A 56,664-nucleotide genomic window follows, 5' to 3' on the forward strand; every position below is an offset into this window, starting at 1 on the left:
GGTAGCAATTAGAATGCGCTCGGTCGTATAGCGTTTACCTCCCGCTTCTACGGTGTGTGCATCAACGATGCGAGCGTGCTCCTCGAATAAAGTTACTCCGCTATTGATTAGCAAAGCTCGGTAGATACCATTGAGCCGACGGATCTCGTGATCCTTGTTAGCAACCAGATTCTGCCAATCAAAGCCTTTTTCCTCGACGCTCCAGCCATAGCCTTTGGACTGGCGAAACTCATCATGGAACGAGGCGCTATACACAAAGTATTTCTTCGGCATACAGCCGACATTGACACAAGTACCGCCCAGGTAGCGACTTTCCGCCACTGCGACGCGCGCGCCGAAATCGGCAGAAAAGCGCGCCGTACGCACACCACCTGATCCGGCGCCAATAATAAAAAGATCAAAATCGTAAGTCATGACGAATCCTAGTCGGCTTCACTGGCTATCAGCTTAACGCATTCCACCTTTCGCCGACGAACTTACCGTTGCGTAAAAACAAGAAAGCCACCCGAAGGTGGCTTTCGTTCAATACGAGGAAAAGATTACAGCTCCTTGTACACATGCTCGAAGCAGAAATTGGTCGCTTCGACAAAGCCCTCAGCACTACCGCAATCGAAGCGTTGGCCCTTGAACTTATAGGCCAGTACGCAACCGTCCTGAGCTTGCTTCATCAGCGCGTCAGTGATTTGGATTTCACCGCCTTTGCCCGGCTCAGTCTGTTCAATCAGATCAAAAATATCGGGCGTCAAAATATAACGGCCAATAATCGCCAGGTTGGAAGGTGCATCTTCCGGCTTCGGCTTCTCAACCATGTTATTCACACGGTAGATGTCGTCACGAATCATTTCACCGGCAATCACACCGTACTTGTGCGTTTCGTTGGCGGGTACTTCCTGAATAGCTACGATAGAGCAGCGGAACTGGTTGTACAGTTTGACCATCTGCTTAAGTACGCCATCGCCCTCGAGATTCAGACACAAGTCATCCGCCAGTACTACTGCAAACGGCTCGTCACCGATCAGAGGGCGGCCGGTCAGAATGGCATGCCCCAAACCTTTCATTTCGATCTGACGGGTATAAGAGAAGGAGCACTCGTCGATCAAACGGCGAATTCCGGTCAGGTATTTTTCCTTAGCGGTATTCTTGATCTGGCTTTCCAATTCGTAGCTGATGTCGAAATGGTCTTCCAGGGAGCGCTTGCCGCGTCCGGTAACCATAGCGATTTGCTTGAGCCCAGCGTCAAGTGCCTCTTCAACGGCATACTGGACGAGAGGCTTGTTCACGATTGGCAGCATTTCCTTCGGCATGGCCTTGGTCGCAGGAAGAAAGCGAGTGCCGTAGCCGGCGGCCGGGAACAAACATTTAGTGATCATGGGCGTCCTTTGATCGTTGGGAGCAATTCAACGGCAGTCTAAACAGCCATTCGTCAGGTTACAATGCTCAGAATGAAGGCGCTCAATGACTGTTTTATAGACGTCTAGAAGCGCTCGATCTGAGCGTTGGGACATCCGACAATGAAAGCTTATGGCGGTTCTATCGAACTCACTTTTGTGTTTAATGGATATGATGAGTAGTGAACTCGTTGGCATCATTCCCGTCGAAGCTTTGTCGCTTCAGAAAGTTATAAAAGGAATCGGAAAAGCTATATGAACAAATGGATTCCACTGTTGGCGACGTCCGCCCTATTGATGGGTTGTGCCGCCCATACGCCCTCACTTACTGAGGACGAGCAACGTCTATTGCTCCAGAATGATTTATTACAGGCCAAAATACTGGTGGTTGCAGGCGGTGAGGATGATCTCAGACTTGCCAATGCCTTGCTGACTCGCGCTGCTCGACAAGCCAGCCCCCAAGAAAAAAATATAGGGGAGATCGAGTTTTACAAGGCACTCATCCTAATGAAGCAAGGCCCTCAAACCGAGGATGTTCTGACCTTATTAGATCGTTCGGCTAATAAGCAGTACCCCCTGGCATATGCCCTGCTGTATCAGATCTACTCCAAACCGTACTTGGTCGATGAGGCAGACCCCATTCGGGCCGAGACCTATAAGGATAAGTATGGAGAACTGGATGTAGCCAAAAGCGGCTATCCTTCGTTCGAGAAGGCGTTGATCCTGGTCGATCGATTGAGCGGTACAACGGGAAATTCCGAAGCGAGCGAAGCGGACATGTCCTCTACGAGCATGTCTCAATAAGCAACCCTAAGCCTTCAAAGGCATACGGATACGCTGCCCTGGCTGCCTGGCGCAGATCCCTCTATGCCTATATGTGTTGCTATCGCTCAAGCGGTGCGTTGGCTGTTGAGTTCGGCGCTTACGCAGCTCTGTTAAAAGCCCTTTTGATTCAATAAAAATTTCTGACCACATACCTTTAAGACATGCAGTCCCAACTAAATAGGGATGCCGTCAAAAGACGACATGCCCCCTCTTTTATCTGGATATATGGACTCTTTCCCAGCGATTACAAAAAGCCTAAAGATTAAGCCCCTAATACGCACTTACCGGATTCATACATTTATTTCGTACCCTCGCAGCCTCATAAGAACCACTTCATTCCTACTCGTAACAGGCATACCAAACTTCTAATCACCCCCTTACTTTTGGGCTGGTATTATTTACGGTTCCTAGAAAAGCAATAAATGGGTATTTACTTGAGTGGGTAATAGTTTCAAATAGAGAAAAGAAAACCTCTAGCGGCTTACTAAATGCAAGCCGCTAGCGATATACGCCCATTACATCGAGCGGGAAGCACGTTGAGGCTGGGAATCAGACGAAGACTCCTGATTCGAGGCTGATGCATGACCCGCCTCTTCCTTTACACGATTTTTAGCTTGATCCGCCAAGTCACTTCCGACTTCAGCTGCCTTGGTATATCCTTCTTCAGCCTTTTGTTTGGCCTTGTCAGTGATACGGTCGCTAGCCTCACCCATCAAGCGATTCTCACGCTCAGTGGTTGGTAGCGTGGCTCCCAGCAAAGCACCTACCGCAATGCCAATCACACCTAAGGCCAGTGGCTGCTCTTCAAGCATGTACTGAAAACCACTTTTTGCCTTGGTAGCGTGGGTACGCAAAGAATCGCTCGTAGCATGTGTAGTATCACTCATGCTTTGGCGGGCCGAACCAAGTGTTCCTGAAGCATTACCACGCAGTTGCGAAGCTTTATCCATTACACCTTGTGCCTGTGCTTTCAAACTTCCGGTCTTCTGGTGCATTGTTTCGCTCAAGCTGGACGTTTTACCCTGCATAGAACCGCCCATGCTGGAAGCCTTCTCACGCAACGAATCCGTTGAAGAGCCACTAGCAGCCACTCCCATATTTGAGTAATTCTGAGTTCGGTTCTGTCCGACCATCATCCAGAGCAAACCTACAGATGTAAGTAAAGCCGGTACAGGATTAGCTTTGATGGTCGCGCCTAAATTATTTACGAACTCGCCACCATTGCCCTTGGCATAGGTCATCACCCGATCTATTAATTCATTGGGAGATAAGCGATTTTCAAGTGCATCAACGATTCCGCTGATTTCAGCACGCTGCTGATCAATTTCGCGTTCAAGCGTAGCAGGATCTTTTTGCGCTTCGTCATTGACATGGTTTTGGGTTTCGGTACTCATGCTACTTTCCCCTTAACAGCTTCTTTGTCTTTCTGCATGCTGTTGATTGTGCGCTCAGGCTTGAAGGAAGCAGGCTCTAGCTTTTTCTTACCAGCAGATACCATTACCAAGCCAATCACGACTACAACGCCCCCTACGATCAGGGCCGCCAGCCAGGGCTCCACGACCTGACTCAGACCAAGCACCGCCGAAAGCAAAAGAATAATGAATCCGGCCAAGAGAACGATACCGCCCGATGCCATGCTAATAGCACCTGCCTTGGTCGCAGTAAGCGCCTCGGATATTTCGGCCTTAGCCAGCGCCAGCTCTTTGGTGAAAAGAGAAGGCACTTCACGAGTCAGTTGGCGTACTAACCCCGCAATGGATGTTGAGTTCGAATCAATCTCGGCCTGCTCATTTTCATAAGCGTTACGCAGGTTCGGTTGCTCTTTCATTGTTAAAAACCTCCAGTGGTGTCCTTCTTGCTACCGCCCAGGTTGGACGAGGCATTCTTGTCTTTATCTAATGCGGAAGAACCATAAGCGGGTGTATCTGCCAGATCTGATGTGGATGCAGGACGCACCACCGAACTCATAGGTTTGGTATCTCCCTCAGGAATGACCGTGGTGGTCTTCTCATAAGTACTTTCAACTTCCGCCACGATGGGTGTGCTGGTTTGTCCAGCCATACCGGAAGTGCTACTTGTTGTAGAAGCACCCACCCCAGAGGAACCACTCGGCGCTGTACCAGAGCTGTCAAAGGAGGCCATGCCAGTATGGTCAAGACCACTGGAAGTACCCATGCCCTCTGCCTTACGCGTCGTTCCAGATCCACCCATTGATCCAGACTCGGCCGAATCGCGCTCCGTCATGCTGGGTGACGTAGACATGTTTGATGACGTAGGCATCTCGGAATCAGACGAAACAGATGAAGAGGAGCGACTACTGGCCTTGGCAAAGCGGGATAACCCAAAACCGATGGCCACGCTACCGGTCAAGAACAGCGCAGGGTTTTCGCGTGCAAGACGGCTAGCTTCACGAATCAGCTCATCGGCGCTCTTGCCGCGCAATGTATCGGCAAGGCCTACCATGCTCTGCGCCAGGTTCGATACGTAGCCTGATAGCCCAGCCCGGTCATTGTCATTCAACTCTGAGGCAGCTGCCTTGATGCTATTGGCAACGGTTTCGATTTCATTAGCCGCTTGATCGCTATAACGATCAATCTGGCTTTTACCCTGCATCTTGGCATTTTCCGCTACCTGCTTCGCCTTGCCCTGCAACGCATTCGACTGCTCTTGCGCAGAGGGAATGCCTCGGTGCTGGCTTTCTCGAGTGTTGCTTTCGTAGGGTGTAGTCATCGCTTGGTCCCACCATTTTTACGTTTTGCCGAACAAATCCGGCCTTTAAGCGCAGCGGTCAGTACAACCCGGTAAAACTGCGCGTTAATAAGGTGACCCCAGCGGCTCAGACGAGTTCGTTTTGATTTTGTCAAGAGGGTGAGATTGACGATAGTCGGCATTTTTAGCCTATAAATACGGCGTTCCTGCAGGATAAAAGGACGAGACGAAACGTTTTGAGATTATTTCTAGACGAACATCAATCCAGCCGAAACGTTGGGTAGGCGCTGGACGCCCTTTCTTGGACAATACGATGCTCTTGGAAAACTCTGGAGCGACATCACAAGATGACTTCTGTATTGAGCATTGCGGCAGCTTGCCTGTTCAATGCTGCTGACGAACTGCTATTGGTACGCAAGCGCGGTACACATTTCTTCATGTTGCCTGGCGGCAAGCAAGAGCCGGGAGAGCCTCTGGAGCAAACGCTTGAACGCGAACTGCTTGAGGAACTGGGCCTACGCCTGTCCTCCTCAGCCTATCAATGGCTGGGACGTTTCCAGGCCCCGGCAGCCAACGAGCCTGATACCGCTATCGATGCGCATCTTTACCAGGTGCGCCTGCCAAATATTGCCGTTGCGGTAGCAGCCGAACTGGAAGAGCTGGTGTGGCTTCCACTCGATCAGCTCCACTCAGTGCCCCTGGCGCCTTTACTGAGCCAGGTCCTGCCCTGCCTGAACACATACGGTATAGAGAATGAGCAGCCCGGCGAACCGAACGTACATGCGTTGGGTCTACCTCAGTAAGTATTCGCCATGATGCACGCTACCATGTCTACTTCGTTAATCCATTTGGATATCTGGAGCGATTACGTCTGCCCTTTTTGCTACCTTGAGCTTCCCGTAGTGGACGCCCTCAAGAGTCGCTACGAGACGCAGCTGATCGTGACCTGGCATGCCTTTGAGCTGCGACCTGAACCGATCCCCACGCTTGAGCCCGACGGTCACTACCTTCGAACCACCTGGGCACGCGTGGTGTATCCAATGGCTGAAGAACGTCAGTTACCCCTAAGGCTTCCGCCGGTACAGCCTCGCAGTCGCAAAGCACTGGAGGCGGTTGAATTTGCCCGGCGTCATGACCGATTCGATGACTGTCATCGCGCACTATTCCAGGCCTTCTTTGAACAAGGGCGTGACATTGGCAATGTTGATGTCCTGCTGGACGTAGCCGCCCAACAGGCTCTGGATACCGATGCCCTAGCTACAGCACTTGAACAGGGCCACCATACTCAGTCAGTCCTGGCAGACGAAGCCTTGGCTCACCGACTGGGTATCACTGCCGTCCCAACCCTTTTGATCCGTCCTGCCGGACAACCACTAGAGCAAGCCGAAGCGTTAAGCGGCGCACTCAGCCTCGAACAGTTGATAGCCGCTATCGACAGGATAGCCTGAGGTTCGCTTATTTAGCGCCAGCAAGCTCTGGAAACAGTACATCGGTAAAGCCGAATTTGGAAAAGTCGGTAATACGCGATGGGTACAGTCGTCCGATTAGATGATCATATTCATGCTGTACAACCCGAGCATGAAAGCCCTCCGCCTCACGGTCGATGCGATTGCCTTCAGCGTCAAGCCCCTCATAGCGTATCTGGCTATAGCGATCCACCATGCCTCTCAGCCCAGGAATAGACAGGCATCCCTCCCACCCGGCCTCCATTGCTTCTGAGAGAGGCGTAATAACAGGATTGATCAGCACAGTCTTTGGCACAGCTGGTGCCTCGGGGTAACGCTCGCTCCTATCGAACCCAAAGATAAACAGTTGCAGATCCACACCAATCTGGGGTGCGGCCAGCCCTACTCCACCGGCTTGCTGCATCGTCTCAAACATGTCAGCTACTAACGTAGTTAAAGCATGGCTTCCCAGCATGTCTGCCGGCACGGGCTGAGCGACACGCAGCAGGCGTTCATCTCCCATTCTCAAGAGCTCACGAATCATCTGTTTCTCCTGCTCAGATCAGTTCGATCCTGTCGTCATGAATAACAATCAGACCTTGTTTGTACAGCCCACCAATCGCTTTCTTGAACGCGCCCTTGCTAACTCCAAACAGCTGACTGATGAGCTCAGGCGAGCTTTTGTCACTCACTTCCAGGACGCCCTGACGCGCCTTAAGCAAACCAAGAATCGTCTGGCTCAAGGTATCAGTTGCCTCACGTCCAAGACGCTGAAGCGACAGGCTGATTTTACCGTCCGGGCGAACTTCCTTAATGAACCCTTGCTCATTCATACCGCTGCGCAAGAACTTGAAAACTTCGTTGTTATGGAGAAGCCCCCAGTGCTTACCTTCAACAACAGCCTTGAAGCCCATGGGAGTCTTTTCCACGATCAGCAGGTCGACTGCCTGCCCAGGCGTATACGCAGCGGGAGTGGTATCCAGGTAACGATCCAGCCGTGCCGTGGCTGTGATACGGCGACTGCGCGGATCAAGATAAACATAGACGACGCAATAATCGCCTACCTGCAAGGGACGCCGCTCCTCAGAGTGTGGCAGCAGCAAATCTTTGGGCAATCCCCAGTCGAGGAAAATACCAATTCGACTGACATCCACAACCTTAAGGCTAGCAAACTGCCCTACCTGGACCTTGGGCCGTTGCGTTGTAGCGATGACCCGGTCCTCGCTGTCCAGATAGACAAAAACATTCAGCCAATCGCCGATATCCGCTGGCTCGTCTTTAGGAACATAGCGATTGGGCAACAGGATTTCGCCCTCCTGTCCTGCATCCAGATACAGGCCGAAATCCGTCTGCTTGACGATTTGTAAACTGTTGAAACGCCCAATCAAAGCCATACGACACCTCATGATGAAGCTAATATGATAACCCGCCGGGGACTGCTCAACCGATAAACCATAAAAACCAATTGAAAAGTGCTGGACAAAACATACGGGCGAGTTACAGTGCCTGCACTGTGTTGCACGTGTACCGTAAGCTTAGTATTGGTGACTCTTTGCACTCAGTCGCGGCCTGGGCGGTTCCAGAGCCGATGTCAACTTTGTTCAAGGAGCAATCCATGTCTACTCGCCAAACGGGTACCGTCAAGTGGTTCAACGATGAAAAGGGCTTCGGCTTCATCACTCCCCAGAGCGGCCCGGATGTGTTCGTTCACTACCGCGCTATCCAGACCAACGGTTTCAAGAGCCTGAAAGAAGGCCAGGCCGTTTCTTTCCTGGTCGTACAGGGCCAGAAAGGTCTGCAGGCTGATGAGGTACAGGTGGTCTGATCAATTGACCACTCAAAAAAGCCCCGCTGAAAAGCTGGGCTTTTTTTATGAGCTAAAAACCTGAAAAAGGAACATTTCATGGCGCGCCGCTTATGGATGCTTTTCTTATTGGCCTTGACGGGGTGTGCCGCTTTTCCAGGCCATCAGGTAGCTGTTACACCACTACCTCTAGCCACAGAGCACACGATCAAGCCTGGCTTGCATGTCGAATTTAACTTTTACCGGGGCACGCCGGGAGAAACAGGCGCACGCTCTATTCCTATCGTCCGGGAAGGCCTGGAACCGGCCTTGATCAAGGCGCTAGCGGCATCGGAGCTTTTCAGCCACATCACCCTGGCGCCTGAGCCCGGACAAATCGGCGATTATGTTCTCAAGCTCAAGGTTTACAACCACAGCTCTCTACTCGGCTCAGTTGCCAGCGGACTCATTACCGGCACAACACTGTTTATTGTACCTGGCGTGGCCAAAGACCATTACACGATGACTGGAGAACTGCTGGCCCCGTCATTAGTACCACTAGGACAGCACCGTAACGAAGAAACGGTTAGTACCTGGATGGGTATCTGGTTCCTCCCCCTGATGAAACATACAACAGCCGACGCGATCAATGACGCGTTTAATCGACAGGTAAATGAACTGCTTAAAACCCTGATCGCCGACCGGCCTGAACTGCAATTGATTCGCTGACCGCCTGACCGAAAAGTTGAACGGCCATGGACGAGCCTAGTCCCATGAAAGGCATAGTCTCTATCAACGTCTCGCGAGGTGTACCATGGCTGAAGAAACCCGTAACGCCGAAAACGAAAAACGTGACAGCTCCGAGAAGCCTCGGCGTACTGAGCATGCCCAAGTCGACTCAACTCGCACTCCACCATCACCCAATAGCCCGGACCGCTCTAAAGACGCCACGGGATATAATTAAAAAAAGGGCGCTAAAGCGCCCTTTTTTGGCCTACCTAATCCCTGCCCAGAATTTAGCAAGTTCATCTTCCAATAACCTGCCTCGTGACGTCCCTCAGTACGTAAACAACGTTATCAAGCCTTACGTCGAGTGATAATTTGCTAAACCCAAGTCCTTTGACAGAGAGTTTCCTTCAGCGGACTTATTTAAAGAAGCAAATACCAGAGAGGACTCAAGGCAGCCTTACGCTAATCCCTGGAATAAACAGACAAACAATGTCACTCATTCAAACGACTGACGATGGAAGGGATGAATCAAGACGCCTATGATTGCGGCATGAGCGGATTCAAAAGGCAATCGCCACGACTATAAGAATTCAAGCAATGGCGATGCACGTTGGCGGTCACTGTACATCAAGCGGCACAGTGAAGCGGAACCTCAACGGCGTGCGCGACGACGGCGCTCGGCAGCCAAGCGTTCTTGTTCGCGGCTGCGTACAGGAATAGGTTGTAAACGGGGCTGGTCAGCTAAACCTAGCACCTCAAGAAGTTTCGCTGCTAGTTCTTGCATACGTTCTTTCATGACCGATCTCCTCAAGATCTACTGCTCATACTTCACTGACTACGAGCATGCCGGAAAATTGCTTGAAACCCTCTTTCAAATTTTCTATCGGCAGGTACGTAACAATATTGAGTCTTGTACAGCGTATTCAATTCACAGAATAGAGGCGCAGGCGTAACACCGTATTTCAATACAAGTAAAACGCTGGGCGCGGGATAGGCTGCGTAGCTTGATGTTCCAATGCCTATGAATCGATTGGACGTTTATCGTTTTGACCATGGGTGCCCTATGCGATCAATGCGTATCTTCTGGCCTTTTGTCATCCTTGTGCTTTTAGCTCTTACTGCCTGTAATCGAATCGGCTTTGCCTACAAGCACTTGGACACACTCACTCCTTGGTATGTCGACGACTATCTAGACCTAGACAGTACGCAACGCCGCTGGCTCGATACTGCTATATCGCAGCACTTGCAATGGCACTGCCGCGAGGAACTCCCCCGCTACATTGAGTGGATGGAGCACATGAAACCTCTCGCTCAAGCCAGTTCCGTTTCTACGGACGTTATTCTTGAGCAGATCACCACAGCACGGCGAGCGGTAGACGCTATAGCGCTAGAGATCACTCCCACAGCGATTACTCTGTTACAAGGCTTGAATGATCAGCAGGTTGCTCATCTCAACAACAAGCTGCATGAGGATCTTGAAGAGCTACGGAAAAAACACGTAAGCCCTTCCCGGGGAGAGCAAATTCATGAGCGGTCGGAGCGCATGAAAGACCGCATGACATTCTGGCTGGGCTCGCTCTCTGAGCAACAGCAAGCCCGTATCCTGCAATGGGCCGTGCAGTTGGGCGATCACAACAAGGTCTGGCTAGACAACCGGACCCATTGGCAAAAGGAATTGCACATGGCCTTGACTGAGCGTACCAGTGCTGACTTTCCCTCGCGCCTTACCGCCCTGCTCCAAAATCGTGAACGTTTCTGGACCGCCACTTACCAGCGTGAATTCTCTCGCATCCAAACACTTACCGCCCAGCTTGTAGCAGAACTGTTAACAATGCGTTCGCCCTTACAACGGCAGCATACTATTGATCGGCTAACCGAGCTGCAAAGCGATCTACAGCCTTATCGATGCGATGATAAAAATAAGTCGTTTTAGGGAACTCTTCAGAAGATACATGAACTATTCATACTAATTTAATAATTTTCTGAGAAGTTCATCTGACGAATGACCTGTTCAATCGATATTGACACGTTATTATTCGTCCGGTCGGCTGAAGCATATGTCCTAGCCGCCTACCCCCATAACGATAATAACTACCGAGCAAGCCGAAACGCTTGAACGGATAATGTTTTTTACTTTTTAACTACCTGATCAACCATGGATGCACGTTGACATCAGGCATTGCTTTGGCCTCTGGCTGTTTGCCCGCCTCAAACGGGCTGCTGAGCAATCGCCGCTCCTAAACCGAGAGGAGTGAAACCCATGCCACGATCCTTCTGGCTTCTACTGACATTGGCGGTCTTTTACCAAACCGCCTCGGCCCAGACCTTACAACGCGAATTAGGCGAATTCGACCTTAAACTGGGTACTACCCAGATACGCAGTATGGCTCAGGGCCTGGTTACTCCGTCCAAAGGCTCGCTTGACGGCGGGCTTGATCTTTCGCACCAGAACGGCCTGTATTTTGGTCAATGGACCTCTAACTCCGGCACGTCCGCCGACGACCTGTCCATCGAAATGGATACCTATGCCGGTTACAAACACCAGTTTTCCGGTAGCGGTTACGGCTATGAATTTGGCTTGATCAACTATGAGCATATCACCGAGGACGTCGACCCTTCCCGAGAGTTTTATTCGGGAATAAGTCTTTTTGGTACGCGTCTGGGTGCGGCTTTTTCCAACGACCCGGGGCGCCGTGATACGTCGGTATATGCTGATCTTGGTACAACACCGCTGTTGGGAATAGGCCTTTCAATGCGTTATGGGAATCATAGGCTGGACGATCCACTGACCCTGGCGAATGGCGAAATGGTTCAGGCTTACAATGACTGGTCAGTAAACTTGTCCCGCTCCTGGGCCAAGGCACAATTTAACTTTTCCTATACCGGGACCAGTCTGCGTGGAGAAGACTGCACGTCCTATTCAGGGCATAACGCCTATTGCGATACCGCCCTGCTTCTTCGCGCCTCCCATCCGCTCTTCTAATCAAAGTCGTACGGCCTGAAACAGATCAGGCAGTACGACCGGCAACGCCCTTGGAGCAGGCGTTAACCTAAAAACCCTACTTATTCACTCGGCAAGCTTTTTTTGGAAAGCTGCTTGAGGCACCGATACTGTGCTCGGTAATAACACGTACAAAAACCACGTGCTCAGCCACTCTCTTAAGAAGTACGCATCAATTCCTTTTGTGCAGTGTTGAGATAATGTGTTTAGCAAACGCGTCCGTGCTTCGGATATCGATGTAATGAACAACGTTGCCGTCCAGTATGTAATACCCATGGTAGCGATCACCGCTTACGCGCGTTTGGGTATAACCAAACAGATCAACATTATCGAGCTGGCTATAAGTAGGCTGACTGCACTCCAGGCTCAACCCATCGCGTACGGCTTGCGCCTCCAGTTTATCCTTGCTGCTGGCTGCGGGGGCATCGCCTAGAAAGACGAGACGTATAAAGTCAGGCAACGACAGAGCGCCATCTATTTCGGAGCGCACCGCTGAAATACTCAACTGACGGCTGGAGAGGATAGCGCCGTTGCCATACTTGGCAATCAGTACGCCATTGCTGTGGGAAAGAATAGCAGGCGTCTGACCCAAGCCCAGCTCAAGTCGGTTAGGCCCCGCAAGAGCGAGACGCTGAGAAGCAGCTGGAACAGACGCATGCATCACAACGCTGGGAGGAGAAAACTTACACTCGGCCGCCTTAGCGCTTGTGGAAACAGCTGATACAAGCGCAAGTGCGTAAATCCATTTATTCATAAAAACCCCTTACTAGAGCAGGCAAAGCGGCGCAATAGTAAGGTAATTGAGCAAGCTGTCTGTGTTGGGTTGGCGAAAAGCAGAAGGGGTTCTGATTTTTCAAACCCTAACCAAGCACATCCGAAATAGAAGCCGTACTGCGCAAGATTCTGCCAGTTCTTTGCGTTTAATCTGCTCTGATTAAGGGGCTAGATTACGCTCCCTGTTTGGCCTACCAGACAAGGAAGTTAAGGAACCAGGATGTTTTCACCAGCCAACCAAACCCAGTTTTCACTTGATATTCCTGGCGTCTCCCATGACTTTCAGGTCTTGGAATTCCAAGGCCATGAAGCACCCAACTGCGCTTATCGATTTGATATCGAGCTCATCAGTGAAAAGCCAGACGTTGAGCTTGGATCCTTACTCAACCAGCCTGCTTTTCTAAGTATCGATCCTTATGGCGAGGGCTTTCATGGCTTGGTCTATAGCGCCGCCTAGGACGAGTCAGGCAAGCGCATGACCCGCTATCGCATTACGCTGGTGCCGCATCTGCATTATCTTGGTCATCGGCATAATCAGCGGATCTTCCAACACCAGGCGGTACCCGACATCATCGGGGCGGTTCTGAAGGAACATGGCATCCTATCGAATGCCTTCCGCTTTCAGCTAGGCTCGGCCTATCCAGAGCGCGAGTATTGTGTTCAGTACGATGAAACAGATCTTCATTTCATCAACCGGCTCTGTGAAGAAGAAGGCATTCATTACCATTTCGAGCACACCAAGACCGAGCATGTTGTTGTCTTTGGTGACGATCAGACCAGCTTTCCCAAACTCACCCCAGCGGTGTACCAACAAGACACCGGCATGGTGGCCGATCACCAGGTTGTCCGCAAATTCGGCGTGCAGGTAGAGACTCGCACTACAAAGGTCACCCGCCGGGATTACAACTTCGAAAAACCCAAGCTCACCATGGAAGCCTCCCATACTGGAGAATCAGCACCTGAGCTTGAGGATTACGATTATCCCGGGCAGTTCACTGATCGCGCCCGAGGCAAACATCTCAGCCAGCGCGCACTAGAGCGACATCAGGCCGACGCTCAGGTAGCCTGCGGCAAAAGCGACCTGACAGCCCTGAAAACCGGCTAATTCATGCCGCTCACCGAACATCCCCGTAGTGATTGGAACGACCTGTGGCTTTTGACAACGCTGACCTATGAGGGCAAGCAGCCCCAGGTACTTGAAGAGTCCGTTTCAAACCAAACGGAAGAAAAGGACGGCTTTCAGCAAGGGTATCGCAACTTTTTTACAGCAACGCCCTGGGATGTCTTGTTCCGCCCTGCTCTTCGCCACGGCAAAGCCAAAATCCAGGGCAGCCAAACCGCTATCGTTACCGGCCCTGCCGGCGAAGAAATCTATTGCGATGAATACGGGCGTGTCCGAGTGGAGTTTCATTGGGATCGACTGGACCAGATGAACGAGCACAGCAGTTGCTGGCTGCGTGTGGCCAGCAACTGGGCGCATGAAGGCTATGGCGCCGTCACCATTCCTCGCATCGGCATGGAAGTATTGGTGACGTTTTTAGAGGGCGACCCTGACCAGCCGTTGATTACCGGTTGCCTGCATCACGCCGCGAATCGGCCCCCTTACAACCTGCCGGCAAACAAAACCCTGACAGTGTTCAAGACCAGGAGCTCTCCTGGCGGTAATGGTTTTAACGAGCTACGCATCGAAGACAAGGCCGGAGCCGAACAGATCTATGTGCACGGTCAGCGTGACATGGACATAGAGGTTGGTAATTGTGAGACCCATTCCGTAGGCGTAGACCGCACCAAAACCATCGACCAGGACGAAACGGTAGTGATCGGCCAGAACCGCATGCGTATCGTCAAGGTTGACGACCAGCTTCTGGTGGGTGGCTCAAAGGCTGATAGTGTCAGCTCAACGTACCTGATCGAGGCGGGCGAAAGCATCCGCCTGGTCTGCGGCGAGAGTGTGTTCGAGATGCATGCCAACGGCCTCGTCAATATTTCCTGCGTTGAGTTCAATATAAGTGCGAGCGGTGCAGGCCAACTCAATACGGGCGGAAATCTTGACATTAATGCGCCGGGCGGCCAGTCAGGGACATCTCCTGAAGGACAGGGAGTGAAAGCGACTATTGATGCCCAGGTCGACGCCATATTTAACCCTCAATCCGCCAGTAATGGTTCCGGCTCTCTTCCCCTCTAATTCAAACCTTCGAGAAATCCCATGAGCTATCAAATCAACGAGGGCAGTTTGACACTGCCAGCGGGTTTCCAGGACCGCACGATCAATGTGTTCGTACCAGGTGACACTGCACCATTTCCCTTTAGCCTTACGGTATCCCGCGACACTAAACCCGCGGACGAAGCGCTGAGTGAATATGTCGAGCGACAGGTTGAGCTGATCGCTGCAAAGCTGGCCAAGTACAAACGGCTGAATAGTAAGTCGGCCATGCTATCCGCGAGCGCCCCTCTGCAGGGCCTTCAGATCGATGCGCAGTACAAGGCAAACGGCAAGGATGTATATCAACGCCAGGCTGCCTTTCTTATAGCGCCAGAGCGTGTCCTTGTTTTTACCGCCAGTGGGCAGACACCGTTTACGACAGAACAAGACGCGTTGTGGAACGATTTTCTTAGTAGTTTCAGCCCGTCTCGCTAGTTTGCGAGAGTAGGTCAGCAGCAGGTTTTAATCGACACGGCGCGCCGTGTGACAGGGAGAAGTCAAGTGTACGAAGCCGCACGGATCGATGACGAGATCGTTCATACCAGCGCTTTAGGCGGTTTTCTTGCCGGAGCGGCAATAGGTATTGCCCTTGTCGTAGGGGTGGCGGTGGCAACCGCTACCTGCGGCTTTGGTGTCGCCCTGCTGTGGGGCGTGTTAGCAGGTTTTGGCGGAGCGGGTATTACAGCCATTGGTGAAACCCTTGGGAGAAGTATAAGCACCCCTGCCGGAGGGATTATTTCCGGATCGCCCAATACTTTTATCAATGGTTTGGCGGCAGCACGTGTTGAGGCCGATACAGGCGTCTGTGAAAAACACAGCAAGCCTCCGCAAATTGCCCAAGGCTCAGCCAAGGTTTTCATCAACGGTCTTCCTGCTGCCCGTAAGGGTGATCAACTTACCTGTGGCGCTACGATTAACTCCGGCTCACCCAATGTCAATGTCGGCGCCGAAACCCAGACCTATCTACCTATAGATGACGAAGTACCGGCATGGTTAAGTACCACAGTTGATGTTCTGATGGCGCTAGGTGGCGGTATCGGCAGTCTCGTGAAAATGGCAGCCAAGAATGGCCTGAAAGCTGTCATGCCGTGTGCACTCAAGTTTGCGGCCACTTTTGCCGCTTCCGAGGCGTTTACACGAGCAGTAGCGGCCCCGGTATTAACGCGTGCTTTTGGTGCACTGTTTGGTCACCCAGTTGACGCGGTTAATGGCCGTAAACTACTGCTGGAAGACGGTGAGATCGATTTTGCCCTTCCCGGTCTGCTGCCTATTCATTGGGCACGCTTTTATGCCAGTGACATCGACCATGAAGGTTTGCTCGGGCGCGGCTGGGTATTGCCCTGGGAGCAAAGTCTACGGCGCGAGAAGGATCGTCTGGTTTTAAGGGATAACCAGGGCCGGGAGGTTCCGCTCGAACTGCTAAAGCCCAATGAGCGAGTCTTTTACCCAGCGGAGCAGCTTACCGTTGTCTGTACCGAGGGGGGTCATTACCTGTTGCAGACCCTCGACTGTACGTTTCTCTATTTTGGAGACCTACCAGAGGATGGCACGCCCGCTCCGCTCAAACGTATCGAAGATGCCTATGGTAATTACCTGTCGCTTACCTACCGAGAAGGTCAGCTGACCGATATTCATTCAAAAAGCATGATGCGTGTGCATCTCTGCTACAACGAAGCGGGTAACCGCTTGGTACGTGTAGAGCGCATCGAGGATTGCAAGCCGGTAGAGACCCTTGTTCGCTATCTCTACGATGCGCAGAATCAACTCGTTGGCGTTACTAATCGCAATGGGGTTACCAGTCGGCGCTTTGGCTATGACCAAGGCCTAATGGTCGCGCATGAAAATGCCCTGGGTTTGGTATGTCACTATCGGTGGGGCACATTCCCGGACGGCAGCCTGCGAGTAACAGAGCACTGGACCAGTGACGGTGAGCGCTACAGCTTTAGCTATGATCTGAAGCGTCGCACGACCTATGTTATTGATACGTTAAATCGCAAGGCCATTATTCGTTATGACGACAACCGCCGTGTTACTTTTGGCCAGGACTTTGGCGGTGAGCAATACCACATTACGTTAGATGAGTCGGGCAACATAACGGATGTAACGCTACCTGACAGCAATACGTTAACGTTTGAATACGATAACTTTTCAAGACTAGTCAAAGACACCGACCCTCTGGGGCGCTCTACAAGCTATACTTATCATCTCAATACTGAATTTCTTACCGCACTGACGAAGCCTGATGGCAGTGAACTTGCCTGGAAATACGATAATGCAGGCAGCCTGTTGGCTCAGACGGATGAGCTTGGCGCCATTACTCGCTATCTTAGTGCCGATAATGGCTTAGCCCATACCGTAACGGACGCCTTAGGCAATAACACCTATTACTGGTGGAACGCTCTTGGCCAAGTCACACAGCATCAGGACTGCTCAGGCAACCGCACCCACTATGCCTACGACGAGCACCTACATCTTGCTGCAGTAACCAACGCGCTTGGCCAAACCACCCGACTGCATCGTAAACCCGACGGCGAAGTCCTTCGCGTCGAACATCCTGATGGCAGTACAGAGTTCTATACCTATAACGCGCTTGGGCAGCTACTTACCCATACCGATGCGGATAAGCGTACAACAAGCGTCACTCGTAACGCTCGCGGCCTGCCTATAGAGCGCAAGGACGCCAAAGCCCAGCGCGTCTGTTACCACTATGATCAGGCGCTGCGTCTGGCTGCCCTGGTAAACGAGAACGGGGCAGCCTATCGCTTCGCCTATGACTCAGCTGACCGCCTGGTAGAAGAAGCTCGTATAGACGGCCTGCGCCGTCGCTTCCACTACAACGTAGCTGGTGCACTGGTCCGCATGGATGAGCACACTACTGACCTAGGCCAGACACGCTCCAGCGAATTTGAGCGCGACGCTATAGGTCGTTTACTCAGCAAAATGACCCAGGATGCTCGCCTGGACTACACCTATGACAAGCTGGATCGGGTCTTAGCCATCGAAAGGCAGCCCAGCGAGCAGGGTAAAGCGCTGGGTATACAGCCCGATGCTCTCCGCTTCAGCTACGACAAGGCAGGCCGCCTGGTACAGGAACAGTCAGCCTTAGGCGCACTAGGTTACACCTACGATGCGCTAGGCAACCTCACCCAACTCAGCCTACCGGATGGCCGCACACTCAATCATCTCTATTATGGCAGCGGTCATCTGCACCAACTAAACCTCGACGGCTTGCTGATCAGCGACTTCGAGCGTGACCCTCTACACAGAGAGACCCTGCGCACCCAGGGCAGCCTGACCAGCCGCTTTGGGTACGACAGTTTTGGCCGTAAACGCTGGCAAGCCGCCATTCAACTGCCGCATGAACAGCTCTCGCAACTCAACGAGCAAAAGAACAGCCTGCTTGGCCATCCTGAACATCCCGCCACGCTGATCCATCGACGCTATGAGTACAGCAAGGCAGGCGAACTGTTGCGGCAGGCTGATAAGCACCGCGGCATTACAGATTATAAATACGATGCCATTGGCCAACTGCGCAGCCGCGAACCGCACCACTCGCAGCTCGGTAATGAGGATTTTGGCTACGACCCTGCCGGCAACCTGACTGGCTCTCAGGCCCTGAGCCCGGACAACCGCCTCAAGGCCTGGAAAGACCTGCGCCTCACTTATGATGCGTGGGGCAATGTCAGCGAGCGGCACAGCTCCAATGGCTATCAGCGTTTTATCTACGACTGTGAAAACCGCCTGGTTAGAGCCGAAACCTACCGCGGCCATGACTCGCTCATCCAAGCCACTTACGAATACGACTGCCTGGGCCGCCGCATTACCAAGCACGTCCTAACAGAAGGCAAGACCGAAACCACCCGCTTCCTCTGGCAGGGCCTGCGCCTGCTGCAAGAGCAAAAAGCGGATCTGCATAGCCTGTATATCTACGAACAGGGAGCTCTACCCTACTTTGTCCACCTGTATTCTGAGAAGCCTCTCACGCATCCGTTGGTAAAGGCTTATCTGAGCCAACTTCCTAGCGACAGACGAAAATCATAGTAAGCCCTAAAGGCTTCTTAGGCAGAAATCATTACGCCTCTCACTTATGTCTGCTTGTATCTACGATAGTTTTAGAAAAAGCCGGACAGCCTTTACAGCCCTGCCCGGCTTTTTCCTAGGACATCTGAACGCTAGCGCCCTCAGTATCTATCTAATGCATTACCTTTCGGCCAGCGAGAGCGGACGCGCTACGGACTCAAGCGACTTACGCTCGGCCGCCACGCCCCAGATAGCCTGAATAACCCCAGCACTAATCATGAGACTGGCGCCGATGAGGTAGCCATAGAAGACATTAGAAGCTTCGCCACTCTCGATCAATTGGCCGAATAGTGTTGGGCCGATGATACCGCCGAGCCCTGTACCAAAAGCATAAAACACGGCAATGGCCAACGCACGGATCTCCAATGGGAAGGTTTCGGCAACGGTGAGATAAGCCGAGCTTGCGGCCGCCGAGGCAAAGAAGAAGACCACCATCCAGCAAATGGTTTGTGTCGTGGCGGTAAGCATCCCTTGTTGAAACAGGTATCCCGTAACGACCAGCAGAGCACCGGAGATCACGTACGTGCTGCTGATCATGATTTTCCGACCGACCACATCGAACAAGCGCCCCAGAATCAACGGTCCGCAGAAGTTGCCCAATGCAAAAGGCAGCACATACCAGCCTACATTGGAGCTGGGAACGTCATAAAAATCTGTCAACACCAAAGCGTAGGTAAAGAAGATGGCGTTGTAGAAGAACGCTTGTGCAGTCAATAAGGTCATTCCCACCAGGGCTCGCTGACGGTGCACCACGAACAGGCTTTGGAACACTTCGGTCAAGGGAGTATGGTCGCGCCCTTTCATCCGCAGATGCAATTTAGGATCTACCGGCTCAAGCTTGTATCCCTCTGCCTCAAAGCGCTTTTCAATGTTGTCAACAATACGCTTGGCCTCTTCCGGCTGATTGTGAATCAGCAGCCAACGAGGGCTTTCAGGGATCCACATACGCATGAACAGAATGATGAGCCCTAGGGCAGCTCCGATTCCGAAACACAAACGCCAGCCTAAATCGCCAGGAATCAGATCGGGATCCAGTAGAACGATAGACCCCATAGCTCCAAGCGCAGCGCCTATCCAGAATGACCCATTAATTGTCAAATCAACCCAGCCGCGATAACGGGCCGGCGTGAACTCCTGGATAGTTGAATTAATAGCCGTGTATTCGCCGCCTATACCTGCTCCCGTCAGAAAGCGAAACAGCATGAAACTCCACAGATTCCATGAAAACGCTGTGAGAAAGGTAGCGCCTACGTAAACGAACAACGTAATGAAAAATAGCTTGCGCCGCCCCAGCCGATCAGTCAGCCAACCAAAGAATAACGCGCCCAATACAGCGCCTGCGATATAGATTCCTCCCGCTAAACCAATATCGGAACTGGTCAATTGCAAGGCAGGACTATCACGAAGGGCGCCTGCCACCGAGCCGGCCAGCGTCACCTCCAGCCCGTCCAGAATCCAAGTGATCCCTAGTGCCAATACAAGAAAGGTATGAAACCGCCCCCAGGGAAGTCGATCCAGCCGAGCCGGTAGATTAGTTTCGTAAATATGTTCGTGAAGTTTATTGGAGGATGAAGAGGCTAAATGAGAAGTTGCGGATAAATTTGTTAGCGCCATAACTCATATCCTTTCAGTTTTTTTATAATGATTTCCGCTATAAAGACGATGGCGCTTTATTGGCGGATCCACTGAAATTTGAGAGCTGGGTCATACATCAGTAGTTCAGCTACCAGCCAAGCAACTCATCGCGAAAAATTCGGTCCGAGAGGCGGCCTAAAAGCAGTTGGGCATATAAAAATAGATTTAGCGCACTTGAGCATATAAAAATGAAAATAACCATGAATAGAGTTAGTTCAGCACTTCTGGCATGCCTTGTGCCATTTTCAGCGGAGGCGTTTGAATTCGAGGGATATGGACGTATCGGGATAGGAGGAGCCGACGCCGGAGGGAAACAGTCTTGTTTTCAATTAGCTGGAGCTGCAGCGAAATACCGTCTAGGTAACGAGTGCGAAACTTATTGGGAGCTGGCAGGACATCAAGATCTGTACAAAGGCGCAGACGGCACTTTATGGCAAGTTCACGGCATGGTGAGCCTGTATAACCAGTATGACCAGTCGCTCACCTTCAACGATGAAAACGGCAGTGTTCGTCTCCCTCAGATCTGGACGAGTCTGAAACTTCCACAATTGAATGGTGGTGGCCTTTGGGCCGGCCGGCGTTTCTACAAGCGTCACGACATTCACATCAATGACTTCTATTATTGGAACCCAAGTGGAACTGGCTTCGGTATTGAAGACTATGGCCTGGGCGATACCGGCTTGCGCTTGAGTTACGCCTTTTCCCGGGAAGACAATATCGACCAGGAAGACAAGGCGAATCGGCATGACATCAACCTGGGCGGCATTAAGGCTAACCAGGATGCCGAGATCGAAATTGGCCTTAGCTATATTCAACAGGCCGACCATGTAGAGGGTTCGCATAGTGGCTGGTCAATCTCGGCCGAGCATAAGCAAGTGAACTTCTTTGGCGGCGAAAACCGGTTTACCGTGCAATACGGTGAAGGCCCCGGTAACGCTCTAGGCCAGACTGGAAATCTTTTGAATGACCAGGACTATAAGAGCATCCGGATACTAGAATCCCCTCGTTGGCAGATTACACCTCAGTTTGGCGGTCAATTGCTTGCGCTGGTCCAGCATGACCGGGCTCCAAACAATGGCGACCAGACGTGGTACTCCTTTGGCGTTCGTCCCTCTTATGCCTTTAGTGAGCGCTTCAAGTTCTATGTTGAGCTAGGTCACGATCAGGTAGATCCGGAAGAAGGCGGCACACGCAAGCTGACTAAATTCACCGTCGCACCTACTCTGGCATTGGGCGGAATGGGCTTCATGGATCGCCCAGAAATTCGCCTATACTGGACTTACGCTACGTGGAACCGTGCGGCGCAGGAGAGCGCTGAAGAGGGTACGGCCTTGTCTGATAGTGGCGCCTTTGGCTCCCAGCGACATGGCTCGAACTTTGGCGTACAGTTGGAAACGTGGTGGTAAAAATCTAGGCCTGATAGCCATGCCGCTCATGCGGCATGGCTATAAAAATTCGAAAAAGGATAAGAAAAACGTCTTAACTCCTTCTCTTGCAAAGAGAACTTAGGAGCTATTCTCAGGTCGGTTCTACGAAGCATATTACCGGCCATGCCGTCCGGTCCGACTTGGGAGATCCGTATGAGCCATCTCGCCCGCGAGATGTATAACGAGAATGCCAACGCGCTCGAGACCCTCCTGCTTCAACGATTTCGCCGTATCCGAAGGGTTAGCGAGGCCCTCTGCGCGCCGCTGGAAATCGAAGACTACCTTATTCAGAGCATGCCTGATGTCAGCCCGCCTAAGTGGCATCTGGCTCATGTCACCTGGTTTTTCGAAGCCTTTGTACTCAAGCCCTTCTTGCCCGGCTACCAGACACCCGACCCAGCCTACGATTACTTCTTTAACTCTTACTACGAAACCCATGGAACGCCCTTTCCACGGGCCCAACGCGGCTTGATCTCGCGCCCTACGGTCGCCGATGTCTACCGCTTTCGCGCCTACGTGGACGAGGCGATGGAAGCCCTGCTCATGCACCTGCCTGAGGAGAACGCTGAGGAGATTGTTCGTCGTACTGAGCTGGGCCTCAATCATGAGCAGCAACATCAGGAGTTGCTGCTCATGGACATCAAGCACATTCTGGCCCAAAACCCGCTTCATCCCTGTTATCGCAGCGATTTGGCCACGCCTGCTGCTGCGGTGGCTCCGGTGGCTCCGCTGCGTTGGCATGCTTATCCTGGTGGCGTTTGCCAGATCGGAGCGGACGGTTCAGAGTTCGCCTTCGATTGTGAAACCCCACGGCATCGGGTCTATCTCGAACCCTTCCAACTGGCCAGCCGCCTGGTAACCAACGGCGAGTATCTCGCCTTTATCGAAGACCAGGGTTATGCCCGTAGCAATCTCTGGCTGTCGGATGGGTTCGCGTTACTGCGTAAGAACGGCTGGCAGGCGCCGTTGTACTGGGAAAAAGTCGATGGATCCTGGTATCACATGACGCTATCCGGCCTGCAACCGATCGATGAGCAGGCACCGGTATGCCATGTCAGCTTTTATGAAGCCGAGGCCTACGCTAGTTGGGCAGGCGCCCGCCTGCCGAGCGAGGCAGAGTGGGAACTAGCGGCGGCCCGGCTGCAGCCGACCGGCAACTTCATGGAGAACGATTACCTACGACCCGTGGCTTGCGACATGCTTGCCGACACCTCGCCACAACAGATGTTTGGTGATGTCTGGGAATGGACTGCCAGTGCCTATCGACCCTACCCAGGATTCAAACCCCTACCCGGTAGCCTGGGTGAGTACAACGGCAAGTTCATGTCTAGCCAGATGGTATTGCGTGGCGGCTGTTGCGCCACACCGGCCGACCATATTCGTGCGACCTATCGAAATTTTTTCTATCCCTCCATGCGCTGGCAATTCGCCGGTTTGCGTCTGGCCAAGGAGATTTGAGCATGGCTTTAGCGGTTCGCTTCTATGATCATCATCCCGAGGTTGCCAGCGACTCGATGCTGGACGACGTACTGCATGGCTTTGCTGCCATCCCCAAGGCGATCCCGCCCAAGTATTTCTATGATCAGCGCGGCTCGGAGCTTTTTGAGGCTATTACCCGTACTCCAGAGTATTACCCGACCCGTACGGAAGAGCGCATTCTGGCCGAGGCCGCTAGTGATGTGGCCGCTATCACGGGGCCTGGTACGACATTAGTAGAACTGGGCAGCGGCGCCAGCCGTAAGGTCCGTTTACTGCTGGAGTCGCTGCAACCACATAGTTATTTGGGTATTGATATCTCACGTGACTTTTTACTGGCCAGTACTCATCGTCTGGCAGCAGACTATCCCTGGTTAGATGTGAGTGCACTCTGTACCGATTTCACTCAGCCCATGAGCGTACCGGAAACGTTTAAGGACAAGCGTGTCATAGCCTTTTTCCCAGGATCGAGCATTGGCAATTTCGATCCGAGCGATGCACAAGCCTTCCTACACCACTTACGTGATCTGCTTCCCGCTGGCAGTGGCTTGCTCATTGGTGTGGATCTGATCAAGGACAAGGCCCGTCTAGAAGCAGCCTATAACGATGCCGACGGAATCACCGCTGCCTTCAACCTGAACCTGCTAGAACGAATCAGGCGAGAGATAGACACTGATCTTGACCCCTCTCGCTTTAGTCACTACGCGTTTTATAACGAACAAAAATCCCGTATCGAGATGCATCTTATTAGCCGCCGGGCACAAACAGTACGCATTGGCCAGCAGCGCTTCATGTTCAAGCAAGGCGAAACATTGCATACGGAAAATTCTTACAAATACAGCCTGGAAGGTTTTCGCGCCCTAAGTCAGGGGGCCGGTTTTTCTACAGTTGCCGTCTGGACCGACCCTGCCGCACTGTTTAGCGTGCACTATCTTGAACGCTAAGCACCATGCATTATCTTCATCGGCTGCCCTATTAACGGGGCGCTGATGAAGGCGAATTCCTTTCCGCCACTTCATAGCTAGCTAATCGCCACTCTAGCGCTCTGGCAAACTCTCAGCTATTTGTATAGGTGGCGCACCTAAATATGTGATCTATTAGGTGTCACGATGTATGCATCTACCGTATGGTGTTGACGCAGCAGTAAGTAGCCTTATCTGCAGGACCCTTTTTCTATGAGTAATGGCGCAGCTCTTCCGCATAATGAAATAGAGCGCCTGGTTGCCTTGCGCAGTACGAACTTACTGGACAGCCCCGCTGACCCGGCCTTTGATCATATTGCAGAAATCGCCTCGGAACTGTTCGATGTTCCTATCGCCGTCATTTCGCTGGTAGACAAGAATCGTCAGTGGTTTAAGTCTATTCACGGCCTTGATGCGCAAGAGACGCCACGGGAGTACTCGTTCTGTGCGCATGCAATCCTTAAAGAAGATGTCCTCCAAGTAAAGGATGCGTTACTGGATCCCCGCTTCAAGGATAATCCCCTGGTCACGGGCGAGCCTGGCATCCGATTTTATGCAGGTGTCCCTCTGGTCACTCACGAAGGACTGGCACTAGGTACACTCTGCCTAGTTGATACCCATCCTCGTGCGGAACTCGATTCCTCCCAGCTCCGCTTGCTGACCAAGCTGCGTGATATGCTGATGGAGCGGATCGAAGCCTTGCGCTCCCTCAGCTATGTTGACCCCATTACGCGACTTCCCAACCGCAGCCGTTTGCTTGAAGACGCCGAAGCCATGCGTCGAGAGGCAAACGAGCTTGTGGCAGTATCAGTCGATGTTTTCGATCCTGGCTATCTCAACGACCTGCTCAATGCCCTCGGCCAGGATCACTATGAAGGTTTGATCCGTACCATCCAGGCACGTTTGCAGACCTTATTACCAGACGGCACTCGGTTGTACTGCATCGGTGCTACCCGGTTTGCTTTTCTGGTGCAAAACCAGTCGCCTGCAACCTGTAAAGGCCTACTGAAGAAGGTCGAGCTCGGGCTAACCGGACTCATTGAGTACAATGGCATTCCCATCGAGACGCGTCCCGGCCTAGGCATCATAAATCTTAACTCTGAAGATGAGACGCTTGATTGGCTGCGAGCCCTGATTTGTACTGCAGATGTCGCCCGAGAGATGCGTACAGGAAGCCGCTACTACGACTCAGTCCATGACCGTGCGCAACAGCGCGCTTTCGCCCTGCTCAGTAGCTTGCCTGTGGCCCTGCATAGCGAAGGACAGCTCTCGCTGTTCTTTCAACCGCGTGTAGACCTAAAAACGGGAATCTGCCGCTGTGTGGAATCCCTTTTGCGCTGGGCGCACCCTAAACTGGGCGCTATTGGCCCGACTGAATTCATTCCTCTGGCCGAAAAAACAGCATTGATCCGCTCGATTAGCTACTGGGTCATCGATGCGGTTCTAGAGCAATACGCCCGTTGGAAGGCCGCCGGACATACCTTTTCTGTCTCGATCAATATTTCGTCTCACGATCTGGACGATCCTCATTTCGCCGAACGGGTAGCGGAAAAGCTGGCCTTGCATCGGGTCCCGCCGTCTTGCGTCGAGTTTGAAGTGACCGAAAACTCGCTAATGTGCAATTTCGATAATGCACGCGCACAACTCGATGCCTTGCGTCATCTTGGCGCTTCAATTGCCATTGATGATTTTGGGACTGGTTACAATAATCTTATCTATTTAAGACAGATTCCCACGGATGTGATCAAGATCGATCAGAGCTTTATCCGCGGTCTGCCGGGAGATGACAAGGACGCTTTGATCGTTCGCTCTATGGTAGATCTAGCCCATGCGCTGGGTTACCAGGTCACGGCAGAGGGTGTCGAGACATCTAACGTTCTGGAGGCAGTGTTGGAGTTGGGGTGTGACGAAGGCCAGGGCTATCATATTGCTCTCCCGATGGCTGCCAACGAGCTGGAAACCTGGCTAGAACATGCAGATCGGCATCCGCGTCTGGGCTATGGCAACAGTCCCAGTTCATTTGTCACTAACTAAACTTTCATGTGACGCGCTAATTGCATAGAGCCAAGGCCAGTCGACTGGCCTTGGCTCTATGCGGTCTTGGCACACGAAACGCTACACATAGCGCTTGGCGTCGGTGCCGTTATTCTCCGGCTGGCTTCTTGCGCTTGAGCGGAGCGAAACCATCCTGCCCTGTAACAATTTTGGGCGCTGATGGCCGTTTGGGTCGTGCTGGCGACTTTGTCTTGGCTGCGCTTTTCTTAGTGTTGTCCGGCTTTTTCTTTTTAGTACTCGCAGCTTTTCCAGAGGCCTTGAGCTTCTTAGGCCCCTGATACGTGCCCTTCAGTGGCTGCACAACACGACGTTCGAAGCGCAACTTCAAATACCGCTCGATGCTGGACATCAAGTTCCAATCGTTATGGCATATCAGTGAAATCGCCATGCCTGCCTCTCCGGCACGCCCGGTACGGCCGATACGGTGTACATACTCATCGCCGCTACGGGGCATGTCGAAGTTGATGACCAGATCCATGCCTTCTACATCCAGACCGCGTGCCGCTACATCGGTAGCGACCAGAACGGACACGGCGCCCTGCTTTAGCCGCTCCATAGCCAGCTTGCGGTCCTTTTGATCCTTATCACCGTGTAGAACAAAAACCTTGAGGTTGCTAGCCGTCAGTACACCGCCCAGACGGTCGGCCTGTACGCGGGTATTGGTAAAGACGATAGCCTTACGATACGTCTCATGGGCCAGCAGCCATTGCAGCAAGCGTTCTTTGTGAGCCACATCGTCCGCTGTGATGATTTGCTGAGTAACAGCCTCGTTCAATTCACCCGTACGGTCGAGCATGAGCACTTCAGGCTCATGCAAAACATGTTCAATGACGGTACGCAGGCCGTTACCGCCACTGGTAGCCGAGAACAGTAGAGTCTGGCGAGGCTCGGCGCTGCATGCATCGGCCAGTTTCAAGACATCTTCGGAAAAGCCCATGTCGAGCATTCGGTCCGCCTCGTCCAGCACGAGGATTTCCACGTCGTCCAGTTCCAGGTTACCGGTGTTCAAGTGCTCAATCAGGCGGCCGGGAGTACCAATGACGATTTCTGGATTCTTGCGCAAGGCAGCGGCCTGCTCCTTGAAACCTTCACCACCGGTAATGAGCCCTGCTTTGATAAAGGTGAACTGAGCGAAGCGCTCGACTTCCTTGAGCGTTTGTTGCGCCAGTTCACGCGTTGGCAACAGCATCAATACCCGGGCGCCTGCCTGGGTCTTAGGCTCGGACAGCAGACGGTGCAAAATCGGCAGCACAAACGCTGCCGTCTTGCCACTGCCGGTACGGGCCGTAACGCGCAGGTCGCGCCCATCCAGCGCCGGGCCGATGGCAGCCGCCTGAACCGGTGTGGGCTCGCTGAACTTCAGCGTATCCAGGGCCTTAAGCAAACGCTCGTGCAAGTCGAAATCAGAAAACAAGGACGCTACCTCGAAGAAAAACGTGAATCCATTGCATAGACTAACGGTTACGCGCCGAAATCGCTGCCTTATTTAGCGTAGCGGCTGTTCCAGGCTCCCAACGGGAAGGTCATCGATATGACAATAGGCGGCCTTCAAGTCTGCCGCCAGTTCGTGTGCACGGCCTAGGCGCACCGGCGAACACTCGGCGTCCAGTACCAGGACAGAGGCATCGAGCCGCGGCAACCTGGTCCAGGCCCGTACACGCCCGTCAGTCAATACAACCACTTTTACCGGCTCGCCACCCTGACGACGCTGTCGCTGCTGTAGCCAGTCATGGGCTAGTGTGATTGACTCTATCAAAGGCGTACCGCCTCCTGCGCCAAGGCTTTCGAGCCAGCCCGGAGTTTGCTGGCTCGCGCGCCGGGCTGGCGAGAGCCAGCGTGACTGCCCGCCTGCCATCCCCAGCACAGCTACGCTCGCACGAGCACGATAGGCCTGCTCAAGATACCCTAGCAGGACACCTTTAGCATGTACCAAGGCACCATGGCGGCGCATAGAGGCGGAGGCGTCAATAATGAACAACCAATGTTCGGCAGGCCGTCGAGAGCGAGGCCGCCGTATAAGATCACCTTCTTGCCGAGGTCGCCCCTTCAGTAACGTAGGCAGCCAGGCAATGGCTCCCTTCTTTCCTGAGCGGGAGCCACCATGCTGGCCGTTTCCAGCCTGCCCCGGTAGAGGTCGAGCATTCGCCGTTTGGGTCTCACGCGGGCGAATGCTCAGCGCTTTTTTGGCCAGGCGCCTCCTGAACGCTTGTTTCCAATGGCCGTAGGCTGTGGCGGCAGCTCGCCCCACTGCCCCTCGCCATTAGCAAGACTCTGAGAAGATTCAGAAGCAGGATTACTGACCGGGGACGGCGGGGTTACGCTTGAAGAAGATTGGCGGCGGCGATGACGCAGCGCGAACTCCTCTACCGCCTCGATATCCTCTCTGGTGATTGCCTCGGCACCACTCCAGGCCGCATGAGCACGGGCCGCACGCAGCCAGACGAGATCAGCCCGCATACCATCCACCGCTGCGGCAAAACAGCGCTCGGCAATGTGGGTTAGGGAGACATCATCCAGAGCAATACCGGCCAACCGCTCACGTGCCGCCTGACAGCGTTGAGCCAAGGCCACCTGCTCTTCGGCCCAGCGCGCAGTAAAGCCTGCCGGATCAAGATCGAATGCCAAGCGGCGGCGCATGATTTCGGCTCGCTCCATCGGCGTGGGATGAGCATTCAGCGCCACGTTAAAACCAAATCGATCAAGCAGTTGCGGGCGTAACTCACCCTCTTCCGGGTTCATGGTGCCAATCAACAGGAAGCGCGCCGGATGACGGTGGGAAATCCCGTCGCGCTCCACAGTGTTCACGCCACTGGAGGCAACGTCGAGCAGCAAATCGACCAAGTGATCCGGCAGAAGATTGACTTCATCCACATACAGCACCCCTCCGTCGGCCTTGGCCAGCACGCCGGGTGAGAACTTAGCTCGCCCCTCGCCTAGCGCAGCGTTAAGGTCTAGCGTGCCCGTAATACGCTCCTCACTGGCGCCTAACGGCAGGGTTACAAACGACCCCCCAGGCATTAGAGCCGCCACGCCACGCGCCAGAGTAGATTTTGCCATACCGCGCGGTCCTTCGATCAGCACCCCGCCAATACCCGGATCGATAGCGTTGAGGCACAGAGCCATCTTCAACGCGTCAGCCCCTACAATGGCGGCTAAGGGAAATTGCGGTATGTCGGTCATAAGAATGCTCATTTATGGGCTGGTATTATGCGAAAAGTCTTATCAGCTCTCTTCGCTGTCCATCAAAATGTTCTCCAACGCTTCCCGATAATGCCCTGGTTCTTGCCAGAGCCCACGTTGCTGGGCTTCGAGCAATCGCTCGGTCATTTCCCGCAAGGCATCAGGGTTGTGTTGTTGAATAAATTCGCGGGTTGCTGGATCAAGCACATAGGCATCGGCCAACAGCGCGTATTGGTGGTCATCGATAAGCTCTGTCGTAGCGTCGAAGGCAAACAAATAATCCACCGTTGCCGCCAGCTCGAAGGCTCCCTTATAACCATGCCGCTTTACTCCCTCAATCCACTTGGGGTTGGCCGCACGCGAGCGGACAACACGATTGAGTTCTTCCTTGAGCGTACGAATACGCGGCGCTTCCGGCTGACTGTGATCGCCGTGGTAGGACGATACCGCTCCGCCCTGCAATGTTTCCGCCGCTACCAGCATACCGCCCTGAAACTGATAGTAATCATCAGAGTCGAGTAGATCATGCTCGCGATTGTCCTGGTTATGCAGGACGGCCTGTAGACGGCCGAGCCGCTCGACAAAGCGTTCGCGGGCCGGTGTTCCAGGATCATCCGCCCCATAGGCATAACTACCCCAGTTCAGATACACCTCGGCCAAGTCATCCCGCGATTGCCACTGCCTTTCATCGATAGGCCCCTGCAAACCTGCTCCATAAGCGCCGGGCTTGGAGCCAAACACACGCCAGCCGGCCTGTCGCCGCGCCTCGTCTGCACTCACCCCCTGCGCTTCAAGTAGGCGTCGCTCAGCCCGTACACGGGCAGCCAATGGGTTCATATCGTCCGGCTCGTCCAACTCCGCCACAGCTTGCACGGCGGCATCGAACAAACGAATCAGATTAGCAAAGGCGTCACGGAAAAAGCCGGATACCCGCAAGGTGACATCAACCCGCGGCCGGTCCAGTATCGTTAAAGGCAAAATTTCAAAATCACTGACGCGCTGACTACCCGTCTGCCACACTGGCCGCACACCCAGTAACGCCATGGCCTGGGCGATATCGTCTCCGCCGGTGCGCATGGTAGCCGTTCCCCAGACAGACAGCCCCAGCTGCCGAAGATAATCGCCATGATCTTGAAGATGACGTTCCAGCAGCAGATTGGCCGATTGCCAACCAATACGCCACGCCGTTTGCGTCGGGAGATTACGAACCTCTACCGAATAAAAATTACGGCCGGTAGGCAGCACGTCCAGTCGGCCTCTACTGGGCGCGCCGCTGGCCCCTGCCGGAATGAAACGACCTGCCAGCGCATTAAGGATACCTTCGATTTCCGCCGGGCCACAGGCATCAAGTAACGGTGCTATACGAGTTTTGATCTGACCAAGCACAAGCCCGGCACATGGCCACTGTGCTTCATCCTGCTCACTACGGAGTGTCTGCTCGATCAACCGACTCGCCAGTAACTCGAGTCGCTCGCGCGTATCGCCTGCGATACGCCACGGTTCTGAACTGACCCGCAACAGCGCTTCAGGGCGCGGCCCTTGCCACGGCTCACCCAGATCGACATTAAGAGGATCGAACCCCAACTCCAGATCACGAGCCAATGCCTGAAGCAGGCTGGCATTGCCGCCCTGCCCATCGCCTCGAGGAATGCGCACCAATGCCAGCAAGGTATCAAGCCGCAGACGATCACAAGGTGACTCACCGAAGATATGTAGCCCATCGCGAATCTGCGATTCCTTCAGTTCACACAAATAGGCGTCTACCTTGGGTAGCCAGTCCTCTGGCGTCTCATCACCTGATAATTGCAACTCTAAATCCAGGCTGGTATTACGCAGTAGATCCGCGATATCACCTTGCAGCTCTCGGGCACGACGCGGGTCAAGCAGCTGGGCTTCATAAAACTCGTCGGCAAGCCGCTCAAGATCGCGCAAAGGACCATAGCTCTCCGCACGCGTCAGCGGCGGCATCAGATGATCGATAATGACCGCCTGCGTTCGTCGCTTGGCCTGAGCGCCTTCGCCCGGATCATTGACGATAAAAGGATAGATATTGGGCGTTGGGCCGAGCACAGCGTCAGGCCAGCAGGTTTCAGAAAGGCCAACACCCTTGCCCGGTAACCACTCCAAGTTGCCATGCTTACCCACATGCACGACGGCATGGGCACCGTAGACGTGCCTTAACCAGAAATAGAACGCAAGATAACCGTGGGGCGGCACAAGATCGGGGTCGTGGTAGACCGCACTGGCGTCCAGATGGTATCCCCGTGCAGGCTGGATGCCCACGAAAGTCAACCCGAACCGCAACCCGGCTACCATCATTCGACCGCTGCGATGCATTGGGTCCTGCTCGGGATCACCCCAGCGCTCCCGCACAGCATCCTGGTTCGCCTGGGGCAACTGAGCAAAGAAGCGTTGATATTCTTCCATTCCCAAGCTTTGGTGGCAGGGTCGTAAGTCCAGGCTTCCTAAATCGTTCGTCACGCCACCCAGTAATGCATGAACCAAGGCTGTGCCACTTTCCGGCACCCCGTCAACAGGATAACGCTCCGCTTGCAGCGCCTTAAGAATATTGAGTGCAGCAGCGGGTGTATCCAACCCTACGCCATTGCCAATCCGGCCGTCTCGGGTCGGGTAGTTGGCCAGTATCAATGCTGTACGCTTTTCTTCATTTGGAAGTCTGGCCAGTAGAATCCAGCGCCGGGCCAGTTCGGCAACAAAATCCATTCGCTCCCGTACCGGCTGATAACAGACCACGTCGCTCTGGCTTCGCTCATCCCGCCAGGCCAACCCCTTGAAGCTCACCGGGCGCGTAATGATTCGTCCATCCAGCTCCGGCAAGGCAATATGCATTGCCAAGTCTCGCGGCCCCAACCCCTGGGCGTTTTCTTTCCACCCTAACTCGTTATCCTGAGCACAGATTGCCTGTAATACCGGCACATCTCGGCGAAAGGGTCGAAGATGAGGTGAATCGGGATTGGACTGGGCAAAGCCTGTTGTATTCAGGATCATCTCGGCGTCCACCTTATCCAGAAGCACCTCGACTTCAGCAAGGCATGCCGGCTCCTTGAGGCTGGCTACGGCAATCGGTAGCGGATTGATTCCTTGCTCAATCAAAGCTTCGCAAAAGGTATCGATAAAGCCAGTATTCGCAGCCTGCAAATGGCTACGGTAAAACAACAAGGCCGCTACCGGGCACTCGTCTTGCCAGCGCTGTTGCCAAACTTCCAGCGCGTCTCCTTCGGTCTTGGGCGCGTAAACCGAAACACGAGGCAGAGACTGAGGCTCAATCCAGGTATCGTCACGTCCGAACCATTGCTGGCCGATAAAGCGATACAGCATACGGGCATTATCAATGCCGCCTTGCCGCAGGTATTGCCAGATCCGCTCGGCGTCTGTGGCTGGCACATTACCCAGCGCCGTCAGTTCAGGGTCCGGCTTGTCATCGCCAGGCACAAGAACCAAACGGGCGCCTCGCGCAGCCAACTCGACCAGCTGATCCACGCCATATCGCCAGTACCCGGCTCCCCCCAGCAGCGAGACAATAATAACCTTGGCATGCTGAAGCACTTCGTCGATATACAAATCGACCGACGCGTGATTCATTAGCTGCATAGGATTGGCCAGACGCAAACTGGGAAAGCTCTCAGGTAATCCACGTGCGGCTTCGGCCAGCAACGCCAAGTGCGAATCGGCGCTGCAGAGGATCACCAGCTCCGCAGGTGTTTGTGCGAGATGCGCAATTCCGTCGTCAGGTGTAAAGCCGCCGGGCTGGGTCCTAAGCAGATGCATCTTAAGCCAACGTGCTTTGCAGTTCAGCGCTGATGGCAGCCTGGTCCAGCTCCTGGCCAATCACGACCAGACGCGTCTGCCGCGTCTCATCTGCTTTCCAGGCACGATCAAAATGCTTGTCGAAGCGGGTACCAACGCCCTGTACTAGCAGACGCATAGGCTTACCCTTAATAGCTACGAAACCTTTGATCCGTAAAATACCGTGACGCTGTACAAGGCCAGTCAGTGCCTCCAGTAAAGCACTTTCCTCTACTTCAGGCAGATCAAGCCCAAACGAATCGAATTCGTCATGATCATGCTCATCATGGGGCTCATGATCGTGGTGCGTTTTGCGCGAATCGATATGCAGCTCGGCTTCGGCGTTCAACCCTAGCAGAACAGACAGGGGCAACTGACCGTTGCTGGCCTCAATGATTTTGACCGATGCCGGCAGTTCGCTTTCGATCTGGCTGCGCACAGCTGCCAGTGCAGCCTGTGACATCTGGTCAACCTTGTTCAGAATAACCAGGTCGGCACTCGCCAACTGATCTTCAAATAATTCATGCAGCGGAGATTCGTGATCCAGATTGGGGTCGAGTTGACGCTGGGCATCAACTTTCTCGGGATAAGCGGCAAACGTACCCAGCGCTACGGCTGGACTGTCCACAACAGTAACGACTGCATCAACCGTACATGCAGTGCGGATTTCCGGCCACTGGAAGGCCTGTACGAGCGGCTTGGGCAAAGCCAGTCCTGAGGTCTCGATCAGGATATGGTCGATGTCCGTACGGCGAGCCACCAAATCACGCATCACGGGAAAGAACTCTTCCTGCACCGTGCAGCACAGGCAACCATTAGCCAATTCGAATACCCGGCCTACGGCCTCTTCTTCGGTACAGCCGATACTGCACTGCTTGAGGATTTCGCCGTCGATACCAAGCTCGCCAAACTCGTTCACGATGACGGCAATGCGGCGTCCCTGGGCATTTTCCAGAATATGGCGCAGCAATGTGGTTTTACCGGCACCCAAAAAGCCAGTAATGATTGTAACGGGTATCTTGGCCAAGGTTTTCATGAGCTGCCTTACAGAAAAGGGACAGGCAGGCATGACGACGACCTGCGCTCACGCACGGTCTAAACGCCACACCGGATCACCCCGCCCGGTTGTCGGAAAGAATACCGCCCAGGCTGATGCAGCAGTATTCAAAAGTTCGCTCAAGGCAGGTTTCCTGGCTCACGGCTATGGCTTTTCGTCTTCCCATCCAAGGACAGTGACTTTATGAAAAGCCTGTAAGAGTTTACTCACCATATGCTGCGCATCGAGGATACATCGTTAAAACCACCCAGGTCGCCAGCCCGGTTAGAGTGCTCATTTACCATCCGTAAACTCCGCCTTCTCATTGGTTATACCGTGTCGCCTCAGTTTGCAACAAGCTGCGTAGACTCTAAGAACAACCGCTTACAGTTGCGGGGGCAGCTGCGGTCTTGCACCGCATTCCCTCTTAGCTCTGGCGCTTCGCCAAAGCACCCTGAGAGCGCAAAGGCTACGAGCGCCCCTCCTGAGTGTCAATCAATGAAGTTGACGCTTCGCCTATGTTCATGGTCTGCTTTGCACTTGATTTCAGGTGTCGCCACGCGGTTCGTGGCGGTGAAACGGGAAGCCGGTTCGAGTCCGGCACTGCCCCCGCAACGGTACGTGAGAGAAGATCGATATCCACTGTGCTCAGTTGTAGAGCATGGGAAGGCCGATCTTTGAGACGACCCGGCGAGGTTAGCCAACGTCGCGTATGACGTCCTACCCTGCCCTGTGTCCCTCATAAGTCCGGAGACCGGCCTGACTGATTACTAGCAACCCGCGGTGGGCGGGCGCAGCTGAATAGCGCGGCGCGTAGGCGACCGTGCTTTCGTGCGTTCCCTCATCTCATCCATTGTCCTCGGAGGGAATTCCATGACCAGCCATACACTCAGCCACGCACCCACCACCACTGCCTCCCTGTCCAAGCGTCTGGCAGCCGCAACCTTGGCCTGCCTACTCGGCGGCGGCCTCGTATTCCTGGCTGGCTTCTCGCATATCGATGCGTTGCACAACGCGGCCCATGACACCCGTCACAGTGAAGGTTTCCCCTGCCACTGAGGTCAGCATGTTCAAGCGAATCTTTTTCACGGCCGGCTTTGCCGGTCTGCTGGCAGCGCTCGTTCTGAGTTTATTTCAAATCCTTTGGATAACGCCGCTGCTGTTGCAGGCTGAGACCTATGAAGTGGCCAGCGAAAGCATGGTCGAGCCCCATGAGCACGCGCCTGGTGCACCTGCTCATCATCATGATGCGGAAGCATGGGCGCCGGCCGATGGCTGGGAACGTACCTTGTCCACCCTGGGCGGTAATCTAGTGGTCGCGGTGGGCTTCAGCTTGATGCTGGCCGGCCTCTTTACCCTGCGCCAGCCCAATCGTGCCTGGCAGGGAGTGCTGTGGGGCATAGCGGGCTATTTGACGTTCTGTCTCGCGCCATCCTTGGGCTTACCGCCCGAACTGCCAGGAACTGCTGCAGCCGACCTGACCTTGCGTCAAGGCTGGTGGATAGGGACTGCAGCCGCTACAGCGGCCAGCCTGGCGCTGCTGGTATTCACGCGTCACTGGGCGCTACGTCTGGTCGCCTTGGTCCTTTTGGTCCTCCCCCATATAATCGGCGCCCCGCAACCTGCCGAACATTCAAGCCTGGCGCCAGAATCCCTGCAGAGCCATTTCCGTTTGGCAGCACTCATCTCGAACGCTGCTTTCTGGATTGCCCTGGGTTGGTTGAGCGCCTGGTTCTACACCCGTGATACAGCCGAGAATAACTGATGACTCTTACTAACAGCGCACCCGCCATTCTAGTGGTGGGTCATGGCACACGCAGTACGCCGGGTGTCGAGGAATTCTTCCGCCTGGCCGAACACCTCAAGGCCCGTTTTCCGGACCGTCTCTGTACTACAGGCTTTCTGGAATTCGCCCGGCCGACCATTGCTGAAGGCCTGAACAAGCTGATCGCTGAAGGTGCTCGTAATATCACCGCCATCCCCGGCATGCTGATGGCTGCCGGTCATGCGAAAAATGATATTCCCAGCGAGCTTAATGAGTTCATGGCTGCCAACCCGGAAGTCAAGATTACTTATGGCGTGGAGCTGGGCGTTAACGCCAAGATGATGCGTGCCGCCCGCGACCGCATCGAGGCGGCTGAAGCACAGTTTGGCGAAGACTATCGTCGTGACGAGACCCTGCTGGTCGTGGTCGGCCGCGGCGCTTCGGACGCTGATGCCAACTCCAATATTACTAAAATCACACGCTTCCTGTGGGAGGGCATGGGCTTTGCCTGGGCCGAAACCTGCTACTCCGGCGTAACCAAGCCGCTCGTGGCCGACGCCCTGCCCGTCGTACACCGCCTGGGCTACCGAAACGTCATTGTGTTTCCGTATTTCCTGTTTACGGGCCGGCTGATTGACCGTATCTATGCGGATATAGACGTCTATGCCGAAGCACACCCTGAGGTCCGCGTCGCCAAGGCCGGCTACCTCAACGACCATCCGCTGGTTATCGAAGCATTGGTCGACAAGCTCCATGAGGCTGAGGAAGGCACTGGCAACATGAACTGCCAGCTTTGCCATTACCGCGAGCAGATCATTGGCTTCGAAGATCGGGTAGGCGCACCGCAATTCGGCCATCATCATCATGTGCGCGGTATCGGTACCGACTCTGATCATGACCATGGGCACCATCATCATCATGGCCACCATCATCACAGCCATGATCATAGTCATAGCCACACACTGTCACCGTCTGCCACAGCTGCCGAGCCGCTAAAAAGCGTGCAAAAGCTAACACCGGCTGATTGATCACTATGCCCTTCGAGTACCAGCACGACCCGGAAGCCATCGAGCGACAATCGTTCGAGCAGATCAAGCAGCTGACCGACCTTAGCCGCTTCGACGCTGATCAGGCACAGATCGCCATGCGCTTGGTGCATACATGCGGTGAACCGGAGATCGTTGAAGCACTGCACTTTAGCCAACAGGCCGTACAGGCTGGACTAAATGCTGTTACGGGCAAGGCACCCATCCTGTGTGATGTGGAGATGGTCAAACATGGTCTAACGCGCCGAATGTTCGGTGAACGGCCGCTATGTTTCTTGAACGATGCGCGTGTACCCCCATTAGCCAGCTCGCTGGGTGAAACCCGTAGCATGGCAGCCGTGGAGTTCTGGACGCCCCATCTGGAAGGCAGCATCGTCGTGATTGGCAATGCCCCAACCACGCTGTTCCGCCTTCTAGAGCGCCTGGAGGCCGGTGCGCCCAAGCCCGCCCTGGTGATCGGAATGCCGGTGGGCTTCATTGGCGCGGCCGAATCCAAGGACGCGCTGATGCAGCATGGAAGTGCGCTAGGTATCGAATGGATCGCCTTGAGCGGCCGTCGTGGCGGCAGTGCGCTGGCTGCCGCTACGCTCAATGCCCTGGCACGCATACAGCAAGGAATTCGCTGGTGACGGTTCGTACTTGGAGCGGCCCGGCCCTGAACGTCATCGGACTTGGCTTGGCTGGCGAGACCCTTGCCCATGAGGCACGCCGGGCACTGCAGGATGCCGAATTGGTCATTGGTGCCCCTCGCCATTTCGAGGCCGTCGAGCGCGCCGGATTATCTCTTCCTGACCGCGCTCCTTTTCCCAGCCCCTTCTCAGCGCTCTGGCAGTTGCTTGAAACACACCAAGGTAAGTGCATCGCCCTGCTTGCTTCTGGCGACCCCCTGTTTTATGGGCTGGGCGGACATCTCCGTCGGCATCTAGCAGCCGAGCAATTGCGTTTTTATCCGGCTGTTTCAAGTGTCCAGGCCGCCTTTTCCCGCATCGGCCAACCCTGGCAAGAAGCAGAGGTAATCAGCCTGCATGGCCGCCCCTTGATCAGCCTCCGCGCTTCCCTACGCCATAACCGCTGGTACGCCGCATTGACCGATGCTTGCAGCTATCCAGCCGCCATTGCTGCTGAACTGGTGGCTGCCGGGTTTGCCGAGTCGCCCGTATGGGTTGCTGAAGACCTGGGTAGCCCCGATGAACGCATCACCCAGCATCAGGCCGGCGTGCTTGGTAACAGCACTACGTGCTTTTCTCCCTTGAACGTGGTTATTTTCAAGACCAAAGGCCCTGGCGGCGTACTACCGGAATTCCCAGGCATTGCAGATACCGCCTTCAGCAGTGACGGTGAAAGCGCTGGTAGAGGCCTACTTACCAAGCGGGAGGTTCGCCTGTGCATCCTGTCGATGATTGACCCCCGCGCAGGCGATATTGGCTGGGATGTTGGTGCCGGTTGTGGAGGAGTAGCGGTCGAATGGGCCCGCTGGAATGCGCAGGGACACGTGCATGCGGTGGAATACCACTCCGAGCGGTTAACGCACTTGGCCACCAATCGCGACCGTTTCGGCGTGGTTAAAAACCTGCACACCCATGAAGGACGCGCACCGGATATGCTGGCCGGCCTGCCCTCGCCAACCGTTGTATTCGTGGGCGGCGGCGGACGCGACCTTTCAGCCATTCTGAACGCCTGCTGGGCCCGGCTACCGTCCGGTGGACGACTGATCGCCAGTGCCGTTACTGAAGAAGCACGCCTCGCCCTGCACTTGTTCGACCAGACCGAAACCAGTACCGACGCCGAATGGATTCAATTAGCTGTCTCCCGAGGCGATCGCCTTGCAGGCCAACGCCTGATGCGCCCGCAACTGCCTGTCCTTTTATTCAAGCGAGTTAAACCATGACCGGTATGCTCTACGGCATCGGTGTCGGCCCCGGCGACCCGGAGCTGCTGACATTCAAGGCGGCACGCCTGATCCGGCAGTGCCCGGTCGTAGCCTATATCGCCAATCAGCAAGGCACATCGCAGGCCCGAACCATTGCTGCCGCCCACTTGATCGACCAGCGCGAACTGGCTATCCATATGCCTTTCGAGCGCCAACGCCAAGCGGCTCTTGCCGTGTATGACCGAGCCGCCGGCGAGATCGCCGAATGCCTGGAGCGCGGGCAAGACGTGGCCGTCTTGTGCGAAGGCGATCCTCTCCTCTATGGCAGCTTCATCTATCTGCATGATCGCCTCGGCCAGCGCTTTGCCTGCCAAATCGTACCAGGCGTCAGCTCAATCATGGCCGCCGCCGCTGCAGCACAGCATCCATTGACCCGCCTGGACCAAAGCCTGCGCATCCTGCCAGCAACAGTTGGTCCGGAGGGGCTGGCCAATGCGCTGGCCACCCCGGGTCCACTCGTAATCATGAAGCCCGGCCGCCATTATAGCGAGATCCTGCGCCTGCTGCGTCAAATGGGGCGAGATATGGATAGCGTTTATATCGAACATGCCAGCCGTGATACACAACGCATCATTCGCTGCCATGAGGCCATGCCTGACGTCGAGCAGGGCCCCTACTTCGCCCTGTTTCTTATTGGTGCACAACCATGCTGACCATTGTCAGCCTGACCGACACTGGCGCAGCGCTCGCTCAACGGCTAATTGCCTTGAGCGAGAACGCCGAATGGCTGCACCGCCCGCAGTCCTTTACCAGCACGGTACAACAACGCTTTCAGGCCGGGCACCGGCTGGCGCTGATTTGCGCTACCGGAATTGCCGTACGCACCTTGGCCCCTGTGCTGAAAGACAAATACAACGACCCCCCTGTGCTGGTGCTGGACGAAGCCGGTTCGTTCATCATTCCACTGCTGTCCGGCCATGAGGGCGGCGCCAATGCCTGGGCGCAGGACTGGGCGGAGCGGCTGGAGGCGCACTGTGTTATCACCAGCGCTCGCCGTTACACTCGGCCTTTATATGTAGCTGGCCTGGGCTGCGAGCGTGGCTGCCCAGAAGGGGTACTGCATGCCTTGATGGAGGAAACGCTTGCTGCCCATTCGCTAACCGTAACTGACGTAAGCGGCTTGGCCAGCATCGCTTTGAAGAGCGACGAAGTCGGCATGCTGGCGCTGGCCCGAACACTGGGCGTACCTATTCAGTTCTTCGAGCCCGACGCGCTCAATCGTTACGAAAACCAACTGACTCAGCGTTCCGCCATCGTCTTTCGCGAAACCAGCTGCTATGGCGTAGCGGAAGCAGCCGCCCTCGCACTGGCTGAACAAATGACCGGCGGACCGGCCGAGCTGGTTGTACCCAAACACAAGAACGCACGCGCCACCTTTGCCCTGGCGCGCGCTTATCAGGATCACACATGACTGGACGTTTATTCATCATCGGTACCGGCCCCGGCGGTCTGGAACATCTGAGCCCCGCCGCCAGCCGCGCGTTGGAATCAGCTACGGATCTTGTGGCCTATCCCTTATACGTCGACTTACTTGGCGACATCGTAGCCGGCAAGGCTCGACATGACAGCCCCTTGGGCGATGAAATCGGCCGGGCCCGCCGCTGCCTGGAGCTGGCTGGCGAGGGCCGCAGCGTGGCCCTGATCTCCAGTGGCGATGCAGGCATCTACGCCATGGCAACACTGGTGTTCGAGCTGTTGGAGCACGAGGCACAACCAGCCTGGGCTACTGTCGAAATTGCGGTCATACCCGGCATCTCAGCTCTGCAGGCCTGCGCCAGCCGGGTCGGCGCCCCCTTGGCCCACGACTTCTGCACCATTTCTCTGTCGGACCTGCTTACGCCCTGGGAAACCATCGAGACCCGCATTCATGCCGCCGGGCTGGGCGATTTTGTGGTCGCGTTCTATAACCCTGTGTCGCAAAAGCGGACCTGGCAGTTGGCTCGCGCCCGCGAAATGCTGTTGGAAAGGCGCCCAGCGGACACCCCTGTCATCATTGGCCGCAATGTAACCCGTGCGACCGAGCAAATCACCGTAACGACGCTGGGTGACCTGGACCCTGCCCAAGTCGATATGCTGACCATTGTCCTCGTCGGCAACAGCGAGACTCGCCGTGTCGGGCCGTGGGTCTACACGCCTCGCGGCTACGCCAAAAAACTGGGAGCCGACGCATGACGGTCTATTTTATCGGTGCCGGCCCCGGCGACCCCGAGCTGATTACAATCAAGGGCCAACGGCTCATTCATAGCTGCCCGGTTATCCTGTATGCCGGCTCCCTGGTGCCTGAAGCTGTTCTACAGGGCAACACAGCCAAACAGGTTATCAATACCGCCGAACTGCACCTGGCTGAAATCATGGCCCTGATTGAGACAGCCCATACCAAAGGGCAGGACGTCGCCCGGGTGCATTCCGGCGATCCCTCCTTGTATGGTGCTATCGGCGAGCAGATCCGCCGCCTACGCGAATTGGAGATTCCCTTCGAGGTGGTGCCTGGCGTAACGGCCACTTCTGCCTGCGCCGCATTATTAGGCACAGAACTAACTCTGCCCGATATCTCCCAGACTATTATTCTGACCCGCTATGCCGGTAAGACGGCCATGCCGGAAGGCGAACAGCTGCCAGACCTGGCTCGCCATGGTGCGACCCTGGCGATTCACCTGGGCATCAACCGTCTGCACAAGATCGTCGAGGACCTGATCCCACATTACGGAGCAGACTGCCCCGTTGCCGTGGTCCACCGGGCTACGTGGCCGGATCAGGACTGGGTCACGGGAACACTCGAAGACATTCTTGCCAAAGTGCGGGCTAAAGGCTTTCACCGCACCGCGCTAATCCTTGTCGGTCGCGTCCTCGCACCTGATAACTTTTCCGAATCCTTCCTTTACCGGGAGGACAAGGCTCATGTATACCGTCCCGCCTATAAACGTCGAAAGAAACCTACTCAGGAGACCTCTTCATGCGACTGACCCACCGCGCCCTCTTTCTTACTGCCGGTCTACTGGCCAGCACCAGCGCTCTGGCCCACCCTGGCCATGAAGTTAGCGGACTCGCCTCCGGCATTCTTCATCCTCTGACCGGCCTTGATCACCTGCTGGCCATGCTGGGCGTTGGTTTGTGGGCTGGCCAGCGTGGCGGCAAATCGATCTGGATGATTCCGCTGGCGTTCATGGCCATGATGCTGGCAGGCGGCCTGCTGGGCATGGAAGGCGTAGCCCTGCCGGGCGTTGAGCTGGGCATTGCCGTCTCGGTTACCCTGTTCGGTTTGCTGATTGCCTTTGGCGTACGCCTACCCGTGTGGGTCGGCATGTTATTGGTTGGCGGCTTTGCCCTGTTCCATGGCCACGCCCATGGCGAGGAAATGCCTGCCACAGCCGGCGCACTCAGCTTTGCTTTCGGTTTTACATTGGCAACCGGTGCGTTGCATGCCACGGGTGTTGGCGCCTCCTGGCTGAGCCGCAATCTACCACGACTGGTCCGTCTGGCAGGTGCTGCTATCTCCGTCGCTGGTGCCGCCATGCTGGCCATAGTCTGATATTTATAGACCTAGCCATTAGACTGAGGCCGTATGCGCGAGGAATCACCCGAGAGGAAAGGTCCGCTGCGCAGCGGCTTCACGACTGGTAGCTGCGCGACGGTCACTAGCCTTGCGGCCGCGCGCCTACTGCTGCTGAATGAAACTAGCGATGCACTCTCCATCGATCTGCCCAAGGGCAACAAACAGCTCCTATTACGGCTCGAGCACTGCGGACGAACGCCTCGAGGCGCCTCGGCCTCGATCATCAAGGATGCAGGCGACGACCCTGACGTCACCCATGGCGCCCGAGTATCTGCCGAGGTCGAACTCCACCCTCTTTCCGGCATCACTTTTCGGGCCGGTCCAGGTGTTGGTACGGTTACCCGACCAGGACTGGTGCTTGCCGTAGGCGAGCCCGCGATCAATCCCGTTCCGCGCCAGATGATGCACCTACACCTGGAACGCCTCGCCCAGGAAACCGGCTACTCAGGCGGGTTTATCGTAACGATTGGTATCGAGCATGGCGAAGCGCTGGCCTTGAAGACCATGAATCCGCGCCTAGGCATTCTGGGTGGCCTCTCAATCCTGGGTACTAGCGGCATTGTGCGGCCTTTTTCCTGCGCCGCCTATATCGCCTCCATCCAACAGGCCATTGATGTGGCTCGGGCCAATGGCCAGGCTCATTTATCCGCCTGTACTGGCAACGCCAGCGAAATGGCCATGCGAACCCATTTCAATCTACCGGAAATAGCCTTGATTGAAATGGGCGACTTTGTCGGAGCCGTCCTGAAACATCTCAAGCGCGCTCCGGTCGAGCGTCTCTCCCTATGCGGCGGCTTTGGCAAGATCAGCAAACTTGCGGCCGGCCATATGGATCTCCATAGCCGAAGCTCCAGTATTGACCTGCCCTGGCTGGCCAAACAGGCAGCCAGCCTGGGAGCAGATGCCTCTTTACAACAAGCCATGACGGCTTGTACGACTAGTCAGCAGGCATTGGGAATGGCTCATAAGGCCGGCCTCCCTTTAGCCGATCATATTTGCCAACTGGCCTGGAATGTCGCTCGTGAAAAGCTTCCCGCTTCGATCGCCCTTGACGTCTTTGCCATTAACCGTGCAGGCCTGCTGATGGGATGTGCCTCGTGAAACGTATTCTGCTGCTAGGCGGAACCACAGAAGGCTTGCAGCTGGCCCGCACGCTTTCCAAGAATGATATTTATAGCCTGGCTGGGCTAGGTCAGGTGCCTAAAGACTTGCCTTGTCAATGCCGGGTCGGTGGCTTTGGCGGAGCTGAGGGGTTAGGCGTCTACCTTCGTCAGCAGCGCATCGAGCTAGTGCTGGACTTGACGCATCCCTACGCTCAACGCATCAGCCACCACGCAGTGGAGGCAGCCGCTCAGGTAGACATTCCCTGCTGGGCACTGCACCGCCCCGCCTGGCAACCTTCGCCGCAAGACGACTGGCGCGCTTGGCACACCTGGTCGGACCTGATGGAACGTATAGCTACCTTCCGGCGCCCCTTGTTCGCATTGGGGCGAGAGCCGCTGGAGCATCTTGCTAACATTCCACCCTATCAACATTGGGTGATTCGCTGTTTGAACACAGAGATCAGTGTCGCTCGTGCGACAGTCATCAGTGCTCGCGGCCCTTTTAAGCTCAGAGATGAACACAACTTACTAACGCAGCATCGCGTCGATGTGATTGTTTGCAAGAATAGTGGCAACCCCGCTACGCAAGCCAAATTAGAGGTTGCGCGCACCTTGAAGATTCCAGTACTGATGCGTACACGTCCTCTCCTACCTCAGGCTAACCGAACATTCATGAAGATAGAGGATATGCTGCTGGCCCTTCGGTCGTAGGGTTCAGTAAAGACGAGACGCTTAAAGCAAACCTTCAGAAGGCCCTAATGGTTCTACCGATGATTCCTCAACGCGAATGCGGACATGAATAGGTGTAAAGGGCTCGTTCTGCACCAGCTCGATCAGCGACTCCTTGACCAGTTCCAGAATCGCCATAAAGGTTACGACAACACCCAGGCGACCTTCCTCTGCCTTGAACAGCAGAATGAACGGAACAAAACCATTGCCCTGCAAACGATCAAGTACATCGCTCATACGCTCCCGCGTGGACAATACCTCACGGGTCACCTGATGGCTTTCAAACAGATCAGCCCGGCGCATAACTTCACTCATTGCCAGCATCAGCTCGTTCAGGCTAACCTCGGGCAGCAACTTGCGCGCCCGCGCCTCTGGCGCCGGAACGGTGGGCACTGTGAGATCTCGTCCCACCCGCGGTAGTGAGTCCAGATCCTCTGCAGCCTTCTTGAAGCGCTCGTACTCTTGCAGGCGGCGGATCAATTCTGCTCGAGGATCGTCTTCTTCCTGCTCGGCTTCTACAGAGCGCGGCAAGAGCATGCGCGACTTGATCTCAGCAAGCATGGCTGCCATGACCAGATATTCGGCCGCCAGCTCAAGACGCACCGATTTCATCAACTCTACATAGCCCATGTATTGGCGCGTGATTTCCGCAACAGGTATATCGAGAATATTGATGTTTTGTTTACGAATCAGATACAGCAAAAGATCCAACGGCCCCTCAAACGCCTCGAGGAAAACCTCCAAAGCATCTGGCGGAATATAAAGATCCTGAGGCAGTTCGGTGAACGCTTCGCCGTAAACCAGAGGCACGGCGGGAGCAGTACGGCCTTGAGAGTCCGCCAAGGGCTCGGTGAGCGCCTCTGCAGAAGGTTCGCTCATGCCCGCTCCCGCTCGAAGGGTGTTGGATCACCTGCACCCACCCGCATCACATCTGGCTCGCTTTCAGTCAGGCTAACAACTGTAGAAGGCTTGAGCCCACCAGGGCCGCCGTCTATGACCAGATCCACGAAATGCTCAAGTTGCTCCCGCATGTCATAAGGATCGGACAAGGCCTCGCTCTGACCCGGCAGGATCAGGCTAACACTCATCAACGGCTCGCCCAGCTCATCAAGCAACGCCTGGGTGATCGGATGCGCAGGTACCCGCACACCAATGGTCCGCCGCTTGGGATGCAGCAGAATACGAGGCACTTCACGAGTCGCATTGAGGATAAAGGTATACGGTCCAGGCGTATGCGCTTTCAACAGACGGAAGGTACTGGTGTCCACCTTGGCATAGAGGCCCAACTCGGACAGGTCCCGGCAAATCAATGTGAAATTGTGCTTGTCGTCTAGCTGCCGGATACGGCGAATGCGCTCAACAGCATTTTTTTCTCCGATCCGGCAACCCAGGGCGTAGGATGAATCGGTAGGATAGGCAACGACGCCTCCACCAAGAATTATATCCACCGCCTGGCGAATAAGCCGTGGCTGCGGGTTCTGCGGATGAATTTCAATGTACTGGCTCACGTCGGCTCCTGACTAGCGGGATAGATGGCGTGCCCAAAGCGCATCCAAAGCGGCGGCAGATCTTCTGGAACAGGACGGTACATACCCAGATCGGACCAGTCGCCAGGCATATGAAAATCGCTACCGGCACTAACCATCAGACCAAACTCGCGCGCTAAAATTGCCAACATGCCAACCTGCTCAGCTGGCTGCACCCCATTGACTACCTCTAATGCATGCCCACCAGCCATGATGAAATCGCCCAGCAGCTTGCGCCGCTTGGTCCGGGTAAAGTCATAGGCTAACGGATGAGCCAGGCTGATCCAGGCCTTGGCTTCACGTAAGGTCTTAACGGTTTCCTCCAGGGTCGGCCAGTGTTGTTTCACATCACCTAACTTGCCACTACCCAGCCACTTGCGAAAGGCTTCGCTGCGGTCCTGCACATAGCCCGCCTGGATAAGGTATTCCGCAAAATGCGGTCTGGCCGGAGCATTACGGCTGTCGCCCAAGGATTGCTGAATGGCTCGGGCGCCTTCCAATGTTCCGGGCATACCCTTGGCTGCCAAGCGCCGGTCGATTTCCTCGGCGCGGGCCCATCTTCCCTTGTAAAGCGCCTCCAGAGCATTCTTCAAGACAGGCGCGTCGCTGTCGAAACCATAGCCCAACACATGGATAGTAGCGCCGCCCCACGTACAGGAAAGCTCAATACCGTTCAACAGGCTCAAGCCGCACCGCTCGGCAGCGCTACGTGCCTCCGGCAAACCCTCCAGCGTGTCGTGATCGGTCAGGGCCAACAGACGGACACCCCTCTCATAAGCACGCGCGACCACGTCGGCCGGTGCCAGTGTTCCATCGGAAGCGGTACTGTGACAATGCAGATCGACACGCATCCTGGTTCCTCGTCTTGATTCGTCTGTTATTATGCCTGGATGTCCTAGCTCCGGCTGTTTAAATGAAACAACTCATCGATTTTATTCCTCTGATTCTTTTCTTCATCGTCTTCAAGCTCGACCCGCGAACGGTAGAGGTTGCAGGACATACCTTCACATTGGGCGGTATTTTCAGCGCTACTGCCGTTCTGATTGGCGCGTCCGTGGTCGTCTACGGCCTACTGCTCATTCAGCAGCGCCGCCTGGAGAAAGGGCAATGGCTGACCCTGATTGCCTGCCTTGTCTTTGGTGGTATGACCCTGGCGTTTCACAGCGAGACTTTTCTTAAGTGGAAAGCCCCAGTCGTGAACTGGCTGTTTGCCGTCGCCTTCATCGGCAGCCACTTCATTGGCGAAAAGCCGTTGATCGAACGCATGCTGGGACATGCCATGACCCTGCCTCATGCAGTCTGGGTGCGCCTGAATATTGCCTGGATCCTCTTCTTCTTGGTGTGCGGCTTCGCCAATTTGTTCGTGGCCTTTACCTTTCAAAGCATTTGGGTTGACTTTAAGGTCTTTGGTAGCTTGGGGATGACCTTGCTGTTCATGCTTGGCCAGGGTATTTATCTGGCCCGACATCTACATGACAACGATCCGAAAAAAACCGAAAACCGCTAGTACAAGGATGCGAGGCCGGTTTGACAACCGTACGGTATACCGATCGATGCGCAGCCGGATGACCCAATGAGCCAATTACTACTGATCGACGACGACCGTGAACTTTGCGACCTTCTAAGCACCTGGCTGCGCCAGGAAGGTTTCGAGGTGCGTGCCAGCCATGATGGCCTTAGCGCCCGCGAGGAATTGGCCCTGCATACACCTGATGCCGTTGTATTGGACGTGATGTTGCCCGACGGGAGCGGTCTGGAGCTTTTAAAAAAACTGCGCACCGACCATCCAGAGCTGCCGGTCGTCATGCTGTCCGGCCGAGGCGAACCACTAGATCGCATTCTCGGCCTTGAATTGGGAGCAGACGATTACCTGGCCAAACCGTGCGATCCCCGCGAGCTGACTGCACGCCTACGGGCCGTTCTGCGCCGCAGCCATCCGGCGCAACCGTCGGTACGCCTGCAGTTAGGCGACCTTTCACTCAGCCTGGCACGAGGTGTCGCGAGCATTGGTGAGCACGAGATCAACCTGACGCTGACCGAAAGCCGGATTCTAGAGGCCTTGTTGCGCCAACCCAGCGATCCGCTCGACAAGCAAGCCTTAGCCCAGGCAGCTTTGGGCCGCAAGTTGACATTGTACGATCGCAGCCTGGACATGCATGTCAGCAATCTGCGCAAGAAACTTGGCCCTCACTCAGACGGCAGACCGCGCATTATGGCTATTCGCGGTCGAGGCTATTACTACAGCGAGTAACGCAACGTAATGCCCATACCGGCCTGACAGCGGATTTACCCAAGCTTTACCTTGGCTGACGGCATCTGACCTTGCCTTCCCTAGAATGAAGCTCATCCGGTTACTACCGGCCTTTCATCAAGGAGAACTCTCATGCGTAAGATGTTTCCAGCCCTGCTCGTCGCTTCTCTGCTCCCAGCCTTAGCGATAGCCGCGCCGGCAGCTGATGACATGCCGCCTCCACCACCCGGCATGCATATGGATGGCCACGACATGGATCGTCCTGATATGGGTCGCCCCGGCAAGCACCACGGCATGAAGGCTGATGGCCCATTCCGGAATCTGAACCTTACAGCCGAGCAGCGCCGCTCAATCGGTAAGCTGATGGGTGAGGAGATGCGGCAGCATCGCGACATCACCAAGCGTTACCTGGACAAGCTGCCAGCCAATGAGCAGCAAGCCATGAAGGATGAACTCAAGGCTAACCGCGAAAAAACCCAGAAAGCCATTCGCGATCAGTTGACGCCTGAGCAGCGTAAGGAATTTGATGAGGCAGCCAAGAAGCAGGAACAAAGGCATGCCGAATGGGCTGAATTCCAACAGTGGAAGAAAGACCACAAATCCAATTGATTACAACCGGACCAGGTAAACCTGGTCCGGCTTTCCCATTGACCGACCCGGCTTTCCCCATGGTTCTTCGATCTTTGTTCTGGCGAATCCTCGGCACTTTCTGGCTGGCTGTTCTGTCTGCCGTCGGCCTTACAATGATCCTAAGCCATATTCTCGACCAAGACGCCTGGATACTATCTCGACACCCAGGACTTAAGAATTTACCCGAACGATGGGTTGAACATTATGAGGAGCGAGGCGCCAATGCCGCCCAGGCAATGCTGGAGCGCCATAAACAACGTTTTAGGATCGACGTCCAAGTTCTAAGTGAAAACGGAGCACCTGTAGTCGAGGGCACCTTTCCTCCCCGCGCACGTGAGTTAGAACGACGTGAGCGTGACCGCCCTCTACCTTGGAGACGACTGGCTACCGAATATACCAGCGCTGAAACCGGGCGTAGTTATTTGTTCATCTATCACATTCCGTTTCCCGATCTGAACAACTGGCGTCGCCACTCGCTGCTCTGGCCGGTAAGCGTTCTGGTTATCGCTTGCCTAGTATTAACACTTTTTAGCCTCTTACTGACCCTGTCGATTACTCGCCCACTTAATCGTCTACGCAGTGCTGTACATGATCTAGGCCGTACAGCCTATCAACAGGACAGCCTAGCCCGACTATCGCGACGCCAGGACGAGCTCGGCATTCTTGCCCAGGATTTCAACCGCATGGGCGACCGCCTGCAGAGCCTGATCATCAGCCAGAGACATCTCTTACGCGACGTTTCACATGAATTACGCTCTCCCCTGGCCCGATTGCGTATTGCTCTGGCCCTGGCAGAACGAGCATCACCTGAAAACCGTGCCACTATGTGGCCGCGCCTGGAGCAGGAATGCGATCGATTGGAAACCTTGATTGGCGAAATACTGGCCTTGGCTAGACTTGACGGCGATACGGGAGACAAGACTCTGATCGTAGTACTGTCCTTAATGGAACAGTTACGTAGCGATGCCAGCCTGACAGCACCTGACCAGCATATTGAGCTAAATGTTTCTCCCGATCTTTGCTTATATGGCTGGCCTGACATGCTGGAACGCGCTGTCGATAACCTTATCCGCAACGCGCTGCGCTTCAACCCAGCGGACCGCCCTTTGGAAATCAGCGCTTTTCGACATGAAACCCTAGTAACGATCAATGTGCGCGATCATGGCCCAGGCGTTACTGAAGACGACCTGCCTCGCCTGAGCGAACCGTTTTACCGTGCAGCCAACCAGACCAGTCCGGGATACGGCCTGGGGCTGGCTATTGCACGCCGCGCCGCTGAGCGCCATGGAGGCACATTGACGCTTAGCAATCATCCTCAAGGTGGATTCGTGGCGACACTGACCCTGCAGGACGCCTCCTTCACGCCGGCCAGGCTGTAACAAAGCGGGACAGGTCTACAGCGGACGGCTTACGAGGAGCGATCTCTGGCGTACCCAGATAAACAAATCCAATAATCTCCTCATGATCGGCAATTCCCAAGCCGCTCATTACCACCGGATCATGAACCAGATCACCTGAGCGCCAGATTGCTCCTAGCCCCATGGCATAGGCAGCCAAAAGCATTCCGTGCACTGCGCATCCTGCTGCCAGGACTTGCTCTTGAACAGGTACCTTAGGGTGTTCTTGAGCACAGGCAATCGCAACAACCAGCAAAGGGGCGCGCAGCGGCATTGCACGCGCTTTTGTCACAGCCTCGGGAGCTGCCTGAGGATTGCGCGCCAATAAGGCCGAGACGAATAATTCCCCCAATTGCTGACGCGCCTCACCCTGTATGGTCAGGAAGCGCCATGGGCGGAGCTGTTTATGATCAGGCGCTCGCATGGCGGCAGCAAACAGTGTATCCAGTTGCTCTGCCCGAGGCGCAGGCTCGACCAATCGAGCGATGGAAACACGGTTGAGTAAAACATCTAACGCGTCCATGGTGACCTCATATCATGTAAAGGCTGTATTGTTATACAGACCTTACCGCCTACGCCATGCTCTGTCAGGTAGGAGCATCTGCTTTTAGCAAACGTTAAAGACTTTGGACGTTGCCATCGACCTCAGATAAGATCCTATCGCCGGTCCGTTACAATGATCGACGCTCTTTGCAAGACATCCGAGGCTTCCTATGGCACTACCCTTTCATTCAGATGGATCGAACCCATGAAGTTCCTGACCCATCGGCATGCCAATAGCCCGTCTGACTATCTTGGCGAATACTACTCTCGAGCACTGGCCTACTTGGCGCTGGCAGCGACCATTGCCGCCGGGGCCTATTCTCATCACTTTACCTATAGCATTCTTTGGCTGGTTCCTTACACGCTTGTCTATCCGCATTTGGCTCATCAAGTCAGCATGCGGCTACGCCGCTCGCATCCGCTGGAAACCGATCTCGTACTCCTTTTCATCGACTCGATCCATGCGGGAGTCGGCATCTTGCTCCTGGGCTTTACTGTCGTACCCAGCCTGATGGTGCTCCTGCTGTTAACCTTCACATCACTACTGATGGGAGGAGGACGATACGCTGCAATTGCATTACTGACAGCCTTGAGCGCTATGCTGGCTGCCAGTGCAGTGGTGCTGGAACATGTTGAGCCCTATAGCCCGCTATTGGTTTCTTTTGTCAGCATTATCGGCACCGGCTTACACGTATGCATGACGGCTCACTTCATGTACGAACAGCGTCTGCGTCTGAAACAGGCCCAGGAAGAGCTAAAGCTAGAACATGAAAAGGCGGCCAATTTGGCACATAACCTGTCTAAGTATCTGCCTTCCCAAGTATGGGAGTCGATCTTTACGGGCAAGAAGAACGTCATGCTGGAAACCCAGCGTAAAAAGCTCACCGTGTTCTTTTCTGACATCAAAGGTTTTACGGAGCTATCTGAAGAGCTGGAAGCAGAAGCGCTTACCGACATGCTCAACAACTATCTGAACGAAATGTCGAAGATCGCTATTAAATATGGCGGCACTATCGACAAATTCGTGGGTGACTGCGTCATGGTTTTTTTTGGCGACCCCAATACCCAGGGCGCCAAGAAAGACGCAGTTGCCGCTGTTTCCATGGCTATCGCCATGCGTAAGCACATGAAGGTGCTGCGTCAACAATGGCGTAGCCAAGGCATCACTAAACCGCTCGAGATCCGCATGGGCTTGAATACCGGCTACTGTACCGTAGGTAATTTTGGCGCCAGCATGCGCATGGATTACACCATCATCGGCCGCGAGGTGAATCTCGCTAGCCGTCTTGAAAGTGCAGCAGATGCTGGAGAAATCCTGATCAGCCATGAAACTTACTCACTGATCAAGGACGTGATCATGTGCCGTGACAAAAGCCAGATCAGCGTCAAGGGGTTCAGTCGCCCCGTACAGATCTATCAAGTTGTAGACTTCCGCCGCGATCTTGGCGCTTCCCCCAGCTATATGGAACATGAAGTACCTGGATTTTCCATGTATCTGGATACCAATAGCATCCAGAACTACGACAAGGAAAAGGTCATTCAGGCCTTGCATCAAGCAGCTGAAAAGCTGCGTGACAAGGTCATTTTGTAACCGAAAGGGCAGCTCTGGCTGCCCTTTCCCTTATCGGGCAAGCGACGAGAGCTTATACACCGCTTCACTTAGCTGCATAACGCCCTGTGCTGCAAACTTAGCATTTTCAGCCAGCACATCTTTCCGCTCCAAGGTTTCCAGCCGCCAGGCAGGCTCATAAAGACGATGCACCTCATCGTCAGAAACGGCGAAAGGCGGACCCGCGCGTTTTGCTTGGTCATACTCCAGCGTTATCAGCAATCCCTCTCCAGCAGGCATGAGGGTTTCAAGATGACGGACATAGCGATAACGCATAGCCTCAGGCAAAGCTATCAATGCTGCACGATCATAAACGGCTGAGCAGACCGGCATGTCCGCAGGGGTTAGTGCAAAGAAGTCTCCTTGCAAGATCGTAAACGGGCCCGCTTTATAATGACGCAACGTTCCATGGCTTTTACAGACAGGGACTAACCCCTGCTCTTCAAAAAAAGCCTCGACGGCTAGTGATGACAGCTCCACCCCTAGCACCTGAAAACCCTGCTCCGCCAGCCAGACCATATCAATCGACTTGCCACACAGCGGCACCAATACGACCGAGCCAGCAGAGACCTCAAGGGATTCCCAGTGGCGCTTCAGATATGAATTGGCGTGCAGCGAATGAAAACCAATTTCGTTGCGCTCCCACTTGTTCAACCAGAACGGCGTATCCATATCGCGCTCCTGCATCGATAACTGTTTGCTTTGCAAAAGCCTACTCTCTTAAGAAGGCTTTTTCTTTGTAAAAAAAAGCCCCAGACAGGCTGGGGCTTTTTTTACTCGAAGAGATTAATCTTCGCGATAACGTCGCAGGCGCAGGGGCTTACCGCCGACTCGCGTATCCTTCAGACGATTCAGCAACCCTTCGAGGCCCTCTTCCGGCAGCTCGATCAAGCTGAAGGATTCACGAATCTGAATACGGCCAATGGCCTCTCGATCAACACCACCCTCATTCAAGATCGCACCGAGAAGGTTCTTGGCAGCGATGCCATCACGTGCGCCCAGCGCGGTACGGCAACGAACACGGCCTTCAGGCAGTGGCGCCATGGGACGACGATCACGCGGCTCGCCACGTTCACTACGACCACCCCCCTGACGTTCGCGATCGGAAGAACGCTCAGACCGCTCACGAGAAACCGGTGTCAGCGGCTGCTCACGACGCACCGTCTCGATATCCAGAGCACGACCTGCAGTTAGCTTGGCCAGCAAGGCGGCAGCTAGCGTAGGAGCGTCACACTGCAAGCGTTCGCACAACTCATCACGCAGCGCACCACGAGTGTTTTCCGAATCAGCCAGCAATGCGCCCAAGCTATCAGCCAGACGGGAAATACGTGCTTCCAGCACAGCTTCGGCATCAGGTAGACGAATTTCACCAACCTTCTGTCCAGTTACCCGCTCGATCACCTGCAACATACGGCGCTCACGAGGAGTAACCAGCAACAACGCACGACCTTCACGGCCTGCACGGCCGGTACGACCAATACGGTGCACATATGACTCTGGGTCGTAAGGCATATCGATATTGAGCACGTGCGTGATACGCGCCACATCCAGCCCCCGCGCAGCTACGTCAGTCGCTACTACGATATCCAGAGAGCCATCCTTAAGAGACTCGATCACTTTTTCGCGTTGAGCCTGAGGCATGTCGCCATTCAGCGCACTGACGCGGTAGCCTTGGCGCTCCAAAAGCTCAGCGATATCCAGCGTAGCCTGTTTGGTACGCACGAATGCAATCAGAGCGTCGAAGTTTTCGACTTCCAGCAAACGCAATACAGACGCAGGCTTCTGGTCCGCATGAACCATGAGGTGCGCCTGCTCAATACGTGCCACCGTTTGCGTCTTCGACGCGATACGGATGTGCTTGGGTTCTTTCAGATGACGTTCGGCAATCGCCCGAATCGAAGGAGGCAACGTAGCAGAGAACAATACAGTCTGGCGCGACGCAGGCATGGCCTCGAAAATGAACTCGAGATCATCCATAAAGCCCAATTTGAGCATTTCGTCCGCTTCGTCCAGCACCAAGCGTTCTACTGTGGATAGTAGATTTTCATCGCGGCGCAAGTGATCGCACAGACGGCCCGGTGTAGCTACCAGCACCTGAGCACCAAGACGCAACGAGCGCAACTGCGGACCCATGGGTGCGCCGCCGTACAGGGCTACGACTTTCACACCCGGCATCTCGGTCGAATATGTCTCACAGGCTGTTGCTACTTGAAGCGCCAGTTCACGTGTAGGCACGAGAATAAGGACTTGTGGCTCGCGGCGAGCAGGATCCAGACGCGACAACAGAGGCAACGCGAATGCCGCCGTCTTGCCTGTACCCGTCTGTGCCTGACCAATCATATCGTGTCCAGCCATGATGACCGGAATCGATTGAGCCTGAATAGGAGAAGGTTCCTCGTAGCCAACAGCCTTGATAGCAGCCAGTACGTGGGGATTAAGTTCAAGTGCGGCGAAACCGCCGATTTCTTGGGTCATTGTTTTGCCTCGTGTACATCGCAAAGACCCAAGACCTTGTGCTACGCATGTCCGATAGACCGAAGTCACCCAGGCAGACGAGGTGAGGAAATTTGCGAGTGAATGAATACGTGGTGTTACGTCAAGGATAGTTCGCAATGCGAACGCACGGCCGGCCTATGCGCCGGGATAATGCAGTTCCTGAACGGAAAGGCCTGAAAAGACCGGCGCGTATCATAGCCGAATACAAGTCAAAAGCCCAGCAGCCTATTGAATTTCTTTTAAATTACCCTTACTCAGGTAGCTGGCCTAAGCAAATCGATATACGTCTGCAAGGAATACCCTAGGCGCGTCTCTAATACACGAGCGCGGTTACGCAACGCCTCCTTATCTAACTCCTCTTCCAGGCTGGACGGTACAAAAATAATCACATTCCCTTCCGGTACTGGGCACTCCCAATAGTGATGACGAAACATTCCGCGCAGGAACGCTGCACCGAGCGGCTTATTGTCCGTGCTGGTCCATTGATTGATGATCAACCACCCGCCTGGCTTCAGCTTACGCTGGCAACTGGTTAGAAACCCCCAAGCCAGATGCGCGGCAGAAGGTCCTACATCGGTATAAAGATCAACAAAGATAACGTCGGCCGGCTCGCACGTTTCCAGCAGATCGACAGCATCGCCGATACGAATGTGCAACCGGGGGTCATCGCCCAAACCAAAATGATCACGCGCAAGTTGAGGAACGGCTTCGCGCAACTCAATTGCTTCGACTGAGGTCAGTGGTAGCCAGTCGAGACATGCCCGAGTCAGAGTTCCGGCTCCCAGACCCAGGAACAAGGCACACTCAGGTGCAGATGGGCATAGGGCCCCCAGCAGCATAGCGCGACCATAATCGTATTCCAGCCAACCGGGATCTTTCGTTGAAACGCAGCTTTGCTCAACCTCGTCACCAAACTCAAGGAAACGGTACTCACCGACTTCTACAACCCGTATACGGCCATGCTCGTCATGTATCTCGGCCAGCAAACGCTCTGCGGTATCCATATTCCCTCCTGTTATGAGCGCCAGATCTTAAGCAGACCGATACAAGACGTCCATCACGGAGAAAGACTACAAACGGTTATCATGCCAGTCCTATTTGCCCACTATGCAAGAGCCTGCCATGAGTCAACCCTGGAGCCCTGACAGCTGGAGAGCCTTACCTATCCAGCAGCAACCTGTCTACCCTGACGCCACTCGCTTGAAAGACGTGGAAAATACCCTGGCGAGTTATCCGCCTCTGGTTTTTGCTGGCGAAGCCCGTGAACTGCGTCGGCAATTTGCCGAAGTCACCCAAGGGCGAGCATTCCTGCTACAGGGCGGCGATTGCGCAGAGAGCTTTGCCGAATTCTCAGCAGGCAAGATCCGAGACACCTTCAAAGTATTATTGCAAATGGCCGTGGTCATGACCTTCGCGGCTGGCTGCCCGGTAGTCAAGGTTGGCCGTATGGCTGGCCAGTTCGCCAAGCCTCGTTCGTCAGGCGAGGAAACCCAGGACAGCGTGACCTTACCTGCCTACCGGGGAGACATCGTCAACGGCATTAACTTTGATGAAACCAGTCGTGTACCGGA

General features: G+C 54.7%; 54 protein-coding genes, 1 pseudogene and 2 riboswitches (2 of these 57 running past the window's edge). Of the genes and pseudogenes, 33 read left to right on the forward strand and 22 right to left on the reverse strand.

Features of this window, described 5'->3' with window-relative positions:
- Positions 1-414, reverse strand: partial view of a glutathione-disulfide reductase gene (gene gorA, locus IQ22_RS17765; RefSeq protein WP_145144473.1) — the beginning only. The gene continues 948 nt to the left of window position 1, outside the view; only the first 414 of its 1,362 coding nucleotides appear in the window; it begins with the start codon at positions 412-414; its stop codon lies off the left edge, out of view.
- Positions 415-539: 125 nt separating this feature from the next.
- Positions 540-1,370 (reverse strand): UTP--glucose-1-phosphate uridylyltransferase GalU, encoded by an 831-nt coding sequence (galU, locus tag IQ22_RS17770; RefSeq protein WP_145144475.1) that lies wholly within the window; start codon positions 1,368-1,370, stop codon positions 540-542.
- Positions 1,371-1,643: 273 nt separating this feature from the next.
- On the opposite strand from galU, the gene IQ22_RS17775 reads away from it, so the two are divergent.
- A complete protein-coding gene (locus IQ22_RS17775) occupies positions 1,644-2,192 on the forward strand; it encodes a putative periplasmic lipoprotein (protein ID WP_208733666.1) in 549 nt (182 codons plus the stop codon).
- Between the two features lie 536 nt (positions 2,193-2,728).
- On the opposite strand, the gene IQ22_RS17780 is transcribed toward IQ22_RS17775, so the two are convergent.
- From IQ22_RS17780 to IQ22_RS17790, 3 genes are read right to left on the reverse strand one after another with little or no spacing between them, the layout of a single operon-like run.
- Entirely contained in the window at positions 2,729-3,607 is an 879-nt protein-coding gene (locus tag IQ22_RS17780; RefSeq protein ID WP_145144477.1) for a DUF3618 domain-containing protein, read from the reverse strand.
- Positions 3,604-4,041 (reverse strand): phage holin family protein, encoded by a 438-nt coding sequence (locus tag IQ22_RS17785; RefSeq protein WP_145144479.1) that lies wholly within the window; start codon positions 4,039-4,041, stop codon positions 3,604-3,606. The genes IQ22_RS17780 and IQ22_RS17785 overlap by 4 nt, the downstream gene beginning before the upstream one ends.
- 2 nt (positions 4,042-4,043) lie before the next feature.
- Positions 4,044-4,943 (reverse strand): hypothetical protein, encoded by a 900-nt coding sequence (locus IQ22_RS17790; RefSeq protein ID WP_145144481.1) that lies wholly within the window; start codon positions 4,941-4,943, stop codon positions 4,044-4,046.
- 326 nt (positions 4,944-5,269) lie between these two features.
- Here IQ22_RS17790 and IQ22_RS17795 point away from each other — a divergent pair, with 326 nt between their 5' ends.
- Together IQ22_RS17795 and IQ22_RS17800 are read left to right on the forward strand one after the other, a co-directional pair.
- Positions 5,270-5,725 (forward strand): NUDIX hydrolase, encoded by a 456-nt coding sequence (locus IQ22_RS17795; protein ID WP_145144483.1) that lies wholly within the window; start codon positions 5,270-5,272, stop codon positions 5,723-5,725.
- 24 nt (positions 5,726-5,749) lie between these two features.
- Positions 5,750-6,370 (forward strand): DsbA family oxidoreductase, encoded by a 621-nt coding sequence (locus IQ22_RS17800; RefSeq protein WP_145144485.1) that lies wholly within the window; start codon positions 5,750-5,752, stop codon positions 6,368-6,370.
- Between the two features lie 7 nt (positions 6,371-6,377).
- Here the strand turns inward: IQ22_RS17800 and def are convergent, their stop codons facing one another.
- On the reverse strand, positions 6,378-6,911 hold the full coding sequence (gene def / locus IQ22_RS17805) for a peptide deformylase (protein WP_145144487.1): 534 nt from the start codon (positions 6,909-6,911) through the stop codon (positions 6,378-6,380).
- Positions 6,912-6,924: 13 nt separating this feature from the next.
- Complete coding sequence (locus IQ22_RS17810) at positions 6,925-7,761, reverse strand: CvfB family protein (protein WP_145144489.1); 837 nt, start codon at positions 7,759-7,761, stop codon at positions 6,925-6,927.
- 221 nt (positions 7,762-7,982) lie between these two features.
- On the opposite strand from IQ22_RS17810, the gene IQ22_RS17815 reads away from it, so the two are divergent.
- The 3 genes from IQ22_RS17815 (at position 7,983) to IQ22_RS23350 (ending at position 9,114) form a co-directional block, all read left to right on the forward strand.
- Positions 7,983-8,192 (forward strand): cold-shock protein, encoded by a 210-nt coding sequence (locus tag IQ22_RS17815; RefSeq protein WP_145144491.1) that lies wholly within the window; start codon positions 7,983-7,985, stop codon positions 8,190-8,192.
- Between the two features lie 78 nt (positions 8,193-8,270).
- Complete coding sequence (locus tag IQ22_RS17820; protein ID WP_145144493.1) at positions 8,271-8,879, forward strand: hypothetical protein; 609 nt, start codon at positions 8,271-8,273, stop codon at positions 8,877-8,879.
- 85 nt (positions 8,880-8,964) lie between these two features.
- The gene (locus IQ22_RS23350; protein ID WP_167654183.1) at positions 8,965-9,114 is read left to right on the forward strand and encodes a hypothetical protein; all 150 of its coding nucleotides are present in this window, start codon (positions 8,965-8,967) and stop codon (positions 9,112-9,114) included.
- A gap of 417 nt (positions 9,115-9,531) precedes the next feature.
- On the opposite strand, the gene IQ22_RS23355 is transcribed toward IQ22_RS23350, so the two are convergent.
- The gene (locus IQ22_RS23355) at positions 9,532-9,675 is read right to left on the reverse strand and encodes a PA1414 family protein (protein WP_167654184.1); all 144 of its coding nucleotides are present in this window, start codon (positions 9,673-9,675) and stop codon (positions 9,532-9,534) included.
- Positions 9,676-9,942: 267 nt separating this feature from the next.
- Between IQ22_RS23355 and IQ22_RS17825 the strand changes: the two genes are divergently transcribed.
- Together IQ22_RS17825 and IQ22_RS17830 are read left to right on the forward strand one after the other, a co-directional pair.
- Complete coding sequence (locus IQ22_RS17825) at positions 9,943-10,812, forward strand: DUF6279 family lipoprotein (protein WP_145144495.1); 870 nt, start codon at positions 9,943-9,945, stop codon at positions 10,810-10,812.
- Between the two features lie 327 nt (positions 10,813-11,139).
- A complete protein-coding gene (locus IQ22_RS17830; RefSeq protein WP_145144497.1) occupies positions 11,140-11,862 on the forward strand; it encodes a TorF family putative porin in 723 nt (240 codons plus the stop codon).
- A gap of 190 nt (positions 11,863-12,052) precedes the next feature.
- Here the strand turns inward: IQ22_RS17830 and IQ22_RS17835 are convergent, their stop codons facing one another.
- On the reverse strand, positions 12,053-12,634 hold the full coding sequence (locus IQ22_RS17835) for a hypothetical protein (RefSeq protein WP_145144499.1): 582 nt from the start codon (positions 12,632-12,634) through the stop codon (positions 12,053-12,055).
- A gap of 240 nt (positions 12,635-12,874) precedes the next feature.
- Between IQ22_RS17835 and IQ22_RS17840 the strand changes: the two are divergent.
- The 3 genes and pseudogenes from IQ22_RS17840 to IQ22_RS17850 all read left to right on the forward strand — a co-directional run bounded on the left by IQ22_RS17840 (position 12,875) and on the right by IQ22_RS17850 (position 18,898).
- Positions 12,875-14,839 (forward strand): annotated as a pseudogene (locus IQ22_RS17840) (type VI secretion system Vgr family protein).
- A 21-nt stretch (positions 14,840-14,860) separates the two neighbouring features.
- The gene (locus IQ22_RS17845) at positions 14,861-15,292 is read left to right on the forward strand and encodes a DcrB-related protein (protein ID WP_145144501.1); all 432 of its coding nucleotides are present in this window, start codon (positions 14,861-14,863) and stop codon (positions 15,290-15,292) included.
- A 66-nt stretch (positions 15,293-15,358) separates the two neighbouring features.
- Complete coding sequence (locus tag IQ22_RS17850; RefSeq protein ID WP_145144503.1) at positions 15,359-18,898, forward strand: DUF6531 domain-containing protein; 3,540 nt, start codon at positions 15,359-15,361, stop codon at positions 18,896-18,898.
- A gap of 159 nt (positions 18,899-19,057) precedes the next feature.
- Here the strand turns inward: IQ22_RS17850 and IQ22_RS17855 are convergent, their stop codons facing one another.
- The gene (locus tag IQ22_RS17855) at positions 19,058-20,551 is read right to left on the reverse strand and encodes an MFS transporter (protein WP_145144505.1); all 1,494 of its coding nucleotides are present in this window, start codon (positions 20,549-20,551) and stop codon (positions 19,058-19,060) included.
- 209 nt (positions 20,552-20,760) lie between these two features.
- Between IQ22_RS17855 and IQ22_RS17860 the strand changes: the two genes are divergently transcribed.
- The 4 genes from IQ22_RS17860 (at position 20,761) to IQ22_RS17875 (ending at position 26,471) form a co-directional block, all read left to right on the forward strand.
- Entirely contained in the window at positions 20,761-21,978 is a 1,218-nt protein-coding gene (locus tag IQ22_RS17860; protein WP_145144507.1) for a maltoporin, read from the forward strand.
- Between the two features lie 174 nt (positions 21,979-22,152).
- On the forward strand, positions 22,153-23,457 hold the full coding sequence (gene egtB / locus IQ22_RS17865; protein WP_145144509.1) for an ergothioneine biosynthesis protein EgtB: 1,305 nt from the start codon (positions 22,153-22,155) through the stop codon (positions 23,455-23,457).
- A gap of 2 nt (positions 23,458-23,459) precedes the next feature.
- Positions 23,460-24,419 (forward strand): L-histidine N(alpha)-methyltransferase, encoded by a 960-nt coding sequence (gene egtD / locus IQ22_RS17870; protein ID WP_145144511.1) that lies wholly within the window; start codon positions 23,460-23,462, stop codon positions 24,417-24,419.
- A gap of 231 nt (positions 24,420-24,650) precedes the next feature.
- Positions 24,651-26,471, forward strand: coding sequence for a sensor domain-containing phosphodiesterase (locus IQ22_RS17875; protein ID WP_145144513.1), 1,821 nt, complete (start codon positions 24,651-24,653; stop codon positions 26,469-26,471).
- Positions 26,472-26,580: 109 nt separating this feature from the next.
- Here IQ22_RS17875 and IQ22_RS17880 read toward each other — a convergent pair whose 3' ends face one another.
- From IQ22_RS17880 to cobW, 5 genes are all read right to left on the reverse strand, one after another.
- Entirely contained in the window at positions 26,581-27,906 is a 1,326-nt protein-coding gene (locus IQ22_RS17880) for a DEAD/DEAH box helicase (protein WP_145144515.1), read from the reverse strand.
- Positions 27,907-27,978: 72 nt separating this feature from the next.
- Positions 27,979-28,683 (reverse strand): VWA domain-containing protein, encoded by a 705-nt coding sequence (locus IQ22_RS17885; RefSeq protein WP_145144589.1) that lies wholly within the window; start codon positions 28,681-28,683, stop codon positions 27,979-27,981.
- Complete coding sequence (locus IQ22_RS17890; RefSeq protein ID WP_145144517.1) at positions 28,665-29,672, reverse strand: magnesium chelatase ATPase subunit I; 1,008 nt, start codon at positions 29,670-29,672, stop codon at positions 28,665-28,667. Before IQ22_RS17890 ends, IQ22_RS17885 begins: the two co-directional genes overlap by 19 nt.
- 42 nt (positions 29,673-29,714) lie before the next feature.
- Positions 29,715-33,461: a cobaltochelatase subunit CobN gene (cobN, locus tag IQ22_RS17895; protein WP_145144519.1), complete on the reverse strand. Its 3,747-nt coding sequence runs from the start codon at positions 33,459-33,461 to the stop codon at positions 29,715-29,717.
- A 1-nt stretch (position 33,462) separates the two neighbouring features.
- Positions 33,463-34,515 carry a cobalamin biosynthesis protein CobW gene (gene cobW, locus IQ22_RS17900; protein WP_145144521.1) on the reverse strand — a complete coding sequence of 351 codons (1,053 nt, stop codon included), beginning with the start codon at positions 34,513-34,515 and terminating at the stop codon, positions 33,463-33,465.
- Positions 34,516-34,642: 127 nt separating this feature from the next.
- Positions 34,643-34,987: riboswitch (cobalamin riboswitch) on the reverse strand.
- A 61-nt stretch (positions 34,988-35,048) separates the two neighbouring features.
- Positions 35,049-35,292, forward strand: a riboswitch (cobalamin riboswitch).
- A 96-nt stretch (positions 35,293-35,388) separates the two neighbouring features.
- On the opposite strand from cobW, the gene IQ22_RS17905 reads away from it, so the two are divergent.
- From IQ22_RS17905 to IQ22_RS17960, 12 genes are read left to right on the forward strand one after another with little or no spacing between them, the layout of a single operon-like run.
- On the forward strand, positions 35,389-35,574 hold the full coding sequence (locus IQ22_RS17905) for a CbtB domain-containing protein (RefSeq protein WP_145144523.1): 186 nt from the start codon (positions 35,389-35,391) through the stop codon (positions 35,572-35,574).
- Positions 35,575-35,581: 7 nt separating this feature from the next.
- A complete protein-coding gene (locus tag IQ22_RS17910) occupies positions 35,582-36,280 on the forward strand; it encodes a CbtA family protein (protein WP_145144525.1) in 699 nt (232 codons plus the stop codon).
- Positions 36,280-37,308, forward strand: a complete 1,029-nt coding sequence (locus IQ22_RS17915; RefSeq protein ID WP_145144527.1) for a sirohydrochlorin chelatase — start codon at positions 36,280-36,282, stop codon at positions 37,306-37,308. Before IQ22_RS17910 ends, IQ22_RS17915 begins: the two co-directional genes overlap by 1 nt.
- 5 nt (positions 37,309-37,313) lie before the next feature.
- A complete protein-coding gene (locus IQ22_RS17920; protein WP_145144529.1) occupies positions 37,314-37,955 on the forward strand; it encodes a precorrin-8X methylmutase in 642 nt (213 codons plus the stop codon).
- Complete coding sequence (gene cbiE, locus IQ22_RS17925; RefSeq protein WP_158635453.1) at positions 37,952-39,214, forward strand: precorrin-6y C5,15-methyltransferase (decarboxylating) subunit CbiE; 1,263 nt, start codon at positions 37,952-37,954, stop codon at positions 39,212-39,214. Before IQ22_RS17920 ends, cbiE begins: the two co-directional genes overlap by 4 nt.
- Positions 39,211-39,909 carry a precorrin-2 C(20)-methyltransferase gene (gene cobI, locus IQ22_RS17930; RefSeq protein WP_145144533.1) on the forward strand — a complete coding sequence of 233 codons (699 nt, stop codon included), beginning with the start codon at positions 39,211-39,213 and terminating at the stop codon, positions 39,907-39,909. The genes cbiE and cobI overlap by 4 nt, the downstream gene beginning before the upstream one ends.
- Positions 39,903-40,667 carry a cobalamin biosynthesis protein gene (locus IQ22_RS17935; protein WP_145144535.1) on the forward strand — a complete coding sequence of 255 codons (765 nt, stop codon included), beginning with the start codon at positions 39,903-39,905 and terminating at the stop codon, positions 40,665-40,667. The genes cobI and IQ22_RS17935 overlap by 7 nt, the downstream gene beginning before the upstream one ends.
- Positions 40,664-41,428, forward strand: coding sequence for a precorrin-3B C(17)-methyltransferase (gene cobJ / locus IQ22_RS17940; RefSeq protein ID WP_145144537.1), 765 nt, complete (start codon positions 40,664-40,666; stop codon positions 41,426-41,428). Before IQ22_RS17935 ends, cobJ begins: the two co-directional genes overlap by 4 nt.
- Positions 41,425-42,219, forward strand: a complete 795-nt coding sequence (gene cobM / locus IQ22_RS17945; protein WP_145144539.1) for a precorrin-4 C(11)-methyltransferase — start codon at positions 41,425-41,427, stop codon at positions 42,217-42,219. Before cobJ ends, cobM begins: the two co-directional genes overlap by 4 nt.
- On the forward strand, positions 42,210-42,785 hold the full coding sequence (locus tag IQ22_RS17950; protein ID WP_145144541.1) for a HupE/UreJ family protein: 576 nt from the start codon (positions 42,210-42,212) through the stop codon (positions 42,783-42,785). The genes cobM and IQ22_RS17950 overlap by 10 nt, the downstream gene beginning before the upstream one ends.
- Before the next feature lie 33 nt (positions 42,786-42,818).
- The gene (locus IQ22_RS17955; protein WP_145144543.1) at positions 42,819-43,910 is read left to right on the forward strand and encodes a cobalt-precorrin-5B (C(1))-methyltransferase; all 1,092 of its coding nucleotides are present in this window, start codon (positions 42,819-42,821) and stop codon (positions 43,908-43,910) included.
- On the forward strand, positions 43,907-44,623 hold the full coding sequence (locus tag IQ22_RS17960; protein ID WP_208733667.1) for a cobalt-precorrin-6A reductase: 717 nt from the start codon (positions 43,907-43,909) through the stop codon (positions 44,621-44,623). The genes IQ22_RS17955 and IQ22_RS17960 overlap by 4 nt, the downstream gene beginning before the upstream one ends.
- Before the next feature lie 21 nt (positions 44,624-44,644).
- Here the strand turns inward: IQ22_RS17960 and IQ22_RS17965 are convergent, their stop codons facing one another.
- From IQ22_RS17965 to IQ22_RS17975, 3 genes are all read right to left on the reverse strand, one after another.
- The gene (locus IQ22_RS17965; RefSeq protein ID WP_167654186.1) at positions 44,645-45,385 is read right to left on the reverse strand and encodes a segregation and condensation protein A; all 741 of its coding nucleotides are present in this window, start codon (positions 45,383-45,385) and stop codon (positions 44,645-44,647) included.
- Positions 45,386-45,516: 131 nt separating this feature from the next.
- Positions 45,517-46,149 (reverse strand): L-threonylcarbamoyladenylate synthase, encoded by a 633-nt coding sequence (locus IQ22_RS17970; RefSeq protein WP_145144549.1) that lies wholly within the window; start codon positions 46,147-46,149, stop codon positions 45,517-45,519.
- Positions 46,146-47,018, reverse strand: coding sequence for a PHP domain-containing protein (locus IQ22_RS17975; RefSeq protein ID WP_145144550.1), 873 nt, complete (start codon positions 47,016-47,018; stop codon positions 46,146-46,148). Before IQ22_RS17975 ends, IQ22_RS17970 begins: the two co-directional genes overlap by 4 nt.
- A 62-nt stretch (positions 47,019-47,080) precedes the next feature.
- Between IQ22_RS17975 and IQ22_RS17980 the strand changes: the two genes are divergently transcribed.
- The 4 genes from IQ22_RS17980 to IQ22_RS17995 all read left to right on the forward strand — a co-directional run bounded on the left by IQ22_RS17980 (position 47,081) and on the right by IQ22_RS17995 (position 50,427).
- Complete coding sequence (locus IQ22_RS17980; RefSeq protein WP_145144552.1) at positions 47,081-47,674, forward strand: septation protein A; 594 nt, start codon at positions 47,081-47,083, stop codon at positions 47,672-47,674.
- 66 nt (positions 47,675-47,740) lie between these two features.
- On the forward strand, positions 47,741-48,418 hold the full coding sequence (locus IQ22_RS17985) for a response regulator transcription factor (RefSeq protein ID WP_145144554.1): 678 nt from the start codon (positions 47,741-47,743) through the stop codon (positions 48,416-48,418).
- 132 nt (positions 48,419-48,550) lie between these two features.
- Positions 48,551-49,027: an LTXXQ domain protein gene (locus tag IQ22_RS17990; RefSeq protein WP_145144556.1), complete on the forward strand. Its 477-nt coding sequence runs from the start codon at positions 48,551-48,553 to the stop codon at positions 49,025-49,027.
- Between the two features lie 59 nt (positions 49,028-49,086).
- Positions 49,087-50,427, forward strand: coding sequence for a sensor histidine kinase (locus tag IQ22_RS17995; RefSeq protein WP_145144558.1), 1,341 nt, complete (start codon positions 49,087-49,089; stop codon positions 50,425-50,427).
- Here IQ22_RS17995 and IQ22_RS18000 read toward each other — a convergent pair.
- On the reverse strand, positions 50,408-50,968 hold the full coding sequence (locus tag IQ22_RS18000) for an NAD(P)H nitroreductase (protein WP_145144560.1): 561 nt from the start codon (positions 50,966-50,968) through the stop codon (positions 50,408-50,410). The genes IQ22_RS17995 and IQ22_RS18000 overlap by 20 nt on opposite strands.
- A 225-nt stretch (positions 50,969-51,193) precedes the next feature.
- Here IQ22_RS18000 and IQ22_RS18005 point away from each other — a divergent pair, with 225 nt between their 5' ends.
- The gene (locus IQ22_RS18005; protein WP_145144562.1) at positions 51,194-52,579 is read left to right on the forward strand and encodes an adenylate/guanylate cyclase domain-containing protein; all 1,386 of its coding nucleotides are present in this window, start codon (positions 51,194-51,196) and stop codon (positions 52,577-52,579) included.
- A 30-nt stretch (positions 52,580-52,609) separates the two neighbouring features.
- Here the strand turns inward: IQ22_RS18005 and IQ22_RS18010 are convergent, their stop codons facing one another.
- The 3 genes from IQ22_RS18010 to IQ22_RS18020 form a co-directional block, all read right to left on the reverse strand.
- Positions 52,610-53,269, reverse strand: coding sequence for a thiopurine S-methyltransferase (locus tag IQ22_RS18010; protein ID WP_145144563.1), 660 nt, complete (start codon positions 53,267-53,269; stop codon positions 52,610-52,612).
- 114 nt (positions 53,270-53,383) lie between these two features.
- Positions 53,384-55,072, reverse strand: a complete 1,689-nt coding sequence (locus IQ22_RS18015; RefSeq protein WP_145144565.1) for a DEAD/DEAH box helicase — start codon at positions 55,070-55,072, stop codon at positions 53,384-53,386.
- Between the two features lie 275 nt (positions 55,073-55,347).
- Positions 55,348-56,097 carry a spermidine synthase gene (locus IQ22_RS18020; RefSeq protein ID WP_145144567.1) on the reverse strand — a complete coding sequence of 250 codons (750 nt, stop codon included), beginning with the start codon at positions 56,095-56,097 and terminating at the stop codon, positions 55,348-55,350.
- A 118-nt stretch (positions 56,098-56,215) separates the two neighbouring features.
- Here IQ22_RS18020 and IQ22_RS18025 point away from each other — a divergent pair, with 118 nt between their 5' ends.
- Positions 56,216-56,664 carry the 5' end (the start) of a class II 3-deoxy-7-phosphoheptulonate synthase gene (locus IQ22_RS18025; protein WP_145144569.1) on the forward strand. Its footprint extends 898 nt past the window's final position, so 449 of the gene's 1,347 nt are visible here — the first part of the coding sequence; it begins with the start codon at positions 56,216-56,218; its stop codon lies beyond the right edge, outside the window.

It is taken from the genome of Pseudomonas duriflava, assembly GCF_007830155.1.
GTDB classification, from domain to species: Bacteria; Pseudomonadota; Gammaproteobacteria; order Pseudomonadales; family Pseudomonadaceae; genus Chryseomonas; species Chryseomonas duriflava.

Excerpts from the sequence above, each read along its gene's own strand:
- galU (WP_145144475.1), bottom strand. The coding sequence starts at position 1,370 with ATGATCACTAAATGTTTGTTCCCGGCCGCCGGCTACGGCACTCGCTTT.
- IQ22_RS17775 (WP_208733666.1), top strand. The coding sequence starts at position 1,644 with ATGAACAAATGGATTCCACTGTTGGCGACGTCCGCCCTATTGATGGGT.
- IQ22_RS17780 (WP_145144477.1), bottom strand. The coding sequence starts at position 3,607 with ATGAGTACCGAAACCCAAAACCATGTCAATGACGAAGCGCAAAAAGAT.
- IQ22_RS17785 (WP_145144479.1), bottom strand. The coding sequence starts at position 4,041 with ATGAAAGAGCAACCGAACCTGCGTAACGCTTATGAAAATGAGCAGGCC.
- IQ22_RS17790 (WP_145144481.1), bottom strand. The coding sequence starts at position 4,943 with ATGACTACACCCTACGAAAGCAACACTCGAGAAAGCCAGCACCGAGGC.
- IQ22_RS17795 (WP_145144483.1), top strand. The coding sequence starts at position 5,270 with ATGACTTCTGTATTGAGCATTGCGGCAGCTTGCCTGTTCAATGCTGCT.
- IQ22_RS17800 (WP_145144485.1), top strand. The coding sequence starts at position 5,750 with ATGTCTACTTCGTTAATCCATTTGGATATCTGGAGCGATTACGTCTGC.
- def (WP_145144487.1), bottom strand. The coding sequence starts at position 6,911 with ATGATTCGTGAGCTCTTGAGAATGGGAGATGAACGCCTGCTGCGTGTC.
- IQ22_RS17810 (WP_145144489.1), bottom strand. The coding sequence starts at position 7,761 with ATGGCTTTGATTGGGCGTTTCAACAGTTTACAAATCGTCAAGCAGACG.
- IQ22_RS17815 (WP_145144491.1), top strand. The coding sequence starts at position 7,983 with ATGTCTACTCGCCAAACGGGTACCGTCAAGTGGTTCAACGATGAAAAG.
- IQ22_RS17820 (WP_145144493.1), top strand. The coding sequence starts at position 8,271 with ATGGCGCGCCGCTTATGGATGCTTTTCTTATTGGCCTTGACGGGGTGT.
- IQ22_RS23350 (WP_167654183.1), top strand. The coding sequence starts at position 8,965 with ATGGCTGAAGAAACCCGTAACGCCGAAAACGAAAAACGTGACAGCTCC.
- IQ22_RS23355 (WP_167654184.1), bottom strand. The coding sequence starts at position 9,675 with ATGAAAGAACGTATGCAAGAACTAGCAGCGAAACTTCTTGAGGTGCTA.
- IQ22_RS17825 (WP_145144495.1), top strand. The coding sequence starts at position 9,943 with ATGCGATCAATGCGTATCTTCTGGCCTTTTGTCATCCTTGTGCTTTTA.
- IQ22_RS17830 (WP_145144497.1), top strand. The coding sequence starts at position 11,140 with ATGCCACGATCCTTCTGGCTTCTACTGACATTGGCGGTCTTTTACCAA.
- IQ22_RS17835 (WP_145144499.1), bottom strand. The coding sequence starts at position 12,634 with ATGAATAAATGGATTTACGCACTTGCGCTTGTATCAGCTGTTTCCACA.
- IQ22_RS17845 (WP_145144501.1), top strand. The coding sequence starts at position 14,861 with ATGAGCTATCAAATCAACGAGGGCAGTTTGACACTGCCAGCGGGTTTC.
- IQ22_RS17855 (WP_145144505.1), bottom strand. The coding sequence starts at position 20,551 with ATGGCGCTAACAAATTTATCCGCAACTTCTCATTTAGCCTCTTCATCC.
- IQ22_RS17860 (WP_145144507.1), top strand. The coding sequence starts at position 20,761 with ATGAAAATAACCATGAATAGAGTTAGTTCAGCACTTCTGGCATGCCTT.
- egtB (WP_145144509.1), top strand. The coding sequence starts at position 22,153 with ATGAGCCATCTCGCCCGCGAGATGTATAACGAGAATGCCAACGCGCTC.
- egtD (WP_145144511.1), top strand. The coding sequence starts at position 23,460 with ATGGCTTTAGCGGTTCGCTTCTATGATCATCATCCCGAGGTTGCCAGC.
- IQ22_RS17875 (WP_145144513.1), top strand. The coding sequence starts at position 24,651 with ATGAGTAATGGCGCAGCTCTTCCGCATAATGAAATAGAGCGCCTGGTT.
- IQ22_RS17890 (WP_145144517.1), bottom strand. The coding sequence starts at position 29,672 with ATGACCGACATACCGCAATTTCCCTTAGCCGCCATTGTAGGGGCTGAC.
- cobN (WP_145144519.1), bottom strand. The coding sequence starts at position 33,461 with ATGCATCTGCTTAGGACCCAGCCCGGCGGCTTTACACCTGACGACGGA.
- cobW (WP_145144521.1), bottom strand. The coding sequence starts at position 34,515 with ATGAAAACCTTGGCCAAGATACCCGTTACAATCATTACTGGCTTTTTG.
- IQ22_RS17905 (WP_145144523.1), top strand. The coding sequence starts at position 35,389 with ATGACCAGCCATACACTCAGCCACGCACCCACCACCACTGCCTCCCTG.
- IQ22_RS17910 (WP_145144525.1), top strand. The coding sequence starts at position 35,582 with ATGTTCAAGCGAATCTTTTTCACGGCCGGCTTTGCCGGTCTGCTGGCA.
- IQ22_RS17915 (WP_145144527.1), top strand. The coding sequence starts at position 36,280 with ATGACTCTTACTAACAGCGCACCCGCCATTCTAGTGGTGGGTCATGGC.
- IQ22_RS17920 (WP_145144529.1), top strand. The coding sequence starts at position 37,314 with ATGCCCTTCGAGTACCAGCACGACCCGGAAGCCATCGAGCGACAATCG.
- cobI (WP_145144533.1), top strand. The coding sequence starts at position 39,211 with ATGACCGGTATGCTCTACGGCATCGGTGTCGGCCCCGGCGACCCGGAG.
- IQ22_RS17935 (WP_145144535.1), top strand. The coding sequence starts at position 39,903 with ATGCTGACCATTGTCAGCCTGACCGACACTGGCGCAGCGCTCGCTCAA.
- cobJ (WP_145144537.1), top strand. The coding sequence starts at position 40,664 with ATGACTGGACGTTTATTCATCATCGGTACCGGCCCCGGCGGTCTGGAA.
- cobM (WP_145144539.1), top strand. The coding sequence starts at position 41,425 with ATGACGGTCTATTTTATCGGTGCCGGCCCCGGCGACCCCGAGCTGATT.
- IQ22_RS17950 (WP_145144541.1), top strand. The coding sequence starts at position 42,210 with ATGCGACTGACCCACCGCGCCCTCTTTCTTACTGCCGGTCTACTGGCC.
- IQ22_RS17955 (WP_145144543.1), top strand. The coding sequence starts at position 42,819 with ATGCGCGAGGAATCACCCGAGAGGAAAGGTCCGCTGCGCAGCGGCTTC.
- IQ22_RS17975 (WP_145144550.1), bottom strand. The coding sequence starts at position 47,018 with ATGCGTGTCGATCTGCATTGTCACAGTACCGCTTCCGATGGAACACTG.
- IQ22_RS17980 (WP_145144552.1), top strand. The coding sequence starts at position 47,081 with ATGAAACAACTCATCGATTTTATTCCTCTGATTCTTTTCTTCATCGTC.
- IQ22_RS17985 (WP_145144554.1), top strand. The coding sequence starts at position 47,741 with ATGAGCCAATTACTACTGATCGACGACGACCGTGAACTTTGCGACCTT.
- IQ22_RS17990 (WP_145144556.1), top strand. The coding sequence starts at position 48,551 with ATGCGTAAGATGTTTCCAGCCCTGCTCGTCGCTTCTCTGCTCCCAGCC.
- IQ22_RS17995 (WP_145144558.1), top strand. The coding sequence starts at position 49,087 with ATGGTTCTTCGATCTTTGTTCTGGCGAATCCTCGGCACTTTCTGGCTG.
- IQ22_RS18000 (WP_145144560.1), bottom strand. The coding sequence starts at position 50,968 with ATGGACGCGTTAGATGTTTTACTCAACCGTGTTTCCATCGCTCGATTG.
- IQ22_RS18005 (WP_145144562.1), top strand. The coding sequence starts at position 51,194 with ATGAAGTTCCTGACCCATCGGCATGCCAATAGCCCGTCTGACTATCTT.
- IQ22_RS18010 (WP_145144563.1), bottom strand. The coding sequence starts at position 53,269 with ATGGATACGCCGTTCTGGTTGAACAAGTGGGAGCGCAACGAAATTGGT.
- IQ22_RS18015 (WP_145144565.1), bottom strand. The coding sequence starts at position 55,072 with ATGACCCAAGAAATCGGCGGTTTCGCCGCACTTGAACTTAATCCCCAC.
- IQ22_RS18020 (WP_145144567.1), bottom strand. The coding sequence starts at position 56,097 with ATGGATACCGCAGAGCGTTTGCTGGCCGAGATACATGACGAGCATGGC.